The following is a 57,671-nucleotide window of genomic DNA, read 5'->3' as shown; positions in this document are numbered from 1 at the left end:
CGATCCCGATTCCTCGAACGATTCGGCCATCTTCTGCGCGGTGACGCTCGAGGGCGCATCGCTCGGCAGGATCGCGAGCGGATGCTTCTGGGCCATCTCGGTCAGGGAAGGAAAGGTCAGGGGCAGTGCGGCCGCGACGGCGATCCAGACCCCGATGACCACCAAGGGCCATCGCACCACCAGCTCTGCTAATCGCCGCATATTGCCCTGACCCCCTTTATGCGACGCGACCCCAGTGCCCGCTGCCTGCGACCCGTACGCACACGGACCTCATCGCCTCCATGTAGCGCGTAGCCGATTTCTGGGCGATCGGGTTGTCGGGATGCATGATCGCCATGACCGTGCCCTCGCCGTACCGGAAGATATAGATGGTCAGTTGGTAGGAATATCGGCCATCGGGGTAGATGCCGATGTTGTTCGCAAGCCCCATATCGCCCGCGGCGAGAATGGCATTGAGCGGAGCAGCTCCGCCGTGCAGAAAGTTCGACACCGGAAAGTTCGGCCGCGGCCAGTTCAGCCACGGTGCCAATTCCAGCACCCGGTAATACGGCACCTTCGCCATATCCAGCCCGGAATCGAAGCACGTCTGTGCCGCCCAGGACGCGTCCGAGAACGAGGCTGCCGCGATGGGCACGGTGATCGGGATCAACCCGGTGAACCAGCCTTGCGTCATGAAATTGTCGGCCGCCGTTCGGGAATCCCGGGGAGTCAGTCCGTAATAGGTGAGCGCGCCGGTGAACTCATGCTCCACCAGGGCCAGGCAGGCGAACAATCCACCGACGAACCGCGCGCCGGCCGCAGCGCAGGCCGTCTCGAACCGATCGGTCTGCCCGGCATCCATCAACAGCTCAGAAGACATGTCACTGCGGGTCGAATCCGCCGGGTCGCCCAACGGGAGCGGAAATTCGGGGAAGCCATCGCCATTGTTCTCGGCGAAGTCCAGCCAGGCACGCACTCCGGGTGAATCCACGGTCAACGCCGCGGTGTTTTCCCGCTCCCGGATGCAGAAATCGCCGTAGCTGCCGGCATCGGGAAGCGTCAGTGCGCTGCCGCCGCCACTGAGTGCGGAGTACATGCCATTGGCCTCCAGCATCGTCGTGCCGATCAGCGTGGCGTCGCCATGGACATGGTCCATGGCAGCAAAGAACGTGAAGTGGCCCTCGGACTGAATGATCCCGAAGGTGAAACAACCCCATTCCAGCGGCGAGGGGATCGCGACGACGTGCGCGCGTACCTCGTCCGCAGTCATCCTTCCGTGGTCGACGGGCGCAAACTCGATGTCGGCCGGATCGGTGATCTCATGCCTGATGAACTCACCGTCACCGGCCTCTTCGAACCAGCTGCGGAAGGTGTCATGCCTGCGCAGGTAGGCGTTGAGCGCGTGGTCCATCGCGGAAACGTCGCACTGACCTGGCACTTCACAGCTCGCGATGATCTGACGCGAAAAATTCAGACCGGCTGCCGTCCGCTCACAGTAATTTCGCAGATGCTGAGCCTGCATGTAGCTGACCGGAACCGAGCTGACCGCAGCCTGCCGGGCCTTTTCGCTGGCCGCTGCCGTGGGATGCCAAGAGATGACCGTGCCGGGGCTGAGGGTCCATTCATCGAGCGAGCCAACCGTGATCTTGCCGATGCGCAAACTGCCCCTCCTCGCTTGGTCCCCCGGCCATGCTGCGGCGAGGCCAGGATAACGCGCCGGGCTGATCTCCGATACGTCTCGGGTGAACGGCTCCGCCGCGGATCGTGGGCAGCGGTCACTCCCACCTGGGGGAAGTCCGCCGAGTTTGCCAGGGATCCGCTCACAGCTCTTGCACTACCGGTCGATGGCGGGGGAGTCTGGGTGGGCAATTCGGACCGGCCGCGGGGGGAACGAATCGTGGCCGACGAGGCAGGGGAAGGCGGCGTATGGCATCGGTCGGGGATTGGAAGGGGTCACCACCAGGGTTCGCGATAGTCGGCTACGCGGCCCGTTTTCCGGGTGCGGCGGGCGCAGACGAGTTCTGGCAGGTGTTGCGCCAGGGGCGTGACGCGGTGTCGGAGGTGCCCGCCGACCGTTGGGACGCGGACGAATTCTTCGACGCGGAGCCCGGCGCACCGGGCAAGGTGGTGACTCGGCGGGCGGGTTTCGTCGATGACGTGACGGGATTCGACGCCCCGTTCTTCGGCATCTCGACACGTGAGGCCAGGTTGCTCGACCCGCAGCATCGGCTGCTACTGGAGACGGCATGGCGGGCGGTGGAGCATTCGGGCACTGCGCCAACGGCTTTGGCGAACAGCAACACCGGCGTGTTCGTCGGTCTGGCGACCCATGATTACCTCGGTATGGCATCCGCGGAGCTCGCCTACCCGGAGATCGAGGCGTACATGGCGATCGGGACGTCCAACGCCGCCGCGGCTGGACGGATCAGCTACCGGCTGGGATTACAGGGCCCGTCGGTCGCCGTCGACACAGCGTGCAGCTCGTCACTGGTGGCGATCCACCAGGCGTGCCAGGCACTGCGCCTGGGGGAATGCGACCTGGCGCTGGCCGGCGGCGCGAATGTTCTGCTGACCCCGGCGACCATGGTCACGTTCTCGCATGCGCACATGCTTGCGCCCGACGGCCGGTGCAAGACATTCGACGCGGCTGCGGACGGCTACGTGCGCGGTGAGGGCTGCGGTGTCATCGTCATCAAGCGGCTGGAGGACGCCCTCGCCGACGGAGACCGGATTCGGGCGGTGATCCGGGGCAGCGCGATCAACCAGGATGGCGCGTCGGGCGGCCTGACGGTGCCGAATGGCGTTGCTCAGCAACGGGTTATCGCCGATGCATTGCAGCGCGCCGGTATCGCGCCCGCCGATGTCGGCTACCTGGAGGCGCACGGGACCGGCACATCGCTGGGTGACCCGATCGAGGCGCAGGCCGCCGGCGCAGTGCTCGGTGAAGGTCGCGATCCGAACCGGCCGCTGTTGATGGGATCGGCGAAGACCAACATCGGACACCTCGAGGCGGCCGCGGGAATCGCGGGTGTCATCAAGGTCATCCTGTCTCTTGAGAACGAATTGCTGCCCCAGCACCTGCATTTCCACAATCCGTCGCCGCACATCCCCTGGGAGCGGCTCGCCGTGCAGGTCGTTGGACAGGCCACCGCCTGGGAACGCAACGGGCAACCGCGCATCGCGGGAGTCAGCTCGTTCGGGTTCGCCGGGACCAACGCCCACGTCATCATCGAAGAGGCTCCAGCGCCACCCGAGGAACCGGCGGCGACACCGAGCCCGCGCGACACCAAGCGCACGTTGCGCATTCTTCCGTTGTCCGCCCGCACGCCCACCGCACTGGTCAAGCTCGCGCAGGACTACCGCAACTGGCTCAGCGCGCACCCGCAGGCCGCTCTGGCGGACGTGTGCTTCACCGCCGGGGTGGGGCGCGCACACTTCGAGCACCGGGCCGCGCTGGTCGTCGACTCGACGGAGTCTGCCACCGAGCTGCTCGGTGCGCTCGCAGACGACCGCCCGGCCCCCGGCCTGGTGCGCGGAATCGCCGGCGACACCCCGAAAACGGCCTGGCTGTTCACCGGTCAGGGCAGCCAGTACCCGGGCATGGCGCGCGAGTTGTTCGACACCGAGCCGGTGTTCGCCGAGACACTGAACCGCTGTGCGGATGTGTTGTCTGGCATTCTCGAAAAGCCGTTACTGGACGTTATTTTCGACGTGGACGGTCTGTATGGCGAAGAAGCCCTGCGGCAGACCAGCTACGCTCAGCCGGCCCTGTTCGCGGTCGAGATGGGCTTGGCGCGGCTCTGGCAGTCGTGGGGTTTCGAGCCTGATGTGGTTGCAGGCCACAGTGTCGGCCAGTACTCGGCGGCCTGCGTCGCAGGTGTCCTGAGCCTCGAGGACGGGGCGCGGCTGATGGCCGAGCGCGGCCGGCTGTTCGGGAGTCTGCCGGCGGGCGGCCGGATGGTGGCGGTGTTCACCGCGGCCGAGCGCGTCGAGCGCCTGACCGACGAGTTCCCGACTCTGTCGATCGCCGCCTACAACGGTGCCAACACCGTGTTGTCCGGGCCTGCTGGGGATCTGGAACAGGCGGTGGCCCAGCTGATCGCCGACGGCGTCCGGTGCGACTGGCTGGAGACCAGTCACGCGTTCCACTCGGCATTGCTGGATCCGATCCTCGACGAGTTCGAGGCCTACGCCGATCGGTGCGACTACCGCCCTCCCCAACGGATTCTGATCTGCAACCGCACCGGCTCGGCGGTCGGGCGCAGCGTGCGGCTCGACGGCAACTACTGGCGACGCCACGCGCGGCAGCCGGTGGAATTCGCCAAGACCGTACGAACCCTTGCCGATCTCGGCTGCAAAGTGCTGCTGGAGATCGGCCCGCAGCCGGTCCTCACCGCCGCGGCGCTGCGAGCATGGCCCGACCCGGCCACGGTGCCGCGGGCGATCGCATCATTGCGCCGCAACGCCGCCGACCAGCGACAGATCACCGAAGCCCTTGCCGAGGCCTACGCGGTTGGCCACGTGCCCGACTTCGGCGCTGTTCGAGCGTCGCACGCGCGCAAGGTCGACCTACCGACCTATCCGTTCGAACACCGCGAGTACTGGTTCCGAGACCAGCGGGAGCGGCCCAGCCAGCAACAGCATCTCGCCGCCAGCACCGAAGCCGTCCGCCTCCTCGAGGACGGCCGGATTCACGAGCTCGCGGAATTACTCGGCGATTCGGGTGACGACCAACAGACGTACAAGGTACTGACAAAGCTTGCCGCGCAACATAACCAGCAGCGCAAGACCCGGTCGATCTCGGATGCGCGCTACGAGATCCAGTGGCAGGCATATCCGACGCCGGCGTCGGGAACCGACGAATCCGACGGATCCACCTGGTTTGTCATCGGCGATGACCCCGCTGCGCTGGAGCCCTTGGCCGCAGCGTTGACGTCGCGTGGGTATCGGTATCAGGTGGTCGGGTTGCCGGGATCTGACGGCGACCAGGAAGAACTCGCCGCGATGCTGCGCGCCGCGGCGGCTGACCAACCGGAACTGCGGATCTTGCATGTCGCTGCCCTGGACTCCGCTGCGTCGGGGCCGCGCTCGCTGGCGCGCATGCAGCACCGGGTGCTCGGGGGCACCCGGAGGCTTGTGGGTGCGGCGGTCTCAGCCGAACTGCGCTGCCCCATCTGGGTGGTCACCCGTGATGGCCAGCGAGTCACGGACGCCGACGCCGTGGCGCCGGAGCAGAGCTGCCTCTGGGGTTTCTGGCGGGCTGCCTCCCTGGAAACTCCGCAACTGTGGGGCGGGCTGGCGGACCTGAGTTCGACCGGCCCCGACCAGTGGTCGAGCTTGATCGACCAGATCCTGAGGCCGGCCGACTCCGGTCGCCGAGAAGACCAGATCGCGCTGCGTGACGACACCGCCTATGCGCCCCGGTTGATTCGGCGCGCAGTCGAGCCCAACCCGACACCGCTGGCATTGCGCGATGACGCGACGTATCTGGTGACCGGTGGGCTGGGGTCGATCGGGCTGGAGACCGCGGCATTCCTGGCGGCGCACGGTGCCCGGCAGCTGGTGCTGACCGGTCGACACGCGCCCAGCGACGCCGCCCAACAGCGCATCGATGCCGTACGCGAACAGTACGGCTGCGCAGTGCGGGCGATCACGGCCGACGTCGCCGACGCACACGACGTCGCGAGCCTGTTGGCAACCGTGCAGGACGAACTGCCCCCGTTGGCCGGCATCGTCCACGCCGCAGGAGAGATCGCCACCAGCCCCCTCAGCGCGCTGGACGCCGACTCCCATCAAGCCGAACTCGATCGTGTCTTCGCCGGAAAGGTTTGGGGGGCATGGCAGCTGAGTGAAGCAACAGCGGATCTTGCGCTGGACTTCTTCGTCTGCACCTCCTCGATCGCCTCGGTCTGGGGCGGATTCGGTCAGAGCGCCTACGGCGCGGCGAACGCCTTCTTGGACGGGCTGGCATGGCGGTTGCGTGAGCGGGGCATGCGGGGGATCAGTGTCAACTTCGGACCCTGGTCGGTGGGCATGGCCGACGAGGAGTCGCGCGCCCGGCTGAGCAAGCGTGGTATCGCAACACTGTCCCCGGCCGACGCGCTGGCCGGGATGGCCGATGTGATCGCGGCGTCGTTCGGGCGGGGGCCGGCGCCAGGTCCCGCACAGGGCGTCGTAGCGCGGGTCGACTGGGCGAAATTCCTGCCGCTGTATCAGCAGTCCGGCCGGCGCCCGTTCCTGGCGGAACTCGAACGTGAGGTCCCCAGCCACCTGACGGGGGCGGCGCCGTCGGCGGCTCGCTCCGGGAAGACCGAACTGGTCGAGCGGCTGACAACCGCCCCGGTGCAGCAGCGCAGAAAGCTTCTGTCGGACTACCTTCGCGGTGCGGTAGCCGAGGTGACGCGTGTCGACCCGGCCGAGATCCGTGAGGACGCAGGATTCTTTGACCTCGGCATGGACTCGCTGATGGCCGTCGAGTTGCGGCAGCGCATCGAACAGGGGGTCGGCAGCGAGATACCGGCCACCCTGGCTATGGACTACCCGCGGCTCTCCGATGTGGTGGACTACCTGCTCGGCGACGTCCTCGAGCTCAGCGAACAGTCCTCGGCCAACGCACGTACCCAGCCGGTCTCGGTGCAGTCGACGGCCACCGACGAGCCGATCGCGATCCTCGCGGTGTCGTGCCGGTTCCCCGGCGCACCCGATCCGGAAGCATTCTGGGAGTTGTTGTCCGAAGGCGTCGATGCGATCCGAGAGGTACCGGAAGACCGGTTTGACATCGACGAGTTCTACGACCCCGATCCCGAAGCCCCGGGCAAGATCTACAGTCGCTTCGGCGGATTCATCGACGGGATAGACGAGTTCGATCCGGAGTTCTTCGGCATCTCCCCACGCGAGGCGGTATGGATCGAGCCGCAACAACGGCTGATGCTCGAAACCGTTTGGGAGGGTTTCGAACGGGCAGGCTATGCACCGGCAACGTTGCGCGGCAGCCGAACCGGTGTCTTCACCGGCGTGGCCGCCAATGAGTATGCGCACCTGCTGTCCGCGGAGCCGGTCGACAAGATTGAGCCCTACTTCATCACCGGCAACGCCCTCAACGCCATCTCCGGCCGGGTGGCCTTCGCGCTTGGGCTGGAGGGCCCGGCCGTGGCGCTCGACACTGCCTGCAGTTCGTCGTTGGTGGCCGTTCACCAGGCTTGTCTGGCGTTGCGCGCCGGGGACTGCGATCTGGCGGTGGCCGGCGGCGTGAACGTATTGCTGAGCCCGGTCACCGTCATCGCCGCCTCGCGCGCCAGGATGCTTTCCCCGGTCGGGCGATGCAAGACCTTCGATGCCTCCGCCGACGGATATGTGCGGAGTGAGGGCTGCGGGGTTCTGGTGCTCAAGCGCCTCAGTGATGCGGTGCGCGACGGCGACCGGGTTGCCGCGGTCATCCCGAGTAGCGCGACCAATCAGGACGGCGCCTCCAGTGGCCTGACGGTTCCCAACGGGGGTGCGCAGCAGCGACTGATCGGCACGGCATTGGCCCGAGCCGGGCTGATCGGTGCCGATGTCGACTACCTCGAGGCGCACGGAACGGGCACCCCGCTGGGTGATCCGATCGAGGTACAGGCAGCGGGAGCCGTTTACGGCGCCGGTCGGGATGCGGATCGGCCACTGTTGATGGGTTCGGTGAAGACCAACATCGGTCACCTCGAATCAGCTTCAGGGGCAGCCGGTCTGATCAAGGTCGTGCTGTCGTTGCAGCACGGCGTGCTGCCGGCCAGCCTGCACTTCGACAAGCCTTCGCCGCATATTCCGTGGGATTCGTTGCCGATTCGGGTCGTGGACAAGCCGGTGCCGTGGCAGACCAATGGCAGACCTCGACGCGCGGGCGTGAGCTCGTTCGGATTCACCGGTACCAACGCGCACGTGCTGATCGAGGAGGCGCCGTCCCCGCCGGAACACTCCGGCGACCAATCCGCGGTGGCGCCGGCACCGGAGGACTCCGGGGAGTCGGTCAACGTGCTGGCGCTGTCGGCGCGGTCACCCGAGGCCCTGGTGGCGCTGGTGCAACGGTATCGGACCTGGTTGGACACCCACCCAGATGTCGACATCGCCGATGTCTGCCGCACGGCCGGAATCGGGCGCTCGCATTTCGAGCAGCGAGCAGCACTGGTCGTGGATTCGGTTCGCAGTGCCGCTGACGGTCTGACCGACTTGGCCGAGAATCGCCTGCGTCCCGGCGTGCTGCGCGGGGAGTGCGGCGACCGGCCCACGACGGCGTGGCTGTTCACCGGCCAGGGCAGCCAGCATCCGGGAATGGCCCGCGAACTGTTCGATGCCGAGCCGGTTTTCGCAGACACCGTGACACAGTGTGCCGATGCGGTCGCAGGGATGCTGCCGCGTCCATTGCTCGACGTGCTGTTCGCGACCGACCGAGACACGGCGGAGTTGTTGCAGCACACGTCGTTTGCTCAACCGGCACTTTTCGCGGTCGAGATGGGACTGGCCCGGCTATGGACGTCGTGGGGCATCGAGCCCGATGTGGTGCTGGGGCACAGTGTGGGCCAGTACGCGGCGGCGTGTGTAGCCGGCGTCTTCCGTCTCGAGGACGGAGCACGGCTGATGGCCGAGCGGGGCAGGCTGTTCGGCAGCCTGCCGGAAGGCGGGCGGATGGTCGCGGTGTTCGCCGACGCCAACCCCATCGAAGTCGTTGTCAACGAGTTTCCGCGCGTGTCGATTGCGGCCTACAACGGGCCCAATACCGTGCTCTCGGGTCCGGGAGCCGACCTGGAGAAGATCGTCGCCGCGTTCGGGGAGGAAGGAATCCGCTGCAGCTGGCTGCATACCAGCCACGCCTTCCACTCCGAGCTGCTGGAGCCGGTGCTCGGAGAATTCGAATCGTATGCGCAGCAGTTGCAGTTCGCCGTGCCGACGTTGCCGTTGGTCTGCAACCGCACCGGGTCGGTGCTCATGGCCGAAACGCCGCTGGACGCCCAGTATTGGCGCCGGCATTCCCGCCAGCCGGTCCAGTTCGCCGAAAGCGTGCGGACCGTGGCGGCACTGGGATGTTCGGTGCTGATGGAGATCGGGCCGCAACCGGTGCTGACCGGCAACGCGGTGCAGGTCTGGCCGGACCACCTGGCTGCTCCCCGTGCGATCGTGTCGTTGCGCAAGGGCGTCGGCGACCGGCGTCAGATTGCCGAAGCGCTGGCCGCGGCCTATGTCAGTGGTCATCGGCCGAACTTCGACGCATTGGCGCACCGGCCCTCGCACCGGATGGAGCTGCCCACTTATCCGTTCCAGCGCCGGCGTTTTTGGCCCCGGTCGTCGGGCGTCACGGTCGACGGCCCCGTTGTTTCGGGAATTCTCGGCAGCACCAAAGACCTGGCGTCCGGCGACTCGGTGTACACCAGCCGGCTGTCGGTCAAGTCGCAGCCTTGGCTGGCCGACCACGTGATCTATGGCACCGTCGTCGTCCCGGGCGCGACGTATGCGGCGATGGCCCTGGCGGCGGTCGGCCCGCCGGCCCGGGTGCAAGAAGTGTTCTTCTACGAGCCGATCATTCTGGCGGAGAAGAGTTCTCGGGAAGTCCAACTGACCCTGCATCCGCGTGACGAGGGTTCGGAGAACGGGGAGTCCTGGAGCTTCCAGGTGCACAGCCGTCCTTACGGTGTCCGGGACGCCGAATGGGCATTGAACGCCGACGGTGTGGTGCTCTCCGGTATCGCCGGTATCGCCGGCAGCGAAGCCGAACCCGAATCCGATCCGGCGGATCCGGTCGATGTCGCCATCGAACGCCTCGAACGCATGCGGCCGCAGGAACTGTTCGAGACCTTCGCGGACATGGAGCTGGCATGGGGGCCCAGCTGGTCGGGTTGCCTGAAATCGCTGTGGCTCGGCGAGGGCGAGGCGATCGGCGATATCACCGTCGGCGCCGAACTCGCCGAACACCTGGGCGCAGAACCCATGCATCCGGTGTTGCTCGACCTGTGCACCGGGGTGGCGTTCCCGGCGTTCCCGGCCCTGCTGGCGGCCGAGCAGGGGGTGCACGACCTTTTCCTGCCGCTGCGATACGGCCAGGTGATGTTGGCCGAGAAGATGCCGCGGCGGTTCTATTGCCGCGCCCGATGGCACGCCAGCGCTCTCGACAGTGAAACCCAGGTCTTCGATCTGGACTTCGTGGACCGAGACAACCGCCACCTCGGCGGGATCCGGGAATTCACGGTCAAACGCGCGCCCCGTGAGGCGTTGTTGCGCGGGCTCGGCGGCGACAGCACACGGCTGCTGTACAGCCTCGGCTGGCACGAGGTGCCGGCGCCGCCACCGTCCGAGGAGACCGCGACGGCCGGCGGCACCTGGCTGATCGCCGGATTCGACGAGTTGGCGGCCCACCTTCCGGGCTGCATCTCCTGGGACCGCAACACCGACCCGGAGCCCATGGGGCAGTTCGTCATGCAGGCGCACCAGCGCGGGTTGTCGTTCGCCGGAATCGTCTGGCGTGCCGCCGGACCGACGGCCGATGAGTCCAGCGCCCAGGCCGCCGCGCGGCTACAGCGCGAGATCGACGACCTGCTCGGCGCCGTGCACGCGCTGCAGGGCGAGGGAGCGATCAAGCTGCCCGGCGGCCTGTGGCTCATCACCGAGCGAGCGGTGGCGACCGAGTCCGGCGAGCCGGTGGATCCGGTGCAGGCGGCGTTGTGGGGACTCGGGCGCACCATCGTCAACGAAGAGCCGGCCCTGCACTGCAGACTGCTCGATCACGACGGATCCGCGGAGGCCGTCGTTGCCTTGGCCGGCCTGCTGGCGACACCGATGGCCGAATCGGAAATTGCCCTGCGGCAAGGAAAGTACTTGGCGCCCAGGCTTCTGCAGTGGTCACGTAGCGGTCATCTCGCGGTGCCGCGCGGCACCGACTATGCCCTGGCTCCGACCGAGCGCGGCGCGATCGAGAACCTGCGGCTGAGCGAGGCCGAGGTGGCGCCGCCCGACGCCGGCTATGTGCAGGTCCGGGTCCAGGCCGCCGGCTTGAACTTCCGCGATGTGCTCAATGTGTTGGGCCTGTACCCGGGCGATCCGGGTCCGGTCGGTGGCGACTTCGCCGGCGTCATCACCGCACTTGGCGACGGGGTGAGCGGACTCGAGGTCGGCCAACGTGTCTACGGCTCCATGCAAGGCGCTTTCGCCAGCCGGTTCGCTGTACCGGCCCAGTTCGTGGCGCCGATCCCGGACGGGGTGAGCGCGGTGCAGGCCGCGACGATTCCGGCCGCGGCGCTCACGGTTCGGCTTTCGTTCGACTGGGCGAAGCTGAATCCCGGCGACAAGGTGCTCATCCACGCCGCCAGCGGTGGTGTCGGACTGGCCGCTATCCAAATGGCCCAGCAGCATGGTGCACAGGTGTACGCGACGGCGAGCACCTTCAAGCGGGAGACGCTGCGCAAGCTCGGCGTGAAGTATGTCTATGACTCGCGGACAACCGATTTCGCCGACCAGATCCTTGCCGATACCGACGGCGCCGGCGTGGATGTGGTGCTCAACAGCCTGACCAACGAAGGCTTCATCGAGGCGACCCTGCGGGCGACTGCACAGGGCGGACGTTTCGCGGAGATCGCCAAGCGAGACATCTGGACTCCGGAACAGATGGCCGAGGCCCGCCCCGACATCGCCTACGAGATCGTTGCGTTGGACACCGTGATGTTCACCGAACCCGACCGCATCCGCACCCTGCTCGGTGAGGTGTCCGACGGCTTGGGCAAGGGTGAATGGATGCCGTTGCCCGCCGAGATCTATCCGCTGACTGAAGCCAGGACGGCGTTCCGTCGCATGCAGCAGGCGCGGCACATCGGCAAGATCGTGGTGCAGATGCCCGAGCCGCTACAGCCGCGCGGTGACCGGACCTATCTGATCACCGGTGGCCTCGGCGCGATCGGCCTGCACTTGGCGGCGTATCTGGCTCAACTCGGCGCCGGGGACATCGTGCTGACTAGTCGGCGTACGCCCGATGCCGACGCGCTGCGGGCGATCGAGGAGATCACCGACCGCTACAAGTGCCGTGTCCACACCGTCGCCGCCGACGTCGGCGACCAAACCGAGGTGGCAGGGCTGCTGGAGCGCATCCGCACCGAGTTGCCTCCGCTGGCCGGCGTCGCGCACCTGGCGGGTGTGCTCGACGACGCGCTGCTGTCCCAGCAGAGTCGGGAAAGCTTCCAGACGGTATTGGCGCCCAAGGCTTTCGGTGCCTGGCACTTGGACCGCCTGACTCGAGACGATGCCCTGGACTTCTTCATCGTGTCCTCGTCGGTGTCCAGCCTGCTCGGATCGCCGGGCCAGGCCAACTATTCGACCGCCAATGCGTTCCTCGACGGGCTGGTCGCGCAGCGCCAGGCGCGGGGCCTGCCGGCGACCGGGGTCAACTTCGGGCCCTGGGGGCAGGGCGGGATGGCCTCGTCAGAGGCGGCTCGTACCAATATCGGTGCGCAAGGGCTGGTTCCGCTGGAGCCCTCGGCCGCCCTTGGTGCCCTCGCCGCCGTCGTCGCCAGCGGATGCGCACAGGCGACCGTGCTCAAGGCGAACTGGCAGCGTGCGGCGAAGGTGTTGGGCAGTTCCCGTCCACCGATTCTGGACCTGGTGCTGCCCAGCGCTGCGGGGGACACCGCCGGCGACGCCGAATTGCTGCGGCAACTGCAGGAGATACCCGTGGCGCAGCGGGCCGATTTCATCACCGAGTTCCTGCAGCGCGAAGTTCAGGGGTTCCTGCGCCTGGCGCAGCCGCCGGCTGCAACCAGTCGGTTCCTGGACCTGGGCACGGACTCCCTGATGGCAGTCGAACTGCGCAACCGATTGCACAGCCAGTTCGGTGGCGCGTTCACCATCAACGCGACGGCGGTCTTCGACTATCCGACGATCGGGGGCCTCGGTGAGTACCTGGCCGCCCAGCTGCCGGACGCCGAAGCGCCGGCAGGCCAACCGCCGGCTCCGTCAGCGGCTGAGGATGCCGGCGGCCAGCAGCAGGCTGCCGACGACGGCGAGCAGGGTGGCGACCTCGACGCGGCGACGTGACCGAATCCAGTCGTTGATCCTGGTAATCGCCGTCTGCGTCTGCTGGGGCGCGAATACATATGCCAGCAGAGGGATCTCGATCAGCGCGAACGCCACGACGTGGAACATCAGCAACGCCCCGACCTGCGCGGTGACCGCGGCGCCGGAGGCCAGGATGACGGCGAGTGCGGCGAGGTAGTCCACCGAGGGCAACGCGATCCCCAATCCGGCCGCCGCCGCAATCCACGGCGAGCTGCTGCGCAACAGGCGCTGGGTCGGCATCGTCGGCGTGGCGCGGCGCGACCACCTGTCCTTGGTGGCCACCGCGGCGGCGGCCACCAGCGCCAGCGCCCCGATCAGGATCTGAACGTGGGGCAAGGTGACATAGGTCGAACCGAGCAGCCGGCGTCGTAGGACGAACAAGACGACCAGCCCCACGAGCATCCCCATCGCGAAGCCGCCGATCAGGAACGCGGTCAGTTGCAGCACCGGTCGCGGCCGGTTCAGCATCAACACCGTCATACCGATCCGGAACGGCTCGAGGCTCACGGCAAACGCCATCACCAGCACCGTGAGCCACATGGACTAGGACGCCTCGCGTGGTGTCCGAACGGCGACCATGGCGATCAGGCCTGCCACCAGGACCACGCACAGCCCACCCATGCCGGCCCGGTCGGTGCCGAACAGATCGACAAAGGTGAAGAACATCCACGGCGCCAGGAATGACGCGGCGCGTCCGGCGGTGGTGTAGAGGCCGAAGGCCACCCCCTCCTTGCCCGGTGCGGACATGCGCAGCATCAGCGCCCTGGCGGACGCCAGAATCGGACCGACGAAGAGGCAGAGCAACAGCCCGCAGATCCAGAACGCCACCGGCCCGGAGGCGGTCAGCAGGGTCAGCCCGACCGCGACCATGGCGGCCAGCGAGCCGATGATGACGGGCTTGGGACCGGCGCGGTCGGCGAGCCGGCCGCCCACCACCGCGCCCACCGCGGCGACGATGCTGACGCAGACGCCGAAGATAAGCACGTCGGCCTGCGATACGCCGTACACGCTGACGCCGAGCACCGCGCCGAACGCGAAGATCCCGGTGAGCCCATCGCGGAACACCGCGCTGGCCAGCAGGTAGTAGACGACGTTGTGGTCGCGACGCCACTCGGCCTTGATCTCCTGCCACAGCGTGCGGTAGGCGCCCAGGAGCCCGGCCACCGGTGCCGGCTCGGTGGCCGGCGGGGTGCGCACCAGAAAGAGCAGGGGGCAGGCGAACACGACCAGCCAACCGGCCGCTACCAGCATCGCCACCCGGATGTACTGGCCGTGGTCGACGGCGAGACCGAACAGGCCCCGGGTCTCACCATCGCCGGCGATGAAACCGACATAGAGGACCAGCAGCAACAGCACGCTGCCGAAAAAGCCTGAGGCCGAGCCGATTCCGGAGATCCTGCCGGAATTCTGCGGTGTCGACAGTTGGCCCAGCACCGCGTTGTAGGGCACCGTTGCCAGGTCGCTGCAGACCGCGGCGCACGCCAGCAGGGCCAGCCCCGGACCCAGGTACCGATAGTCGTCATCGATGAGGCTCATCAACGCGGTCAGCACCACCACCAGGCCGGTGAACAGCGCGAGTGCGGCGCGGCGACGTTGCGGGGCGTTGACCCAGACCCCGATCGCGGGAGCCAACAGCGCGACGAACAGCCCCGCGAACGTCAGCGCCTTGCCCAGCCAGCTTGCCGGTGTGGTGGCGCCGGGCAGCCCCGCGCCGACCTGTCCGGTCAGGTACACGGAGAACACGAAGGTTCCTACGACCGCATTGACGCCTGTCGCGCCGCAGTCCCACAGCGCCCAGGCCGCCACCTGCGATCGCGGGGTGGTTCGCGCATCGGCCACGCGGCTGGTCACGGCCGTCCTCCCTCTGTCACCGGCGCAGAATTCGGAGCCCGTCGCCGCCGGCCGTTAGCCTAGATGGCGCGATTCCACATCGGGTCACGGGCGCATCGTCACCGCGCCGTGCCTGATGGCGCGATTTCTCTTCGGGCCGCGGGCGGCCCGCATCGTCACCGCGCTAGCATCCCACGGGTGAGCCGGGTCCTGCTGGTAACCAATGATTTTCCGCCGCGTCCCGGCGGCATCCAGTGCTACCTGGAAGAGCTGGTGCGCCGCATCGCCGGTAGCGGGCGCCACGACGTCACGGTGTACGCGCCCCAGTGGAAGGGGGCGGACGCCTTCGACGACGCTGCGAAATCGGCCGGCTACCAGGTGGTGCGCCATCCCGGCACGCTGATGGTGCCGGGGCCGGGTGTCGACTCCCGGATGCGCCGGCTCATCGCCGATCACGGGGCCCAGACCGTCTGGTTCGGTGCGGCCGCCCCACTGGCGCTCGAGGCGCCGCGGGCGCGCTCTGCCGGTGCCACCCGGGTGGTGGCCAGCACGCATGGCCACGAGGTGGGCTGGTCGATGCTGCCGGGGGCCCGCTCGGTGCTGCGCCGGATCGGCGACTCCTGCGACACCGTCACGTTCGTCAGCCACTACACCCGTGGCCGGTTCGCCTCGGCGTTCGGCCCCAACGCGGCGCTGGAGCACCTGCCGCCCGGAGTGGACACCGACCGGTTCCGTCCCGACCCGGGTGCCCGCGCCGAACTACGGGCCCGGCATGGGCTGGGGGAGCGTCCCACCGTGGTGTGCGTATCGCGGCTGGTGCCCCGCAAGGGTCAGGACATGCTGATCCGGGCGTTGCCGGCGATTCGGCAACGCGTGGATGGGGCCGCACTGGTGATCGTCGGCGGCGGACCGTACGCCGAGAAGCTGCACAAGCTGGCCGGCGAGTGCGGGGTTGCCGATGCGGTGACCTTCACCGGCGGTGTACCAGCCGCCGAACTGCCGGCCTACTACCTGCTCGGCGATGTGTTCGCGATGCCGTGCCGCACCCGCGGTGCCGGGCTTGACGTGGAGGGCTTGGGCATCGTGTTCCTGGAAGCGTCGGCGGCCGGGGTCCCGGTTGTGGCCGGCGACTCGGGCGGCGCACCCGAAACCGTCCTGCACAACCGGACCGGGCTGGTGGTCGACGGCCGGGCCGTGGAGCAGATCGGTGACGCCGTCGCCGGATTGCTCGCCGACCCCGACCGGGCCGCCGCGATGGGTGCCGCCGGGCGCGAATGGGCGACCGGGCACTGGCGCTGGGACACCCTGGCCGGACGCATGGCCGACCTGCTGCAAGCCTGAACCGCGGGGTTGCGGCGGTCCCAGCGTCGGTCAGCCCTTGGCGTAGATCGCCTCGATCGCGTCGGCGAACTTCTCCGCGACCACGTTGCGCTTGACCTTCATGGTGGGGGTCAGCTCGCCGGTGGCCTCGGTGAAGTCGACCGGCAGGATCTGGAATTTGCGGATCGACTCGGCGTGCGAGACCGACAGATTGGCCTGCTTGACCGCCGCATCCACCTCGGCGTTCAGATCCGGGTCGGTCGCCAGGTCCGCCGGCGTCGCGGTGCTGGACTTGCCGTTGCGCTGCTTCCAGCCCTCGATGGCCTCGGGGTCGATGGTGATCAGTGCGCCGATGAACGGCTTGGCGTCGCCGACGACCATCGCCTGGCTGATCAGCGGGTGCGATCGCAGCTGGTCCTCGAGCACCGCGGGGGCGACGTTCTTGCCGCCGGCGGTGACGATGATCTCCTTCTTGCGGCCGGTGATCTTCAGGTAGCCATCGGCGTCGATGGCGGCCAGGTCACCGGTCCGGAACCAACCGTCGGTGAACGCGTCGGCGGTGGCCTGCTCGTTGCGCCAGTAGCCGTTGAACACCACGCCGCCGCGGACCAGCAACTCACCGTCCTCGGCGATGCGCATGCTGTTGCCGGGCACCAGCTTTCCGACGGTTCCGACCTTCATGCCGCCGACCGGGTTGACGGTGATGGCGGCGGTGGTCTCGGTCAGCCCGTAGCCCTCGTAGATGGACAGGCCGACGCCGCGGTAGAAGTGGCCCAGCCGTTCGCCCAGCGGCGCCCCGCCGGAGACCGAGGCGCGGCAGTTGCCGCCCAGCGCGGTGCGCAGCTTGTGGTAGACGAGCTTGTCGAACAGGGCGTGCTTGGCGCGCAGCAGCAGGCCTGGTCCACCGTGATCGGCGGCCTCACTCCAGTCCACCGCGGTCTGGGCAGCCATCTCGAAGATGCGGCCCTTGCCGTCGTTGGCGGCGTTCTGGGCAGCGGTGTTGTACACCTTCTCGAACACCCGCGGCACCGACACCACCACGGTCGGCTTGAAGACCGAGAACATCGGCACCAGGTTCTTGATGTCGCTGGTGAATCCGACGGTGACCTTGTTGGCGAAGCCGGCGATGCTCAGGGCGCGAGCCAGGACATGGGCCAGCGGCAGGAAGACCAGCAGGCGCTGGCCGGACACCATCAGGGTCGGCAGCGCGGCCTGGGTGCCACGTACCTCGTGGATGAGGTTGGAGTGGGTGAGCTCGCAACCCTTGGGGCGCCCGGTGGTTCCCGAGGTGTAGATCAGCGTCGCCGGGTCGGTGGCCCGCAGCGAGTCGAGGCGCGCGGTGAGTTGGGCCGGGTCCTGACCGGCGCCGGCCTCGGCAAGTTCGTCGAGGGCCGGGGTGTCCGAGCCGTCGATGGTCAGCACCCGCCGCAGCGCGGGCAGGTCGCTGGCGAGCTCGTTGACGATCTGGGCGTGGGCGTCGGTTTCGGCGACCGCCACCACCGCGCTGGAGTCCTGCATCACCCAGCGGACCTGCTCGGCCGAGGACGTTTCGTAGATCGGGACGGTGACCGCGCCGATGGACAGGATCGCGTAGTCCAGGATGGCCCACTCGTAGCGCGTCGCCGAGAAGATGACCACCCGGTCGCCGGCGGCCACGCCCTGGCTGATCAGACCCAGCGCGGCCGAACGGATCTGCGCGGCGGCCTCGGCGCAGGTGACATCCGTCCAGGCCCCGTCGACCAGTCGTTGGTAGATGACGAAGTCGGGGTTGTTGCGCTCGTGCTCGAAGACGACCGCAGCGACGTTGTCGTGCTCCTCGACGGTGAACGACGCGGGAACACTGAACTCACGCATTGCCATGACCTCTCTTGCCAGCCTGCAGTAATTTCGCCCAGCCTAGTCGGCGCCCTGTCGCGGGTGTGACGGTGTTCACTGCCCGGGCCGCCGGCGGGCCCCTGCGCACCCCGGGGCGTTCCATCCGCGAAATGGGGCATATGTGAAGCTGGGGCCATGAACAGTATCCAGGTTGCCGACGAGACGTTCGTCGCCGCATCCGGTGAGCAGGTGGGCGCGGCTGTCGCCGATCGCTCGAGTTGGCAGCGGTGGTGGCCCGACCTGCAGCTCCAGGTGGTCGAGGATCGTGCCGACAAGGGCATCCGGTGGACCGTGAGCGGGCCGCTGACCGGCACCATGGAGATCTGGTTGGAGCCGATGCTCGATGGTGTGCTGCTGCACTACTTTCTGCACGCCGAACCTGCCGGTGTGACCGGCCGGCAGCTGGCCCGGCTGAACTTGGCGAAGCTGAACCACCGCCGCCGGGTGGCCGGCAAGCGGATGGCCTTTGAGATCAAGGACCGCCTGGAGCGTTCGCGACCGGTGGGGGTCTCGCCCGTCGCTGTCAGTTGACCCCGCCAGGGCGCGGACGGCGAGGTACCGTCTCTGCCGAGGGCCGGTGCCAGGCGCGAGCGAGTTAGGGAAGTAAGTACGTGGCGGATAAGACAGCTCAGACGATCTACATCGCGGCGGATCCGGACACGGTGATGAAGGTGATCGCCGACATCGGCGCTTACCCCGACTGGGTCTCGGAGTACACCGAGGCCGAGGTGCTCGAAACCGACTCCGACGGCTATCCGAAGGTAGCCCGCATAGTGCTGGATGCCGCGGTGCTCAAGGACACCATGGTGTTGGACTATGACTGGTCGGCGGACCGTCGCTCGGTGCGTTGGTCGCTGGCCTCGAGTTCCCTGCTGAAAGCCCTCGACGGCGAATATCGTTTGACGGCCAAGGGATCCGGGACCGAGGTCCTTTACGAACTGTCGGTGGATCTGATGATTCCGATGATCGGCCTGCTCAAGCGCAAGGCGGAGCGGCGGCTGACCGACACCGCGCTGAAGGACCTGAAGAAGCGAGCAGAGGCTGAGTGAGGCCGCCTGAGCCAGCGACGCCGGCCGTGGCTGCGATCAGTCTGTTCCTCGGCAAGGGCGGCGTAGGCAAGTCCACGTGTGCGGCGGCGACCGCTGTCTCGCTGGCATGCGCTGGAGACCGGGTGCTGCTGATCTCCACCGACCAGGCCCATTCGGTCGGGGACGTGCTCGGAATGCCGGTGCCGCCCAGTGGCGGCCGGGACCCCATCCCGGTGGCAGTCGATGACGCCGGTGCGGGGGGCGGCCGTCTGGACGTGCTGGCGCTGGACACGCTGGCCTTGCTTGAGCGGCATTGGGCCGGCGTGGTCGACGTGCTGGCCTTGCGGTTCCCGGAGTCGGATCTGAGCAGCGTTGCCCCCGAAGAGCTTTCGGCGCTTCCCGGTGTCCAGGAGGTACTGGGCCTGCACGAAGTCGGCGAACTCGCAGACAGTGGGCAATGGGACCGGGTCGTCGTCGACTGTGCGTCCACCGCCGATGCGATGCGGATGCTCACGCTGCCCGCCACCGTGGCGCTCTACGCCGAGCGGTCCTGGCCGCGGCATCGCCGGCTCAGCGGAACCGAGGATCCCCGGTCGACCGCGCTGGTCGAGTTGATCGAGCGGATCAGCGGCGCCGCCGAGCGGCTTGCCGAGCGACTGACCGATGAGACGACCGTCGCCGCGCACCTGGTGCTGACCGCCGAGCGCGTGGTGGCCGCCGAAGCCGTCCGGACCCTGGGGGCGTTGTCGCTGACGGGTGTTCGGGTGGCAGAGCTGATCGTCAATCAGATTTTGTTGCAGGACGATTCATACGTCTACACCAACTTGCCGGCCCACCCGGCGTTCGACTGGTACGCCGAGCGGATCGGTGAGCAGAGCACCGTCCTCGAAGAGGTGGACCGCGCCATCGGCGATGTGGCGATGGTGCTGGTCCCGCACCTGGCGGGCGAGCCGATCGGCCCCAAAGCCCTCGGCGACCTGCTCGCGAACAGCCGCCGCCGCGGCGGGTCGGCGCCACCGGGTCCGGTGCGGCCGGTGGTCGACCGCGAGTCAGGTTCCGGGCTGGGGGCGGTGTATCGACTGCGGCTAGAGTTACCCCAGGTCGATTCCGGTGCGCTGAGCCTGGGGCGATCCGGAGATGATCTGATCATCGGTGCAGGTGGCACCAGACGCCGGGTTCGGTTGGCGTCGGTCCTGCGGCGGTGCACGGTCGTGGACGCAACGCTGCGTGGCAGCGTACTGACGGTCCGCTTCCGGCCGAATCCGGATGTGTGGCCGGTGACTGGCGATGAGGAGGTGCGACGTTGAACGCTGGCGCGCACCCCGATCTGGGTGAACTGGGGCCCGAGCTGCGCAAGCTCGCCCAGGCGATTCTGGATCGGCTCGACCCGGCGGTGCGCGCAGCGGCGCTGCTGGCGGCTGCCGGCGATGGCCCGGGCAAATGCCAACAGGTGTGGTGCCCAGTGTGCGCGCTGGCGGCGCTGGTGACCGGGGAAGAACATCCCCTGCTCACCCTCGTCGCCGAGCACAGCGTCGCGCTGTATGAGGTGATCCGTGCCGTGGTCGGGGAGACCGATGCGGGCGGCGGGGGGCCACGCCCACCCGACCCGGGCACGCCCGGGGGCGACGGTGGCGGCGGCCAACCACCGGCCAGGCCCAGCTACGAGCACATTCCGGTGACCGTCGAAACCGAAAGCTGAGGAATTCCACGGAATTCGCGATGTGACGAATCACCGTGTGGCCCTAGCCACGCCCGGTCGGTAAAGTTGGCGCGAACACGGCCGCCGAGCGGGGGCAGGAGGGAGGGGCCATGTGGTACTGGCTGGTCAAGTACGTATTCTTCGGGCCTCTGCTGGCCCTGATCGGGCGGCCGAAGGTCGAGGGTCTGGAGAACATCCCTGACGACGGTGCGGCCATCCTGGCCAGCAATCACCTGGCCGTCATGGACAGCTTCTACCTGCCGCTGGTGGTGCGCCGGCGGATCACCTTCCTGGCCAAGTCGGAGTACTTCACCGGCACCGGGATCAAGGGCTGGCTCACTCGCTCGTTCTACACCGCCGTGGGGCAGGTTCCCATTGACCGCAACGATTCTGACGCCGCGCAGGCCGCGCTGACCACCGCTCAGCGGATCCTGTCGCAGGGCAAGCTGCTCGGTATCTACCCCGAGGGCACTCGCTCGCCCGACGGCCGGCTGTACAAGGGCAAGACCGGGCTGGCTCGGCTCGCGCTGCACACCGGCGTCCCGGTGATCCCGGTCGTCATGGTCGGTACCAACGTGGTCAACCCGCCGGGCACCAAGATGCTGCGGTTCGGCCGGGTCACGGTCCGTTTCGGCGAGCCGATGGACTTCTCCCGCTTCGACGGGATGGCCGACAACCGCTTCATCGAGCGTGCCGTCACCGACGAGGTGATCTACGAATTGATGCGACTGTCCGGTCAGGAATATGTCGACATCTACGCGGCCAGTGTCAAAAACGGTGTCCCGCAACAGGACGGGGCCACGGGTCAGCCGGTCGCCCGGTTTCCGGAGACCGCGGCGGGCTGATCCGGATTCGTCCGGGGGCCGGGCCGCAGCGTGGCGCCGGCCGAGATGATCACCGCCAGCGCCCACCACACGTAGGACGTCCCGGCCAATTGGCGCCACCACGCCGCGCCGGACTCGTGATGTTCGGGCAGCAACTCGATCGGGCTGCGCATCATCAGCGCCACCCCGGCCACACTGAGCACGCCCAGCACGACCGCGCGATGCCGGTAGGCCACCACCACCGTCACCACCACGGCGGGCAGCATCCACACCCAGTGGTGCGACCAGGACACCGGCGACACCACCAACCCGAACAGTGCCACGCAGACCAGCGCCAGGACGGGCTCACCGGCGGCGAGCACACGGCGTGCGGCCCACCACATCGCCGCGAGCACCAACACGCAACCCGCCAGCCACAACACCGAGCGCAGGTGGTCGTTCAGCGGCAGCCGGGCCAGCGCGCCGGCCAGGTTCTGGTTGGTGTTCAGGCTCGCCCCGCCGATGCGGTCGGTATCGCTGACGGTGTGCGTCCAGTACTGCCAGGAGTCGCTCCAGGCCATTGCGAACCCCACCAGGGTCGCCGCCAGGAACGATGCCGCGGTGGTGATCGCGGCGCGCCGGTCGCGGCGCAAGAGGAAGTAGAGCAGGAACACCGCCGGGGTCAGCTTCAGTGCCACCGCGACACCCAGCAGTGCGCCGCGCGGCCAATAGGTTCGGCGCGGTACGCAGTCGGCGATCACCAGCGTCATCAGCACCGCGTTGACCTGGCCGAAGTCGAAGTTGGCCCAGATCGGTTCGGCATCCAGCCAGATCGACGCCGCCACGATCGCCACGGCCACCACCGCGCGGTGCCACCAGGCCGGCCCGCAGTCGGGGCGCGCGTCGAAGCGGACCCTCAGGCCGGTGAGCACGATGGTGATCGACACCACCAGCAGCAGCGTCGAAAGGACGGTCAGCGCGGCGGTGGCGGTACCCAGCGACACCCAGGTGAGGGGGGCGAACATCACCGCGGCGATCGGGGGATAGGTGAACGGCAGCACCGTCCCGTCGATCTGGGTTTGGAACCAGTCCTCGCCGTAGAGCGGCCGGCCTTCACGCCAGGCCTGGGCCGCCATCCGGTAGACGTCGACGTCGATGTGGTACGGCGTGCTGCCCAGCGCCCGCCACGTCGTGTAGCCCAGGGCTGCAATCGCCAGCAGCGTGAAGATCCACCAAACGGCCCTACCGCTGATGCCCCCGTGCCGACGGCCCGGGTCGGGCGGCCGCGATGTAGTCATGTCGCAGCACAGCCTATCGGGTAGCGACGCTGAACCGAGCGATAGCTGTGGCGATCACCGCGTGGTGTGCCGTGAGGGCGTACGTTGCATTAGGTGCTGGAATGGTTCCGCGACGACATCGTCGGCCGGGGCAGACTGCCGTTGCTGAGCTGCCTGCTGGCCTTCCTGGTGACGTTTCTGGTGACCCGCTCCGTGGTGCGCTACATCCGCAGCCAGGCCGGAAACCCCGGTCCGCCACGGTGGTGGCAGCCCCGCAATCTGCACTTCGGCACCAAGCACATTCACCACGTGGTCTTCGGGGTGGTGTTGGTGATGGTCGCCGGGGTGACCCTGGTGGCCGCCGGGCCGAACGCGCACGAGCCGGCATTCAGCTTGGCTGCGATAGCGTTCGGGATCGGAGCGGCGCTGGTGCTCGACGAGTACGCGCTGATCCTGCACTTGTCCGACGTGTACTGGGAGGAGGACGGCCGTGCCTCGGTGGACGCCGTGTTCGCCGCCACCGCGGTCACCGGACTCCTGGTGCTGGGCTTTCATCCTCTGACGTTTGTGCTGTCGACGTGGCACGACACCTCCTCGCCGTTGATCCACGCGGGTGTGATCGCCAGCCTGGTGATGGCGTTGCCGTTGGGCGTGATGGTGTTGTTGAAAGGCAAGGTGTGGACCGGGTTGATCGGGATGTTCTTCTTTCCACTGCTGGTGGTGGGCGCGGTGCGGCTGTCCCGCCCGCACGCCCCGTGGGCGCGCTGGCGCTACCTGCCTGATCGTGCGCGCATGCGCCGCGCGCTGGAGCGGGAGCGCCGGCTGCGCCGGCCGGTGATTGCGGCCAAGCTCTGGTTGCAGGACGCGGTCGCGGGCCGGCCCCAGGTGCCCGATGAGCGGGCCGTCGACGCCGAGCTCGACCGTGAGGTGCGGGCCGCGTCGGCGCCGACGGTGCAGTTCATGGTTCCCCGGCAACAGGTCCCCATCGGCAGGCCCCCGGCCAGGCCTCCGGTCAGGCCGGCGCCCGCCGCGGGTTCGCCTGGCCGCTCGGGCCCCAACCGGGTGGTTTCGGAGGCGTCGGCCCCGACCATGCCGGTCGTGACTCCGCGGATCCACCGGCCGGGCGGTTCGTGGCGGTGAGGTACTTCTACGACACCGAGTTCATCGAGGACGGCCGCACCATCGAGCTGATCTCGATCGGCGTGGTTGCCGAGGACGGGCGCGAATACTATGCGGTCTCCACCGAGTTCGACCCGGACCGGGCGGGGCCGTGGGTCCGCACCCACGTGCTGCCGAAGCTGCCGTCGCCGGCGTCGCAGACGTGGCGCTCGCGCCGCCGGATCCGCGCGGATCTGGAGGACTTCTTCGGAGTCGAGCGAGGCGAACCGATCGAGTTGTGGGCCTGGGTGGGGGCCTACGACCACGTGGTGCTCTGCCAGTTATGGGGCACCATGCCTGATCTGCCGGCGCCGATCCCGCGGTTCACTCACGAGCTTCGGCAATTGTGGGAAGACCGGGACCGGCCGCGGCTGCCACCGCGGTCGGCGGGCAGTCACGATGCGCTGGTGGACGCCCGTGACCAGCTACGCCGTTTCCAGGTGATCACGGCCGATGACGATGCGGGCCGCGGAGCGGACCGTTGAGGAGTGGGCCCATCAGCACCGCCAGCGAACTGGCCTGATCAGCCAGGGTCGGCGCCCGGCTACCATGGTCGGGTGAACTGGACCGTTGACGTACCCATCGACCAGCTGCCGGCGTTGCCGCCGCTGCCTGCGGAGCTGCGCGAGCGCCTCGACGCCGCGCTGGCCCGCCCGGCCGTCCAGCAACCGAGCTGGCCCGCTGACCAGGCCAAGGCGATGCGCACCGTGCTAGAGAGCGTCCCGCCGATCACGGTGGCGTCCGAGATCGAGCGTCTCAAGGCGCAGCTGGCCCAGGTTGCCCGCGGGGAGGCTTTCCTGCTGCAGGGCGGCGACTGCGCGGAGACCTTTACCGACAACACCGAGCCGCACATCAGGGGCAACATCCGCACCCTGCTGCAGATGGCCGTGGTGCTGACCTACGGCGCCAGCATGCCGGTGGTCAAGATGGCCCGTATCGCCGGTCAGTACGCCAAGCCGCGGTCGGCCGATATCGACTCGCTGGGGCTGAAGTCCTACCGCGGCGACATGGTCAACGGCCTGGCCCCGGATGCCGAGGCACGCGAGCACGACCCGTCTCGGCTGGTGCGGGCCTACGCCAACGCCAGCGCGGCGATGAACCTGGTGCGGGCGCTGACGTCGTCGGGCCTGGCATCGCTGGAGCTGGTGCACGACTGGAACCGGGAATTCGTCCGCACCTCGCCGGCGGGTGCCCGCTATGAGGCGCTGGCCGGTGAGATCGACCGCGGCCTGAAGTTCATGAGCGCGTGCGGGGTCGCCGACCGGGAGTTGCAGACCGCCGAGATCTACGCCAGCCACGAGGCACTGGTGCTCGACTACGAGCGCGCCATGCTGCGGATGTCCGACGTCGCAGGCACGCCGCAGCTCTACGACCTGTCGGCGCACTACGTGTGGATCGGGGAGCGGACCCGCCAGCTCGATCACGCGCACATCGCGCTCGCCGAGGTGATCGCCAACCCGATCGGGGTCAAGCTCGGTCCGACCACCACGCCGGACCAGGCCGTCGAATACGTGGAACGCCTTGACCCGCACAATGTTCCGGGGCGCCTGACGCTGATCAGCCGGATGGGCAACAGTAAGGTGCGCGACCTGCTGCCGGGAATCATCGAGAAGGTGCAGGCCACCGGCCACCAGGTGATCTGGCAGTGCGACCCGATGCACGGCAACACACACGAGGCCTCTACTGGTCACAAGACTCGGCACTTCGATCGGATCGTCGACGAGGTGCAGGGGTTCTTCGAGGTGCATCACGCGCTGGGCACCCACCCCGGCGGCATCCACCTGGAGTTCACCGGGGAGGACGTGACCGAGTGTCTCGGTGGCGCCCAGGACATTTCGGATGCGGACCTGGGTGGCCGCTACGAGACGGCGTGCGACCCGCGGCTCAACACCCAGCAGTCGCTGGAGTTGTCCTTCCTGGTCGCGGAGATGCTGCGCGGCTGAGTTCCCTCCCCGCGAGGCGGGGCTACCCCCGCGAGCGTGCGTGTCTGCACAGCGACACGCCGCCCAGCGCGTACAACTGTGCACGCTCGCGCCAAAGGATCACCTCGCTAAAGCAGCGCGCTGACGTTGTTGCCCAGCGTCCACGCCAGCGCGGCGACCAAAGTGGTGGCCGCGAACACCACCGCCAGCCAGATGACCACCATCCGGCGTGCGTGTTGGCGCTCCAACACGAACCGGCTCAGTTCGACGCCGCCGAATTGCCCTGTCACCAGCTGATACTGGGTATCGGTGTCGTCCACCCAATCCGCCGGCCCGCGGGTCATGTGCAGCGTCTGGTGTTGCGGTGGCTGGTGTTGTGGCGGCGCCGGACGTTCCGGGGCGCGAGGGGGCGGGGCGGCGTTGTGCTGGGCGGAGTTGCGGGGGGCCGGCACCCGGAACGGCGGCAGCGCCAGCCGCTCGCTGATCAGGTCAACCGCGTGCGCCATCTCCAGCCCGTCGGCATAGCGTTCCGCGGGGTCGCGGGAGGTCGCCCGGGAAACCAGGTCATCGAATTCACCCGGGACGCCGTCGATGGCGAAACTCGGCAGGGGGACATCGTGATCGAGCCGCTGGTAGGCCACCGTCAACGCCGAATCACCGGAGAACGGCGTGTGGCCCGTCAAGAGCTCATAGGTGAGCACGCCGACTCCGTACACATCGCTGGCCGGGCCGGCGTTTCCGTCGCGGACCTGCTCCGGGGACAGGTAGGCCGCGGTGCCCAAAATCACGTTGGTGGAGGTGATTCCGGCCGCCGCGATAGCGCGTACCAGCCCGAAGTCGACCACCTTCACGTCGCCGTCGTCGGAGATCAGGATGTTCTCCGGTTTGACGTCACGGTGCACCAACCCGGCCCGATGCGCGATCCCCAGGGCGCCCAGCACCGGCCGCAACACCGCGGCGACCGCATGCGGCGGCATCGGGCCACGTTCGTTGAGCAGTTCGCGCAGCGTCCCGCCCTCGACGAGTTCCATCACCAGAAACGGCTGCCCGGGGTCGTGCGGGGTACCGAAACCCTGGTCGTACACCGCCACCAGCCCCGGGTCCTTGAGCCGGGCGACCGCCCGAGCCTCGAGCTGGAATCGGGTCAGGAACTGCTGGTCACCGGCGTAGCGCAGATCCATCACCTTGACCGCGACCGGGCGGTCCAGGCGCTCGTCCAGGCCCCGGTACACCGTGGAGGTGCCCCCGGTGGCGATCCGGGTTCCCACCCGGTACCGGCCGTCGAGCAGCGCGCCCTCCAGTGCGTCGCCGCCCCACGCTCCAGTCACTTGGTCATGGTATGTGTGCAAACGGCCGGTCCGGCGGCTTTAAACTTGTGTCGTGAGCAGCATTCCGGCCTCCGAAGACGTGCTTGAACCCGACGAACCCACATTCGACCTGCCCCGGGTCGCCGAGATGCTGGCGGTGCCCGTCACCAAGGTGCATCAGTACCTGCGGGACAACCACCTGATCGCGGTGCGCCGCGCGGGGGCGTTGAGGGTGCCGCGGAACTTCTTCACCGAAGACGGGGACATCGTCAAGAGCCTGCCCGGGCTGCTGGCCGTGCTGCACGATGGTGGCTATCAACAGACCGACATCGTGCGGTGGCTGTTCACCCCGGATTCGTCGCTGTCGTTGACCCGCGACGGTGCGCGGGAGTCGATCGACAACGCCCGCCCGATCGATGCGCTGCACGCACACCAGGCCCGTGAGGTGATGCGCCGGGCGCAAGCCATGGCGTACTGAGTCTCAAGCGGCGTTGTTTAAGCGGCGTCGAGTGCCGGCGCCTGCTGCGCCCTCGACAACCGGTACCAGGCGTACACGGCGCATCCCGTCGCACCGATCACATGCAGCCAGGTGTACATGCCGTGCGAGCCGTCGGGTTTGAAGATCACCATGATCCAGGTCGACGCCGCCGCGATCGCGGCGATCGCCGCGGGTGAACGGACCACGGTGGCCGCCACCGCCAGTGGCCAGGTGTAGTACCAGGGCAACGCCGCCGGCACGAACAGCACCACCACCAGCATGGCCCAGGCGATGCCAGCGACCGCAGCGCGATCGTCACGCCGGGACCGCCACCACAGCACCGGCAGCAGCAGCCCGATCACCGCGACCCCGCTGATCCGGGTGACGTGCAGCACGGCATAGAAGTTGACCGGGGCGAACAGCCCGCCCACGGCGTGGATCAGGTTGGCGGCCGCGGTCGGGACCGTGAGCCAGTTGATGATCTTGACGTTGCCGGCCAGCAGTGCGGTCAACCAGCCCAGGCCCACTCCGGCCAGGGCCGACAGCACGGCGAACACCGCGACGACGATCGCCGCCGACACCGCCGTGGCGATGGCGAATGCGATCGGCGTCGGATAGCCGCGACTTGGACCCCGCGGTTCCAGCGTTGGCTCTCCTTCGTCGAGCCTCGCTGAACCGCGCTTCTCCCGCAGGCGGCGCATCCAGATCCACACCAGGAACGGCAATGCGATTGCGGCGGTGGCCTTTACCGCCGCCGCCAGCGCCACCAGGGTTATCCCGGCCAGGTGACGGCGTTCCAGGGTCAGCGCGATCCCGGCGATCAGCAGGCCGACCATCAACATCTCGTTGTGGACCCCGCCCATCAGGTGGATGATCACCAGCGGGTTGAGCACGGCCAGATACAGCGCTGCGGGGGCGCTGCCACCGACTCGGGCGGCCACCCGCGGCGCGGCCCAGATCAGCAGCGCCAGCCCGGGCAGCATGCACAGGCGCAGCACCATGGTGCCGGCCACCACGTTGTTGCCCACCAACATCGTGACGAGCTTGGCGACCAGGATGAACGCCGGGCCATACGGTGCCGTCGTCGCTGCCCAGATCGGGCTGACATCCTCGAGCAGGGGGTTGGGGTTGTCGACTGGACCGACCACGTACGGGTCGAATCCATCCCGCAGCAGGGCCCCCTGGGCCAGGTAGGAGTAGGTGTCGCGGCTGAACACCGGGACCGACAGCAGCAGCGGTGCCAGCCAGAAGCCGGTGGTGGCGATCAACGTGTAGGTGCTCACGGTGCCCTCGATCACCCGCCGGCCCAAGCCGAGCCAGGCCACCAGCATCACCGCGACCCCGGCCCACAGCAGCACCGACGACAGCACCAGGCCGTGGCCGAAGCGCAGCCACGACAGGTGCAGGGAATCCAGCACCGGGTCCTGGATGCGAGTGCTGCCGGCGCCCAAGCCGCCCAGGGTGATCAGCAGCGCGCCCAGGCAGCCGAGCCATGCGGCTCCGGCCTGCTCGCCGGCGGCGAACTGCCGCAGTCGGGAAAGGCCGCTGGTGGCGTCGCTGGACGCGCGGGCGACCGGTGGGGTGGTGGGGTTCGACATCGACGCTCCGGGATTTTCAGGCGGACCGGTCGGCGACCCGGCGGGCCAGGTCGGTCAGTCCGGCTTTTCCAACCTCGTCAATGGGTGCGGCTTCCAGCGCGGCCATGGCGCGGCGGGTCAGCAGATCGATACGGTCCTCGACGGCTGCCAGTGCGCCTACCGCCTCGATCAGCTCGCACAGTTCGCGGACCTGCGCATCGGTCAGCGCGGTCCCGATCGCGCTGCGTAACCGATTGGCCGCCACCGGATCCGATTTGTCGGCCAGCTCGACGGCCTCGGCCAGCAGCACGGTGCGCTTGCCCGAACGCAGGTCGTCGCCCGACGGCTTGCCGGTCACCGTCGGATCGCCGAACACCCCCAGCACGTCGTCGCGCAGCTGGAACGCCACGCCCAGGTCCGTGCCGAGATCGTGGAACAGCGCCTGAATGTCGGGCCGGTCGGCCGCGGCGGCGACGCCCAGCTGCAGCGGGCGCACCACCGTGTAGGAGGCGGTCTTGTAGGTGTTGACCCGCATCGCCGAGGCGATCGAGTCCACCCCGCTGGATTCGGCGACGATGTCGAGGTACTGGCCGCCCAGCACCTCGGTGCGGATGTCCGACCAGACGCCGCGCACGCGACGCCGGGCATCGGCCGGCAGGTCGGCACCGGCGACGATGTCGTCGGCCCACACCAGCGCCAGGTCGCCGAGCAGGATGGCGGCCGACAAACCGAACTGGTCGGCCGAGCCTCGCCAGCCACGGGCACGGTGCAGCTCGGCGAACTTACGGTGGGTGGTGGGATTGCCGCGGCGGGTGGCCGAAGCATCGATCACGTCGTCGTGCACCAGGGCGCAGGCGTGCAGCAGTTCCAGCGCGGAGAACAGCAGCAATTCGCCGTCGTCGGCATCTCGTCCGGTGATGGCGCGCCAGCCCCAGTAGGCGAACGCCGGACGCAACCGTTTCCCGCCGACGAGAACGAACTCTTCGAGGCCGGTGATCAAAGCCTCGTAGTCGTCGCCGATATAGGCGGTCTCGGTACGGCGGTTGCGCAGGTGGGAGCGCAGCCGTTCGGTCACCGCCGCGGCCAGCTCGGCGGCCGACGGTGTGGTCGCTGCGGTTGCCTTGGAACTCAGCTCGGCGCCCCTTTCTGTGCTGCCCGGCCGGGGACCCCCAGCGTGGGTCCAGCGTAGAGTGTGCCACCACACCCGGGGGGACTGCGGCCGGTAGCGGCCGGCGGCGGGCCATGCTGCCCGTTCCTTACCCTGTGGCACCGTTGACGTCTGCTGACCGTCCGTCATGAGGAGCTAGTACGTGACTTTGAACACCGTCGCACTCGAGCTTGTCCCGCCGAACGTGGAGAAAGGCCCCGAGCAGACGATCGAGGAGGCGCACAAGGTTGTGCGGTTCGCCGCCGAGGCGGGCATCGAAGGGCGGATCCGCCACATCCTGATGCCGAGCATGATTACCGAGGACGATGACCGCCCGATCGAGATGAAGCCCAAGCTCGACGTGCTGGACTTCTGGAACGCGATTCGGCCCGAGCTGCCGGGCGTGGCCGGGTTGTGCACCCAGGTCACCTCGTTCTCCGACGAGGCGGCCCTGCGGAGCCGGCTGGCCGATCTGACCGGAGCGGGGATCGAGGGCGTGGTCTTCGTCGGCGTGCCCCGCACCATGGCCGACGGCGAGGGCTCGGGCATCCCGCCGACCGACGCGCTGGCGACGTTCCGCGCCGACGTGGCCAACCGCGGCGTCATCCTGATTCCCACCCGGGCCGACGAGATCGGCCGGTTCAACTTCAAATGCGACAGCGGCGCGACGTTTGCGCTGACCCAGCTGCTGTACTCCGATGCGATCGTGCCGTTTTTGACCGAGTTCGCCAAGCACAGCGATGCGCGCCCGGAGATCTTGCTGTCGTTCGGCTTCGTGCCGTCATTCGAGAACCGGACCGGCCTGATCAACTGGCTGATCCAGGATCCGGGCAACGCGGCGGTGGCCGCCGAACAGGACTTCGTCAAGACGCTCGCCGACAGCGAACCCGACCAGCGGCGCAAGCTGATGCTCGATCTCTACAAGCGGGTGATCGACGGTGTCGCAGATCTGGGCTTCCCGCTGAGCATCCACTTCGAAGCCACCTATGGCGTGTCCGCGGCGGCATTTCGTACCTTTGCGCAGATGCTCGAGTACTGGTCGCCGCCGACCCGCTGACTTGCGCCGGTGCTCAGCCGGCGGTGTCGTCGGGGGAGCGCAAGCGCGGCGAGCGGTCCCGGCCGTACCAGGCGAGCGCCGCAACCGCGCCCGCCGCGGCGAACGTCGACACGATCAGCCACATGGCGGCGTGGGCGAAGGACCGGGTGCTGGGATCGGTGTAGCGGGCTTGGGCGCTCATGGTGCTCACCACGCCCGGCTTGAGCCGCCACTGCACCGTGTCGCCGCCGATGCGTTCACCGTTGGTGGAGGTCACCTCGCCGGGGAACGCGACGCTCAGCTCGACATCGGCCTCAGGGTCGCCCAGTGAGGTGAGATCCACCCGGCCTTCCAGGATCACCAGGTTTCCGGCCCGTCGCAGCGACAGGTCCACCCCGGCCGCGTCGCGGTGCATTTCGGCCAGCTGCGGCAGTTCGGCGAAGGTCAGGTCGGAGAACACCGCCTGGGAGCCCACGTAGCCGTCCCTGCTGTAGTTGGAGATCGCGATCTTCTGGGGGAACGGCAGATCCGCGCTGAGCTTGGGGCCGGTGTCGTTGTCGTTGCGCGGCTTGGCCGCCACGACGATCTGGCCGGAGACCTGATCGTTGGGGGAGACGGTGATGTTGGCCCGAATCCGCACGCACCCGGCCAACGGTGCCGCGATCAGCAGCAGCGCGACCATGGCCACCAGCCGGCGGTAGATGCTGCCCCGTCGAACCCTGGCCCGAGTGGGCGCTGGAACGGGGCCCCGAACGGTCATTAGCGAACGCCCAACATGCACGACGTCATCGTGCCAGACCGTTGGGTCGGTGCGGCGACGACGCGGCGCTTGACTACTACAACGGCAGGGGCCGGCCCAAGATGGCGAAGGGCCGGGGATCGCCGGCGAAGTGATGACCGCGGATGACGTCGGTGAAGCCCAGTCGTCGGTACAACCGCCAGGCGCGGTTGCCTTCACCACTGGTCTCTGGCGTGGACAGCAGCACGTTGGCTTCGGGCCGTCCGGCCAACAGGCGTCGCGCCAGCGCCTCACCCAGACCGCTGCCCTGGGCGCGTGGGGCGACGTGCAGCTCGGTCAGCTCGAAGTAACTGGCCATCAGGCGCGCGATGTCAGGGTGGGGCAGCCCGCGGCGCTGCAGCCCCAGCACGACCTGCTGCTGCCACCACTGGTCGGGGGCTCCGCAGTAGCCGTACGCCACTCCCAGCAGCTCGGCGCCGTCCAAACCCGCCGGCGCGCCGCCTGGCTCGCCAATCTCGCCGACGTCTCCGGCTGCGTTGTCTGCGAAGGCGGCTACCGCCCGCCAGCCGCTCCGGCGGGTGTGGTCGAGCCACATCGCGGCACGTTGGCTCTCGGTGCCCGGCGGGTAGCCCATCGCGGTGACGTAGACGCGCAGAGCCGCACCGAGATGATCCGCCATTTCGCGCGGCGACATGTCGATGAGGAAGGTCACCAACGTGCAGGTTCCTTTCCCGGAGAAGTGGGTGCGTGCCCGATGCCCGGAGTCCCATTATCGGCGATTGGGTCTGCGGCGTCGGCCGTTGTGGATCGACATCGCCGGGCCGCCGCTACAATCGGCTGGTGAAGCCTGTGGTACGGCGCAGGCTCACCTCGTATTATCAGTGTTAGTTGCCCGCACCAGTCCGTATTGCGCCGTGGGCAGTGAATTGAGCGGCCGTCGGCAAGGAGGGACGAATGCCACTCTCCGATCATGAACAGCGCATGCTCGACGAGATCGAGAGCGCGCTGTACGCCGAGGACCCCAAGTTCGCTTCCAGCGTTCGCGGCGGCGCCCTGCGTACCCCGACTACCCGTCGGCGGGTGCAGGGCATGACACTGCTCGTGGTCGGTCTGGTGATGCTGGTCTCCGGCATCCCCTTCTATGCGACCACCGGCAATTCGGCATTCCTGATTCTGAGCGTGCTGGGCTTCGTGGTCATGTTCGGTGGGGTGGTGTTCGCCATCACCGGCAACCACGCCGCAGCCGGCCGCGATGGTGCGGCCAAGCCGGGCGGCGGTTCGCAACGGCGCGTCAAGGGCGGCGGCGGCACGTTCTCCAGCCGCATGGAAGACCGATTCCGTCGCCGGTTCGAGCCGTAGTCCGATCCAGCGGCACGTATCACGTGAAAGGGCAGCCGATCGGCTGCCCTTTTTTGTGCGCGCGGCAAGCCCGGTGACACGACCCGGGTGCGCCGCTTAGGGGCGTTCGCCCCACCCCGCCCCACTTTGCCTCCACCGGCCATGACCTGGCCGTTTACCGCCCTTGTGGGTCCTTTTTCGTATGCCTGGGCGGCGCGATTGGCGCTCTGGTGGGGCATAGGGGTGGATTCGACCTAGGAAATGGTGCGTAGTGGGGGAATGTGGGGTATCGTGGGCTGACGAAGTCGACATGGCGGGAGGTGGCCGATGTTCCTCGGCACCTATACGCCCAAGCTCGACGACAAGGGGCGGCTCACACTGCCCGCGAAGTTTCGTGATGCGCTGGCAGGAGGGTTGATGGTCACCAAGAGTCAGGACCACAGCCTGGCCGTGTATCCCCGGGCGGAGTTCGAGCAGTTGGCCCGCCGGGCGGCCAAGGCTTCGCGTAGCAACCCGGACGCGCGAGCATTCCTGCGCAACCTGGCCGCGGCCACCGACGAACAGCACCCCGACGCCCAGGGCCGGATCACCTTGTCGCCCGACCACCGTCGCTACGCCAACCTGTCCAAGGAATGCGTGGTCATCGGGTCGGTCGACTACCTGGAGATCTGGGACGCGCAGGCCTGGAGCGACTACCAGCAGACACACGAAGAGAACTTCTCCGCGGCCAGCGATGAAGCACTCAGCGACATCATCTGAGGCGCACGCCCGTGCCTCGTGGCCTCTGTCCGAACCGACCCTGACGTACTTCCCCAACGTCAGGTTCGCGCCGTCGGGCAGGGACCTCGAGGCAAGGGCCTGCGGGCGATCGCAAGCGCGGCGGAGCCGGGCGCCGGGGGTCGCGCGCAGTGGCCCCAGGCTGGCAGCAACTCGTGCAATTCACTGGCCGCAACAGGGAGGTGTTGCTGTGGCCGAACAGGGCGAATTCGGACATGTACCGGTCTTGCTGGAGCGTTGCGTGGAGCTGCTGGCTCCGGCGCTGACCCGGCAGTCGCCCGACGGCCGGGGCGCGACCCTGGTCGACGCCACGCTGGGGGCCGGCGGGCACACGGAGCGGTTTCTGAGCGAGTTCCCCGGACTGCGGGTCATCGGACTGGACCGCGACATCACCGCCCTCGACATCGCCGGGACCCGGTTGGCCCGCTTCGCCGACCGCCTCCAGACGGTCCGCACCCGTTACGACGGGATCGCAGCGGCCCTGTCCAAATCAGGCTTGGCCGCAACCGGATCGGTTGACGCGGTGTTGTTCGACCTCGGGGTGTCCTCGATGCAGCTCGACCGGGCGGAGCGGGGATTCTCCTACGCGCAGGACGCGCCGCTGGACATGCGGATGGATCCGCAGGGTGAACTCACCGCCGCAGACATCATCAATACCTACGACGCGGCGGCGCTGACCGACATCCTGCGCCGCTTCGGTGAGGAGCGTTTCGCATCGCGGATCGCCTCCTACATCGTGCGCCGCCGGGCCCAGACTCCGTTCACCTCGACCGGGGAACTGACGGCGCTGCTCTACGAAGCGATTCCGGCGCCGGCGCGACGCACCGGGGGACACCCGGCCAAGCGCACCTTTCAGGCGCTGCGCATCGCGGTCAACGGCGAACTGGACTCGCTGCGGGGCGCGCTGCCGGCGGCGCTGGAGGCGCTGGCGGTAGGCGGCCGGGTGGCGGTGATGTCCTACCAGTCGTTGGAGGACCGCATCGTCAAGCAGCTGTTCGCCGCGGCGACCGCGTCGCGCACACCGGTCGATCTCCCGGTCGAATTGCCCGGTGACGAACCGAAGTTCACGACATTGACACGCGGCGCCGAACGGGCCGAGGCGGATGAGGTCGAGCGCAACCCACGGGCAGGCTCGGTCCGGTTGCGTGCTGTTGAGCGGGTCCTGGCCGGACCGATCGTCGCATCGAGGGGGAAGTGATGGCGACCAAGCGCAAGCCGCCTGCACGGCAGGGAGACCGTCGCCGTAGTAGCCAGGAGAGTGCAACCCGCACCGGCCCGCGGCGCGTCAACGAGCAGGCGCAGGCCCGGGGCCCGCGGCGGCAGCGCGGGGCGGCGCCCGCAGCAGGTCGTGAGTCCAGGCCGCGCACCGGCCCGCAGAAGGCGGCGTCGCTTCGTCCCGACCCTCGTCCGGTACCGCCGAAGAACACCAAGCAGGCCAAGGCGCGGGCCAAGGCCCGAAAGGCCAAGGCGCCCAAGGTTGTGCGCGTTCCGCTGCGCGAACGCCTGATCACCCGGCTGGCCTCGGTCGACCTCCGGCCGCGCACGCTGGCGGCCAAGGTTCCGTTCGTCGTGCTGATCATCGGCGCGCTCGGCATCGGGCTGGGAATCACGCTGTGGCTGTCGACGGATGCCGCCGAGCGGTCCTATCAGTTGGGCAACATCAAGGAGCGCAACCGCGTCCTGATGCAGCAGAAGGAAGCACTCGAGCGTGACGTGCTCACCGCTGAGTCCGCGCCGGCGCTTGCCGAGGCGGCCCGCGAACTGGGCATGATCCCGAGCCGGGACACCGCGCACCTGGTTCAGGACCCGATCGGCAACTGGGTGGTCGTCGGGGTCCCGAAGCCCGCCGAGGGAGTGCCGCCGCCGCCGCTGAACACCAAGTTGCCCGACGATGTGGCGCCACCGGTCGAGGTGCCGGTTCGGGTGCCGCCGGCCGGACCGAAGCTCGACAGCCGTCATCTGCCCGCCGCAGTCCCGCCCGCTCCGGCGGTGCCCGGCGCGCCGTTGACCATTCCCGGCCTGCCCGGAGTTCCCGGCGCGCCGCTGGCCGGGCCATTGCCCGGGCCCGGCGCGCAGGACATCCCGTCTCTGGCAACGCCGCCGGCCCTCCCGTCGGACGGCGTGGCGCCCGTCGCCTTGCCGCCAGGGTCGGTATTGCCGCCCGAGACGGTGATCCCGCTGGACGGCACGCTTCCGCCTTCGGCCGTCCTGCCGCCCGAGGCGCAGTTGCCGCCGCAACCCCCGCTGCCGCCGGATGTGCTGACCCCGCCGGTGGTGCCGGGAGCCGCGCGATGAGAAGGACCGCGCGGGGGACCGGCCCGGCACGTCGCGCCGACGGCTCGGCCACGGATGCCAAGCGAAAGACCCGCCGAACCGGTACCCCGCCGGCCAAACCGGCCAACTCCGCCAAGGCCGGTAAGACTCCGAAAGCGGCCTCGAAAGCGACTCAGCCAACCGGGCATTCGGCCCGTGAACGTCGAACCCGCCAGGCCACCGAGGTGGGCCTGCGCAGCGCTTCATTCGTCTTTCGTCATCGCACCGGAAACGCGGTCATCTTCCTGGTGCTGGCGTTGTCGGCGGCTCAACTGTTCTACCTGCAGGTCCCTCGGGCATCCGGGCTACGGGCCGAAGCCGCCGGCCAACTCAAGGTCACCGACGTCCAGCAGGCGATGCGCGGCGACATCATCGACCGCACCGGTGACAAGCTCGCGTTCACCATCGAGGCCCGGGCGTTGTCCTTCCAGCCGGTCAAGATCGCCAAGCAACTCGCCGACGCCAAGAAGAAGGACCCGTCGGCCCCCGATCCGCAGCTGCGGCTGCAGCAGATCGCCAAGGAGATCTCCACGCGCCTCGGCAACAAGCCGGACTCCGCGGCCCTGCTGAAGAAGTTGCGCAGCAACGAGACCTTCGTCTATCTCGCCCGCGCCGTCGACCCTGCGGTGGCCGAGGTGATCACCGAGAAATGTCCGGAGGTCGGTAGCGAGCGCCAGGACCTGCGGCAGTATCCGGGCGGATCGCTGGCAGCCAACATCATCGGCGGCATCGACTGGGACGGTCACGGCCTGTTGGGCCTGGAGGACTCGATGGATGCCGTGCTGGCCGGAACGGACGGGTCGGTCACCTACGACCGCGGTTCCGACGGCGTGGTGATCCCGGGCAGCTACCGCAACCGGCACAAGGCCGTCAACGGGTCGACGATCCAGCTCACCCTCGACGACGACATTCAGTTCTATGTCCAGCAGCAGGTGCAGCAGGCCAAGAACGTCACCGGGGCACACGACGTGACGGCCGTGGTGCTGGACGCCAAGAGCGGTGAGGTGCTGGCGATGGCCGGCGACAACACCTTCGACCCTTCCCAGGACATCGGGCGCCAGGAGGCCCGCGAGCTCGGCAACCTGGCGGTATCGTCGCCGTTCGAGCCGGGCTCGGTGAACAAGATCATCACCGCGGCCTCGGTCATCGAATACGGCCTCGGCCACCCCGACGACGTGCTGCAGGTGCCGGGATCGATCAACGTCGCCGATGTCACCGTCAGCGACGCCTGGGAGCACGGCGTCGCGCCGTACACCGTGACGGGAATCTTCGGAAAGTCCTCCAATGTCGGCACCCTAATGCTGGCGCAACGAGTGGGCCCCGAGCGCTGGTTCGACATGTTGGAGAAGTTCGGACTGGGACAGCGCACCGGCGTAGCCCTGCCCGGTGAGAGCGCCGGGCTGGTCCCGCCGGTGGACCAATGGTCCGGAAGCTCCTTCGCCAACCTGCCGATCGGCCAGGGACTCTCGATGACGCTGCTGCAGATGGCCGGGATGTATCAGGCCATCGCCAACGACGGCCTGCGGATTCCGCCGCGGATCATCAAGGCGACCATTTCCGCCGACGGCAGTCGTGCCGAAGAGCCCCGGCCCGAAGGCGTCCGGGTGGTCTCGGAGCAGACCGCGGCGACCGTGCGCAACATGCTGCGCTCGGTGGTGCAACGTGATCCGACCGGCGTTCAGCAGGGCACCGGATGGCAGGCCGCGGTCGACGGCTACCAGATCGCCGGGAAGACCGGTACCGCACAGCAGATCAACCCGGCCTGCGGTTGCTACTACGACGACGTCTACTGGATCACCTTCGCCGGGATAGCGCCGGCGGACAATCCGCGCTACGTCATCGGCCTGATGATGAACAACCCCCACCGCGCGGCGGACGGGTCGCCCGGCACCTCGGCGGCACCGTTGTTCCACAACATCGCCGGGTGGTTGTTGCAGCGCCACAACGTGCCGTTGTCGCCGGACCCGGGCCCGCCGCTGGTCCTGCAGGCGATGTAGCCGACAGCCGATCCGTCGACTCGCGTCCGTAAAAAAAGACGTGATTCCGTCGTTTTGCCGGTCGTTCTGTGGTTATCGTTCGGACAACGCGGGGGCAAAGGGGGTCCCGGCGCCGAAGAGAAAGGGTCGATCATGGCCCGAAAAACCATTGCGATCGGTTACGCAATTCCGGGGGTTCTCGCCGCGGCGGCAGGAATGGTCGCTGGGGGGCTGCTCGGCACACCCATCGCGAGTAACCATCACGTCAGCGGCTGTTTCATGACCAAAGAGGGAACCTGCGAGGACGTGCCGGACCCGACCCAGTACGGATGTGCGCCCGGTGACTTCCAATGCATGTTCGACAAGAAGCTCAAGCAGCCGCCGCCACCCTCTGACGGCTGAACCGGGCCTATGCGGCGGTCCCAGCTTCGGCTCTCCTTCGTCGAGCCTCGCTGAACCGCCGGTGGCTTGATGCGGCGGTCCACGCGTCGCCGGGCAATCGCCGCCATCGTGACTCGCCGTCGGCCCAAGCCGTATCGCCTGCGCTGTGGACAGGGTCCGCCTAGGTAGTCTCAGGGCCGATCCGGACGACCCGGACGCAGCGGATGGAGGTGATGGCGGTGCCTGCTGCTCTGCGCCCCGATGTCGGTGCAGGCACGTCGCTGCGGGTGCTCGCGGCCCAGATCGGGGCGGTCGCGGTAACCGGTGATGTGGTGCCGGACCTGCCGATCACCGGGTTGACCCTGCGCGGCCAGGACGTCCGACCCGGTGACCTGTTCGCGGCGCTGCCCGGGGCGACCACGCACGGCGCACGATTCGCCGCCGACGCGGTCGCCCGGGGCGCTGCCGCAGTGCTTTCCGACGGAGCCGGGGTCGCCGAGATCGCCGACGGCGCAGCACTTCCCGGTATCCCGGTGCTGGTTCATCCGGCGCCCCGCGCCGCGCTCGGCGAACTCGCCGCGCAGGTCTACGGACATCCCTGCGATCGGCTCCCCGTCATCGGCATCACCGGGACCTCGGGCAAGACCACCACCACCTATCTGGTCGAAGCCGGCCTGCGGGCCGCGGGCCGCACCGCCGGCCTGATCGGCACGGTCGGCGTCCGCATCGACGGCGTCGACCTGCCCAGCGCCCTGACCACCCCCGAGGCGCCCGCGCTGCAGGCGCTGCTGGCCGCGATGGCGCAGCGCGGAGTGGACACCGCGGTGATGGAGGTGTCCAGTCACGCCCTGACATTGGGCCGGGTCGACGGCACCCGATTCTCGGTGGGCGCCTTCACCAACCTGTCCCGCGATCATCTCGACTTCCACCCGACCATGGCGGACTACTTCGAGGCCAAGGCCCGGCTGTTCGATCCGGCGTCGCCGCTGCACGCCGCCCGCTCGGTGGTCTGTATCGACGACGACGCCGGCGCGGCGATGGCCGCGCGTGCCACCGCCCCGGTCACCGTCAGCGCGACGGGCCGCCCCGCGGACTGGGGCCTACAGCGGGTGACGACGCGCGGATCTCGGGGCCGGGAGTTCATCGCCGTCGACCCCGCCGGTGTGCACCACCCGATCGGCATCGGACTGCCCGGCGACTACAACGTGGCCAACTGCCTTGTGGCGCTGGCCATTCTCGATGCCGTCGGAGTATCGCCGGAGCAGGCGGCGCCGGGCCTGCGAGCGGCGCGGGTGCCGGGACGGATGGAGCCGATCGACCGTGGTCAGGGCTTCCTGGCGCTGGTCGACTACGCGCACAAGCCCGGGGCGCTGGCAGCGGTACTGGCGACCCTGCGCCAAGAGCTGCGTGAGGGCAGCGGGCGCCTGGCCGTGGTGTTCGGCGCCGGCGGCGACCGCGACCACGGCAAGCGCGAGCCGATGGGACGGATCGCCGCCGAGAACGCCGACCTGGTCGTGGTCACCGACGACAACCCGCGGGGGGAAGACCCCGCCGACATCCGGCGCGCCGTGCTGGCCGGTGCCGCCGCCGGTAGTGCCCAGGTGGTCGAGATCGGCGACCGGCGGGCCGCGATCGAGCACGCGGTGGCCTGGGCGCAGCCCGGCGATGTGGTGCTGATCGCGGGCAAGGGACACGAGACCGGGCAGACCGCCGCCGGGCACACCCAGCCGTTCGACGACCGGGTGGAGCTGGCAGCCGCCCTGGAGCGGCACCGATGATCGCGCTGACCGTCGCGCAGATCGCCGAGATCGTCGGCGGCCGGCTGGCCGACATCACCCCGCAGCAGGCCGAACGCACCGTCGTGTCCGGCACCGTGGAATTCGATTCGCGCCGGATCACCCCGGGAGCGCTGTTCCTGGCCCTGCCCGGCGCCCGGGCCGACGGCCATGATCACGCGGCCTCGGCGGTGAATGCCGGCGCGGTGGCAGTGCTGGCGGCCCGCCCGGTCGGGGTCCCGGCCGTTGTCGTGGAGCCGATCGCATCCGAGAGTCGATCCGGTGCGCTCGAGCATGACGACGAGGCCGGATCCGGCGCCGCGGTGCTGGCCGCACTGGCCAAACTGGCCGGTGCGGTGGCCGCCGCCCTGGTGGCCAAGGGGCTGACGATCGTCGGCGTGACCGGTTCGTCGGGCAAGACCTCCACCAAGGACCTGATCGCCGCGGTGCTGGCGCCGCTGGGCGAGGTGATCGCCCCGCCCGGGTCGTTCAACAACGAGCTGGGCCACCCGTGGACGGTGCTGCGGGCCGACGAGAACACCGACTACCTGGTCCTCGAGCTGTCTGCGCGGCATCGCGGCAACATCGCCGCGCTGGCGGCGATCGCCCCGCCGCAGATCGCGGTGGTACTCAACGTCGGGACCGCGCACCTGGGCGAGTTCGGTTCCCGGGAGGCCATCGCCGAGACCAAAGCCGAGCTGGCACAAGCTGTTCCGGAAACCGGTGTGGTGATCCTCAACGTCGATGACTCGGCGGTGGCCGCGATGGCCGACAAGACCGTCGCACGGGTGGTGCGGGTCAGCCGCACCGCTGGCGCCGACGTGTGGTCCGGGCCGGTGGTGCTCGACGAGCTGGCCCGCCCGCGGTTCGCCCTGCACGCCGGTGGCGACGCCGACGTCACGGTGTCGCTCGGGGTGTCCGGCGACCACCAGGTCGGCAACGCGCTGTGCGCCGCTGCCGTGGCCTTGGAATGCGGTGCCACGCCGCAGCAGGTGGCCGACGCCCTGGCCGGCGCCGGGCCGGCCTCGCAGCACCGGATGCAGGTCAGTACCCGCGCCGACGGCGTGACCGTGATCGACGACTCCTACAACGCCAACCCCGACTCCATGCGGGCAGCGCTGCAGGCGCTGGCCTGGATCGCGCGCGGTGAGAATCCGGGGGCGAAGCGCCGCAGCTGGGCCGTGCTGGGGGAGATGGCCGAGCTCGGTGAGGACGCGATATCTGAGCATGACCGCATCGGACGGCTCGCGGTGCGCTTAGATGTGTCTCGTCTCATTGTCGTCGGAGTAGGGAGATCGATGGGCGCGATGCTGCACGGCGCAGTGATGGAGGGATCCTGGGGCGCCGAAGCCACCGCGGTACCCGACGTCGATGCCGCCCTGGCCCTGTTGCGCGCCGAGCTGCAGGCGGGGGACGTGGTACTGGTCAAGGCGTCGAACTCCGCGGGCCTGACCGTGCTGGCTGAGGCGCTGACCAGCGAAAACCCAGGAGATCGCCGATGATAATGATCCTCATCGCGGCCGGAGTCGCGCTGCTGGTCGCGATCCTGCTGACCCCGGTGTTGATCCGGGTGTTCACCAAGCAGGGTTTCGGACAGGAGATCCGCGAGGACGGCCCGGCCAGCCACCAGAGCAAACGCGGCACTCCCTCGATGGGCGGCGTGGCCATCGTGGCCGGGATCTGGGCCGGGTACCTGGCCGCTGAACTGGCCGGCCTGGTGTTCTACGGCACCGGGCCGACGGCGTCGGGCCTGCTGGTCCTGGGGCTGGCCACCGCGCTGGGCGGCGTCGGCTTCCTCGATGACCTGATCAAGATCCGCCGCTCGCGCAACCTCGGTCTGAACAAGACCGCCAAGACCGTCGGGCAGGTCACCGCGGCGACCCTGTTCGGTCTGCTGGTGCTGTGCTTCCGCAACGGCTCCGGCCTGACCCCGGGCAGCCTGCAACTCTCCTACGTGCGCGACATCGCCACCGTCACGCTGCCCGCGGCGGTGTTCGTGCTCTTCGTGATCCTGATCGTCAGCGCCTGGTCGAACGCGGTCAACTTCACCGACGGCCTGGACGGCCTGGCCGCCGGATCCATGGCGATGGTCAGCGCTGCCTACGTGCTGATCACCGTGATGCAGCACCGCAACGCCTGCTCGATCGCACCCGGACTGGGCTGCTACAACGTGCGCGACCCGCTGGACCTGGCGCTGATCGCCGCCGCGACCGCGGGCGCCTGCGTCGGGTTCCTGTGGTGGAATGCCGCCCCGGCGAAGATCTTCATGGGCGACACCGGCTCGCTGGCACTGGGCGGCGTGATCGCCGGAATGTCGATCACCACCCGCACCGAGATCCTCGCGGTGGTGCTCGGCGGGCTCTTCGTCGCCGAGATCACCTCGGTGGTCGTGCAGATCCTGGCGTTCCGCAGCACCGGCCGCCGAGTGTTCCGGATGGCCCCGTTCCATCACCACTTCGAGCTGGCCGGCTGGGCCGAGACCACGGTGATCATCCGGTTCTGGCTGCTCACCGCCATCGCCTGCGGATTGGGCGTCTCCATGTTCTACGGCGAGTGGTTCACCGCCGTAGGTGGCTGACATGCCCGAGTTGGCCCCGCTGTCCGCCGGCGCGCGGGTGCTGGTCGCCGGGGCCGGCGTCACCGGCCGGGCCATCCTCAATGCGTTGGCGCCGTTCGGGCTGGACGTGACGCTGTGCGACGACAACGTGGCCGCGCTGCAAGCCCATCCCGAGGTCACCACCTGCACCCCGGTCGAGGCTGCCGCGCAGATCCACGGCTACACGCTGGTGGTCACCAGCCCCGGATTCGGCCCGGACACCCCGGTACTGGCCGCCGCCGCGGCGGCCGGGGTACCGATCTGGGGTGATGTGGAGCTGGCCTGGCGCCTCGACGTCGCGGGCCACTACGGGCCGCCGCGGCGCTGGCTGGTGGTGACCGGCACCAACGGCAAGACCACGACCACGTCCATGCTGCACGCCATGCTGTTGGCCGCGGGCCGCCGCGCCCAGTTGTGCGGCAACATCGGCAGTCCGGTGCTCGATGTGCTGGGACCGCCGCATGAATCCGAACTGCTGGCCGTCGAGCTGTCCAGTTTCCAGCTGCACTGGGCCCCGTCGCTGCGCCCCGAGGCCGGCGCGGTGCTCAACATCGCCGAGGACCACCTGGACTGGCACGGCAGCATGGCGGCCTACACCGCCGACAAGGCCCGCGCGCTGGCCGGCCGGGTGGCGGTGGTCGGGATGGACGACGCGCCTGCCGCGGCGCTGCGCGACACCGCCCCCGCCGCGGTGAAGGTGGGTTTCCGGCTCGGCGAACCGGCTCCCGGTGAGCTGGGCGTAATCGACGGCATGCTGGTGGACCGGGCCTTTGTGGCAGCGGGGGGCGACGAGGTGGCGCTGGCCGCGGCGGCGTCGATACCGGTGCCCGGCCCGGTCGGGATCCTGGACGCGCTGGCTGCCGCCGCACTGGCCCGCAGCGTCGACGTGCCCCCGGAGGCGATCGCCGCCGCACTGGCGGCGTTCCAGGTCGGGCGGCATCGCGCCGAACTGGTCGTCGTCGACGGTGGGATCAGCTACGTCGACGACTCCAAGGCCACCAACCCGCACGCGGCCGAGGCATCGGTGCTGGCCCACCCGCGGGTGATCTGGGTGGCCGGCGGACTGCTCAAGGGCGCCACGATCGCCCCGACCGTCGCCAGAATCGCTCCTCACCTGGCCGGGGCCGTACTGATCGGCCGAGATCGCGGCGAGGTTGCCAAGGCGTTATCACGACACGCACCGGATGTCCCCGTCGTCCACGTTGTGACGGGCGAGGATAGTGATATGGGTGATACTGCTGTGTCTCCAGTTACTCATGTGAAGCGAGTAGCTGATGGGGCCGATGAGACGCTGGGCTCGCGGGTGATGACGGCGGTGGTGGCCGCCGCGCGCGACCTGGCCCGGCCCGGAGACACGGTGCTGTTGGCTCCGGCGGGGGCATCCTTCGACCAGTTCTCCGGCTACGGCGCCCGGGGCGACGCGTTCGCCGCCGCTGCGCGTTCCGCGGCGGGATCGGTGTGATCGGCATCCTGGCCCGGCTGCGGCGGGATGCCGGGGCCGAGAACACCACCGCCTCCTCCGACCAAACTGCGGGCAAGCCCGCTAAGGCCGAGCCGCGCACCCGGTTCGGTGCCTGGCTGGGCCGGCCGATGACGTCATTTCATCTGATCGTGGCCGTGGCCGCACTGCTGACCACACTCGGCCTGATCATGGTGCTGTCGGCCTCCGGGGTGGAGTCCTACGGCACCGACGGGTCCGCGTGGCGGATCTTCGGCAAGCAGGTGCTGTGGACCGTGATCGGGCTGGTCGGCTGCTACGTGGCGTTGCGGATGCCGGTCCGGTTCATGCGCCGGATGGCATTTGCCGGTTTCGCCTTCACCATCGTGCTGCTGGTGCTGGTGCTGATCCCGGGCATCGGCACGTTGTCCAACGGCTCCCGCGGCTGGTTCGTCGTCGCCGGTTTCTCCATGCAGCCCTCCGAGCTGGCCAAGATCGCCTTCGTGATCTGGGGCGCACACCTGTTGGCGAGCCGGCGCATGGAGCGGGCGACGTTGAGCGAGATGCTGGTCCCGTTGGTGCCGGCCGCCGTGGTCGCGCTGGTGCTGATCGTCGCCCAGCCCGACCTGGGGCAGACGGTCTCGCTGGGCATCATCCTGCTGTCGCTGTTGTGGTACGCCGGTCTGCCGCTGCGGGTGTTCCTCACGTCGCTGACGGCCATCGTCGCCGCCGCCGCGATCATGGCGGTGACCGAGGGCTACCGCTCCGACCGGGTGCGGTCCTGGCTGGACCCCGACGCCGACCTGCAGGGCGCCGGTTACCAGGCGCGACAGGCGAAGTTCGCGCTGGCCAACGGCGGCATCTTCGGCGACGGACTGGGGCAGGGCACCGCGAAATGGAACTACCTGCCCAACGCGCACAACGACTTCATCTTCGCCATCATTGGCGAGGAGCTCGGCTTCATCGGCGGCTTCGGGCTGCTGGCGCTGTTCGGGCTGTTCGCCTACACCGGCATGCGGATCGCGAAGCGCTCCGCGGACCCGTTCCTGCGGCTGTTGACGGCGGCCACCACGATGTGGGTGATCGGTCAGTCGTTCATCAACGTCGGCTACGTGATCGGGCTGTTGCCCGTCACCGGAATCCAGCTGCCCCTCATTTCTGCGGGCGGAACATCCACGGCGACAACGCTGTTCATGGTCGGAATCATGGCCAACGCGGCCCGGCACGAACCGGAGGCCGTGGCGGCGCTGCGGGCCGGCCAGGATGACCGGATGAACCGGATCCTGCGGCTGCCGCTGCCCGAGCCGTACTCGCCGACTCGTCTGGAGGCCCTGCGTGACCGGCTGCGCTCGCGTCCGCAGTCGGCCACCCGGCCAAGAACAGCCCAGTCGACCGGGCAGACTCCGGCTCGGTCGGGCCGGCAGCGCACCGCCGCGCAGGCGCCGGCCCGGGCAGCCAGTCGAGGCGCCGGGCGCGCAGGGCAAAATGGAGGCGGCCGGCGTCACGCCGGGGCGCGTCCGACCGGCGGACGCGTACGCGCATTGGAAGGTCAGCGATAAGGGAGTGAACGACTCGGTCATCTCATCGGACCGCGGTGCGTCGTTATCGGTAGTCCTTGCCGGCGGAGGCACTGCCGGCCATGTCGAGCCTGCGATGGCGGTTGCCGACGCGCTTCGCGCCCTGGACGCCGACGTCCGGATCACCGCGCTGGGCACCGCCCGCGGTCTGGAGACCCGGCTGGTGCCGGCCCGCGGCTACGACCTGGAGTTGATCACCCCGGTGCCGTTGCCCCGCAAGATCAACGCCGACCTCGCCCGGCTGCCACTGCGGGTGCTGCGGGCGGTCCGGGAGACCCGGGCGGTGCTGCGCGACGTGCAGGCCGACGTGGTGATCGGCTTCGGCGGCTACGTGGCGCTACCGGCGTATCTGGCCGCGCGCGGTCTGGTCGGAAAGCGCGTGCCGGTGGTGATCCACGAGGCCAACGCCCGCGCCGGCCTGGCCAACCGCGTCGGCGCTCGGGGCGCGCAGCGGGTGCTGTCGGCCGTTCCCGATTGCGGTCTGGCCAACCCGGAGGTGGTCGGGGTGCCGGTCCGCGCGGCGATCACCACATTGGACCGGGCGGCGCTGCGTGCGGCGGCCCGCGCCGAATTCGGCTATTCCGACGATGCCCGGGTACTGCTGGTGTTCGGCGGATCGCAGGGGGCCCGGTCGATCAACCAGGCGGTGGCCGGGGCGGCCAAACAACTTGCTGCCGCTGGCGTTTCGGTGCTGCACGCGCACGGACCGAAGAACACCCTGGACCTGCCGGAGCCAGGCGCGGGTGATCCGCCGTACGTCGCGGTTCCCTACCTGGACCGGATGGACCTGGCGTATGCGGCCGCGGACTTGGCGATCTGCCGCTCCGGGGCGATGACGGTTGCCGAAGTGTCGGCGGTCGGGCTGCCCGCGGTCTACGTGCCGCTGCCGATCGGCAACGGTGAACAGCGCCTCAACGCACTTCCGGTGGTCAACGCCGGGGGCGGAATCTTGGTCGACGACGCGTCGCTGACCCCGGATTTCGTGGCCGACACCGTCGCCGGGCTGCTCACCGATGAGGCGCGGCTGGCCGCGATGACCAGTGCCGCGGTCCTGGCCGGGCATCCGGAGGCGGCGCGACGGGTGGCTTCCGTCGCACTGGAAGTCGCGAGCGCAGCGAGGGGCGGCCAGTGAGCGGCATGAGCAGGGTCGCACTGGATGTCGCCGCTGCTCGGCGATCGAGGAGTGGCACATGAGCTCCGACCAACTGCCGCCGGAGCTGAGCCGGGTGCACATGGTCGGCATCGGGGGAGCGGGCATGTCCGGCATCGCCCGCATCCTGCTGGACCGCGGGGGCCTTGTCTCGGGCTCGGATGCCAAGGAGTCCCGCGGAATTCACGCGCTGCGGGCCCGGGGCGCGCAGGTGCGCATCGGCCACGACGCGTCGGCCCTGGACCTGCTGCCCGGTGGGGTCACCACGGTGGTCACCACCCACGCGGCGATCCCCAAGACCAACCCCGAACTCGTCGAGGCCCGTCGCCGCGGCATCCCGGTGGTGTTGCGCCCGGCGGTGCTGGCGAAGCTGATGGCCGGGCGTACCACGCTGATGGTCACCGGCACCCACGGCAAGACGACCACGACGTCGATGCTGGTGGTCGCGTTGCAGCACTGTGGGCTGGATCCGTCGTTCGCGGTCGGCGGCGAATTGGGTTCTGCCGGTGCAGAAGCCGGCACCAACGCCCATCACGGCAGCGGGCCGCTGTTCGTCGCCGAGGCCGACGAGAGCGACGGCTCGCTGTTGGAGTACACCCCCAACGTCGCGGTGGTGACCAACATCGAGGCCGATCACCTCGACTTCTTCGGCAGTGCCGAGGCCTACACGCAGGTGTTCGACGCGTTCGTCGAGCGCATCGCGCCGGGTGGGGCGGCGGTGGTATGCGTCGATGACCCCGGCGGCGCCGAGCTGGCCGACCGCACTGCGGCACAGGGCATCCGGGTACTGCGCTACGGCAGCGAAGGCACCGGGACGGCGGCGCTCGACGGCGAGCTGGTCAGTTGGGAGCAGCAGGGAACCGGAGCGGTCGCCGAGATCACGCTGGCCGGGACGGTCGAGCGCAGGGCGATGCGACTCTCGGTCCCCGGACGCCACATGGCGCTCAACGCCCTCGGTGCGCTGCTGGCGGCGGTCGAGGTCGGCGCGCCGCTGGACGCGGTGCTCGACGGCCTGGCCGGGTTCGACGGGGTGCGTCGCCGATTCGAGCTGGTCGGGTCGGCGGGCGCCACGGGGTCGGTGCGGGTCTTCGACGACTACGCGCACCATCCCACCGAGATCGCCGCGACGCTGACCGCGGTCCGCGCCCTGCTGGACGAGCAGGGGACGGGGCGCAGCCTGGTGGTGTTCCAGCCGCATCTGTATTCGCGGACAAAGGAGTTCGCCGCCGAGTTCGGCCGCTCACTGGACGGTGCCGACGAAGTTTTCGTTCTGGACGTCTACGGCGCGCGCGAGCAGCCGTTGCCCGGGGTGAGCGGCGCCAGTGTGGCCGAACACGTCAGCGTGCCGGTGCATTACCTGCCGGATTTTTCCGCGGTGCCCGAGGCGGTGGCCGCGGCGGCCGGTGCGGGTGACGTGATCATCACCATGGGTGCCGGCGACGTCACCGTGCTGGGACCGGAGATCGTCACCGCGCTGCGGGCGCGCAGCGATCGGACCCCTCCCGGCCGCCCGGGCGCGTTGTGACCATGCCGCCCGACACCCCGGCCGTGCCACCGGATGAGCCGGAGCACGCCGCAGACGCCCCGGAAACCGAAGTAACGCAGGCACCCGAAGCCGACGAAGCCGGCGAACCGGACTCGGATGTTGTCCCGCAGAGGGAGGTCGGCGCAGCCGCCGCGGATGACGGGGAGGCGGAGGCCGCCGACGAGCCCGCCGAGGTGGAGGGACCGCGGCGCCGGGCCCGCCGAGAGCGCGCGGAGCGGCGCGCCGCGCAGGCGCGCGCCGAGGCGATCGAACAGGCTCGCCGCGAGGCCAAGCGGCGACTGCGCACCGGTTCTGCCGAACCGGCCAAGGGCGTTTCCCGCGGCACCATTCGGGGCCTGAAGCTGGTGCTGGCCGTGTTTCTGGCAGCGGTGCTCGTCGTCGGGCTCGGGCTCATCTTGTACTTCACACCGCTCATGTCGGCGCGCGAGATCGAGGTCACCGGGATCGCTGCGGTGACCCGTGAGGAAGTGCTGGACGTCGCGCGGGTGCAGCTGGGCACGCCGCTGTTGCAGATCGACACCGGCAGTGTGGCCGACCGGGTCGCGACGATCCGACGGGTGGCCAGCACTCGGGTACAGCGCCAGTACCCCTCGGTGCTGGGGATCGCGATCGTCGAGCGGGTCCCGGTGGTCTACAAGGACTTTCCGGACGGCCCGCACCTGTTCGACCGGGACGGCGTCGACTTCGCGACCGGAGCGCCGCCGAGGATGCTGCCGTTCTTCGACGTGGAGAATCCCGGCCCGGCGGACCCGTCCACCCTGGCCGCCCTGCAGGTGATGACCTCGCTGGCGCCCGAGGTTGCCGGGCAGATCAGCCGGGTGGCCGCCCCGTCGGTGGCGTCGATCACCCTGACGCTGGCCGACGGCCGGGTGGTGGTGTGGGGCAACACCGACCGCACCGCGGAGAAGGCACAGAAGCTGGCGGCGTTGTTGACCCAGCCCGGCCACACCTATGACGTGTCGAGCCCGGACCTGCCCACCGTCCGATAGCGCCGCCGAACGACCCGTCGTTGGCCGGCGAGTGTGAACCCGGCTGCACGACACGCGGAAATCCCGTCGCCAGGTTCACACTCGGCGAGAGGGGCAGCGGGAAGACCTGGCCCTACAGGAAAATTCGCCGGGCGTGTCTCGGCGCGTCGGCGCCGATGACGGCCGCGGCGGCCCTACTGTGGCGGTTGCGCGGAACAACTTGACATAACTCTAAGCCTTTGGTTGAGGTTGAGGGTTTGGCAGGGTTTGTTGAAGACAGAATCGGGAAGTTCCGCGCCAAGCCCGGCCCCAGAGAGGACTCCAATCCCACCAGGGAGGAAGACGAACGATGACCCCACCGCACAACTATCTGGCCGTCATCAAAGTCGTGGGTATCGGTGGTGGCGGCGTCAATGCCGTCAACCGGATGATCGAGCAGGGGCTCAAGGGCGTCGAGTTCATCGCGATCAACACCGACGCACAGGCATTGTTGATGAGCGACGCCGACGTCAAACTCGACGTCGGCCGTGACTCCACCCGCGGCCTCGGTGCCGGCGCCGACCCCGAAGTGGGTCGTCGGGCCGCCGAAGACGCCAAGGACGAGATCGAGGAGCTGCTGCGCGGCGCCGACATGGTGTTCGTCACCGCCGGCGAGGGCGGCGGCACCGGCACCGGCGGTGCACCGGTGGTCGCGACCATCGCCCGCAAGCTGGGCGCGCTGACCGTCGGCGTGGTCACCCGGCCGTTCTCCTTCGAGGGCAAGCGGCGCAGCAACCAGGCCGAGAACGGCATCGGCGCGCTGCGGGAGAGCTGCGACACCCTGATCGTGATCCCCAACGACCGACTGCTGCAGATGGGCGACGCCCAGGTCTCGCTGATGGACGCGTTCCGCAGCGCCGACGAGGTGCTGCTCAACGGTGTCCAGGGCATCACCGACCTGATCACCACCCCCGGCCTGATCAACGTCGACTTCGCCGACGTCAAGGGCATCATGAGCGGCGCCGGCACCGCGCTGATGGGCATCGGCTCGGCCCGCGGCGACGGGCGGGCGCTCAAGGCCGCCGAGATCGCGATCAACTCGCCGCTGCTGGAAGCCTCGATGGAAGGCGCCCAGGGCGTGCTGATGTCGGTCGCCGGCGGCAGTGACCTGGGGTTGTTCGAGATCAACGAGGCGGCATCGCTGGTTCAGGACGCCGCGCACCCCGAGGCCAACATCATCTTCGGCACCGTGATCGACGACTCCCTCGGTGACGAGGTGCGGGTGACGGTGATCGCGGCCGGCTTCGACTCGGCGGGCTCCGGCCGCAAGCCGGTGACCGGTACGTCCGGTGCGGCCCGGCACGCGATGGCGCCCGGACAGGCCGGCAAGGTCACCACATCGCTGTTCGACCCGGTGGATGCGGTCAGTGTGCCGGCTCCCACCAACGGTGCCACGGTCAGCGTCGGCGGACGCAATGGCGATGACGGCTGCGACGACGACGACGTCGACGTGCCACCCTTCATGCGGCACTAGATTTACCGCATGACTTTTCGCATCCGGCGGGTGACGACCACCCGGTCCGGCGGTATCTCGGCGGCCCCGTTCGACAGCTTCAACCTCGGCGACCACGTCGGTGACGACCCGGCGGCGGTGGCGGCCAACCGTGCGCGGCTGGCCAAGGCCACCGGCCTCGGCGCCGACCGGCTGGTGTGGATGAATCAGGTCCACGGTGACCACGTGGTGGTCGTCGACGGCCCACGTGACACCCCGATCGACGCCACCGATGCTCTGGTCACCACCGTGCCCCGGTTGGCGATGGTGGTGGTGACCGCCGACTGCGTCCCGGTGCTCATGGCCGACGCCCGTGCGGGGGTGGTCGCCGCCGTCCACGCCGGCCGGGTCGGCGCGCAGCACGGTGTGGTCGCTCGCGCACTGGAGGCGATGCTGGCGGCGGGGGCACGGGCGGGTGACGTTTCGGTTTTGCTGGGCCCGGCGGTCAGCGGGCTGAATTACGAGGTGCCCGCCGCGATGGCCGACGAGGTCGAGGCGGCGTTGCCGGGCAGTCGCACCGTCACGTCGGCGGGCACGCCCGGGCTGGACCTGCGGGCTGGAATCGCCCGTCAACTAAGGGGATTGGGCGTGGAGTCCATTGACGCCGACCCGCGTTGCACCGCGGCGGACCCGAAGCTGTTCAGTCACCGTCGCGACGGACTCACCGGCCGGCTGGCGTCCCTGATCTGGCTGGAATGAGTCCGCGGTAGAGGTCGCTGGAGGGGGTGGATGAAACCGGTGGGAGCTGTCCGCGTGTCGGTGCCGCGCCAACGCGCTCGCTGCCGTTACCGTCACCGTTATTAGTCACTTCAGTCACACCTTCATCACAGTCATCAGCCTAGAAGGGTCCAAGGATGAGCACACTCCACAAGGTCAAGGCCTACTTCGGGATGGCTCCTATGGAGGACTACGACGACGACTACTACGACGACGGCGATGACCGCGCCGGGTCGCGTGACTACGCGCCTCGGGCGGAGCGATTCGGCGAGGATGTTTTCGACCGTGTCGGCGGCCGCTCGGAGAGCCGCTACGACGACCGTTTCGAGGACCGCGACTACGACGACGCGCCGGCGGGCTACCGGGGCGGCGGCTACGAGGACGACCCCCGCTACCGGGCGCGTGAGTTCGACCGTCCCCGGGACTTCGAGCGTCGGTTCTCCTCGTTGCGTGGCTCGACCCGCGGCGCCCTGGCGATGGAGCCGCGCCGGATGGCGCAGATGTTCGACGAGAGCAGCCCGCTGTCCAAGATCACCACGCTGCGCCCCAAGGACTACAGCGAAGCGCGCACCATCGGCGAGCGGTTCCGCGACGGCACCCCGGTGATCATGGACCTGGTGTCGATGGACAACGCCGACGCCAAGCGGCTGGTCGACTTCGCGGCTGGTCTTGCCTTCGCCCTGCGTGGCTCCTTCGACAAGGTCGCGACCAAGGTGTTTCTGCTGTCGCCGGCCGACGTCGACGTGTCTCCGGAGGAGCGTCGCCGCATCGCCGAGACCGGCTTCTACGCGTATCGGTAGGCTGGAACGGCAGTCGAGCCGGTCAGCACTGCTGATGCGGGCACACCCTCGTCAGTAAGGTCGCATTCCGTTGGCGCTGTTCTTCACGATTCTCGGTATCGCGCTATTTGTCTTCTGGCTGTTGCTGATCGCCCGAATCGTCATCGAGTTCATCCGCTCGTTCAGCCGTGACTGGCACCCAACGGGTGCCACCGTGGTGATCTTGGAGCTGATCATGAGCATCACCGATCCACCGGTGAAGCTGCTGCGACGCCTCATCCCGCAGTTGACCATCGGCGCGGTGCGCATCGATCTCTCGATCATGGTGCTGCTGTTGATCGCGTTCGTCGGCATGGAACTGGCCCTGCAGCACGCCGCGTGACGGCCGCGGCCCGGAGAACTCAGACCCGGGTCAGTCGCAACCGCCACGCCTCGGGGCCACGCTCCTCGTAGCCGACCGCCAGCCGGCCACCGCTGCGCTCGGCGAGCTGGCGCAGCAGCGGCAGCGGGTCGTGCGGGGCCACCAGCAGCATCGAACCGCCCACCGGGACCGCGTCGAAGGCGCCGAACACCGTCGCGTGCCGGATGGCGTGCGGAATCTCCCGCACATCGAGCTCGGGCATCTCGTCGTCTTCCTCGCCGCAGCCGCACCCGGTGTGGCCCTCGTGTCCGTGGGCCGCAGGGCCGGGATTGGCGGGTTGGGCGGGCCCGGACGCGACGTCGTCCAGGCCGGGAAGTTCGGCGGCCAGTGCGGCCAGCGAGACACCGCTGGCCTGCGCCAGCGCGGGCAGCAACAGGTCGGCGACCTTACCCAGCAGCGCCTCCAGCAGGACCCGCAGCGCCTCCGCGTGCGCGACCAACTGCACCCGGTCGGTGCCGTGGGCGATTCGAACCGCCACCTGCTCGATCAGTTGGATGTCACCGAGCAGGCCTTCCACCAGTAGCCGCGAACGCTCGACGCCGGCGAGGGCGGGGAAGATCAGCCCCACCGCGGCCTGCAACTGCGGCCGCACCACCTGGTCGATGGATGCCTGCACCGCGCGGTGCGCCTCGCCGAAAGCCGGGTCTGTCGAGCCGACCGCTGCGAAGAGCGCTGCGCCCAGGGCGGCCTGGCGGCCGAGGAGTTCGGCGTAGCGAGATCGGATCTCGTCGACGGCTGCCGAGTCCGCCGCACTGGTCGCCATGACCACGTCATTGCTTGTCATTCCCGAGTGTCCCTCCGGTCGGTCCCGCGCGGAGCGACCTCGCCATGAATAATTACGGGTCGCGATTGTGAATAATACGGCGCGGGTGGCCGGACCGGTACCCCCCGGGGGCCGGGCGGGGCCGCCGGACCGGCTGGCGACACGTTTGGACACCCAGCGAAATAGATCACATTTCGCTGGCTGGACGCCTAAGCGCTTTGCTGCCCGCAACCGGAAGGGCGGCACCGCCGACGACTGCCGGTGGTAGCCCGAACCCCAGTTCCCGGGGGTTTTGGTCTAGCCGCGGCGGGCTGCTGCGCCGCTCACCGGCGCGGATCGCCGATCGCCGTCAGGGCTTGCGTTTGCCAAAGCGTGACTTTTGTGGCAGCAATTTGAAATTCGCTCTTAATATCATTCACATTGCCGAGCACAGCGGCGGATGTGACAGGATGGACGGCAGTTACACACGGCGAGCGTTTTCCCGGTCGACTACCGTGCCCGATCGGCGCTACTACTACCTGACTCAAGGGGGCAGACGATGCCACTAACACCTGCCGACGTACATAACGTCGCGTTCAGCAAACCGCCTATTGGGAAGCGCGGCTACAACGAGGACGAGGTCGACGCCTTCCTGGACTTGGTGGAGACCGAGCTGACTCGCCTCATCGAGGAGAACGCCGACCTGCGTCAGCGGGTCAGCGAGCTCGACCAGGACTTGGCCGCGGCTCGTGCCGGTGGCGGCGCCCAGTCGATCCCCTCGATCCCGGTCTATGAGCCCGCCCCCGAGCCGGTGGCACCGCCGCAGCCGGTGGTCGCCGCACCGGCGGTCCAGGAAGCACCTTCCGAGGAGCAGCACCTCAAGGCGGCCCGCGTGCTGAGCCTGGCCCAGGACACCGCCGACCGGTTGACCGGCACCGCCCGGGCCGAGTCGGAGAAGCTGATGGCCGACGCCCGCGCCAACGCCGACCAGATCCTCACCGAGGCACGGCAGACCGCGGAGACGACGGTCGCCGAAGCCCGTCAGCGCGCCGACGCGATGCTGACAGACGCCCAGACTCGCTCGGAGACCCAGCTGCGCCAGGCTCAGGAGAAGGCCGACGCCCTGCAGGCCGACGCCGAACGCAAGCACTCCGAGATCATGGGCACCATCAACCAGCAGCGCACCGTGCTGGAAGGCCGTCTCGAACAACTGCGCACCTTCGAGCGTGAGTACCGCACCCGGCTCAAGACCTACCTGGAATCGCAGCTCGAGGAGCTGGGCCAGCGCGGCTCGGCGGCGCCGGTCGACAGCAGCGCCACCGGCGACGGCGGCGGGTTCAACCATTTCAACCGCGGCACCAACTGACCGTCGGAGTCGAATAGTTCGTCCGTCGGACTGGAGGTGATTCGATGCTGGTGATCGCATTGGTATTGGCGGTAATCGGCCTTGCCGCATTGGTATTCGCCGTCGTCACCAGCAATGCGCTGGTGGCTTGGGTCTGTATCGGTGCGAGCGTGCTGGGCGTGCTGCTGCTGATCGTGGACGCGTTGCGGGAGCGGCGCGCGAACGCCCCTGCGGTCGAAGCCCCAGTGGTTGCCGGGGACGCTGTCGATGAGGACGAGTTTCCCGCCGACGATGACGACAGTGTCGACATCGAGAGTTCCGACGCCGCTGCGGTGGCGGACTTCGACGCTGAGGCCGCCGAGGCGGCCGCTGAGACCGCCGACGATATCGCCGCGCACCCGGCCGATTAGCCCGCTGCTCGCCTGGTAGTCGGTGCGGCCAGCAGGTCTCGCACTTCGTCGTCGTCGGTCTGGTCGAAGTCGCGATAGGCCTGCCCTACTGCATCGAAGGCGTCGGGGGTCGTGACGCAGACGACGTCGTCGGCCTCTTGGGCGATCTTTCGGCACGCCGAGCGTGGCGCCACCGGCACCGCGACGATGATCGAGGCCGGTTCGGCCGCCTGGACCGCCCGCACCGCCGCCAGCACACTGGCTCCGGTCGCGATTCCGTCGTCGACCAAGATCACCACCCGGCCGCGCAGATCGGCCGCCGGCCGGTCGCCGCGGTAGACACGTTCGCGGCGGCGCAATTCGGCGGTCTCGCGCTCGATCACCGACGCCACCACGTCGGTGCTGATACCCAGGCTGCGGACCACCTCGTCATTCATCACCACCTGGCCGCCGGCCAACGCACCCATCGCCAACTCCGGCTGCTGCGGCACACCGAGCTTGCGGACCAGGAACACGTCCAGCGGCGCCCGCAGCGCCGCGGCGACCTCCCAGGCGACCGGCACTCCGCCGCGGGCCAATCCCAGCACCACCAGGCCCTGGGTGCTCGATACGCCGGGCAGGTAGGCCGTTACGAGACCGGCCAGGGCCCGGCCGGCGTCACGGCGGTTGTCAAAGGTGCGTGGCGCCGACTGGCGAAGGTACGCGCCTGGACGAGTCATCTCCCCATCGAGCGTACGACTGTTGGGGCTTTGGTGATTCAGCTCGGCCATGCCGCAGCCGGCCAAAGCGGAGCCTGACCATGCTGACCGGCGTGCCTTGCCGTCGGCCGGCAGGAGCGTTGCCCGCCTTTGAGCGACTCTTTCGGTCAATCCCGGCTCACTGCAGTAGCTATCGCTCAAAGCCGGGCGAAACCCCACATGGTCGGAGCGGGCCATAACCGATGACCCGACTTCATCACAAGAAAAAGTGTCCGAGGGGGTGTGTGAGTTCACGACATAGGTGACAGGTGAGTCGGGACATGGGTGACACCTGCGGTGATGGTCGATGAGTCGGGTCATAGGTGACAGTCATGGGTCATGTCCAAAGCGCGTGTGGCCGTCCTGGAAGTCCTCAGCGGAAATCTGTCGGTGACTGCTGCAGCCCGCACCTACGGGCTATCCCGCCAACACCTCTACCGCTTATTAGCCCGCTACCGTGCCGGCGGCCTCGATGCGCTTGCACCCCGCTCCCGACGCCCCGCCAGCAACCCCCGCAGGATCTCCGATGACGTCATCGCCGCCATCGTTTTACTTCGCGAAAAACTCACCGCCGAAGGCCTGGACGCCGGACCCATCACCCTGCAAAACCACCTGGCCCGCCAAGGCCTGCCAGTGCCATCGACCTCCACCATCCGGCGCATCCTGCACCACCACGGCCTGATCACCCCCCAACCACGCAAACGCCCCCGCAGCTCCTACCACCGCTTCGCCGCCGAACAACCGAACGAATGCTGGCAATCGGACTTCACCCACTGGCCCCTGGCTGATGGCACCGACACCGAGATCCTCAACTGGCTCGACGACCACTCCCGCTACCTACTGGCGTGCACCGCCCACCGCCGCGTCAGCGGCCCCGACGTCGTCGCCAGCTTCACCGCCACCAGCCTCGAATTCGGGTTGCCCGCAGCCACACT

At 68.9% G+C, this 57,671-nt stretch carries 45 protein-coding genes and 1 pseudogene (1 of these 46 running past the window's edge); 33 read left to right on the top strand and 13 right to left on the bottom strand.

Translation table 11 applies throughout. The features are described 5' to 3' along the window. Window positions 1–201, bottom strand: the 5' portion of a protein-coding gene (locus ACJH5R_RS10410; protein ID WP_406781888.1) for an RND family transporter. Its footprint begins 2,802 nt before the window's first position; the window shows 201 of its 3,003 coding nt (coding positions 1–201); it begins with the start codon at window positions 199–201; the stop codon falls past the left edge of the window. Window positions 202–217: 16 nt separating this feature from the next. Continuing rightward, window positions 218–1,639, bottom strand: a complete 1,422-nt coding sequence (locus ACJH5R_RS10405) for a condensation domain-containing protein (protein ID WP_406781887.1) — start codon at window positions 1,637–1,639, stop codon at window positions 218–220. A gap of 266 nt (window positions 1,640–1,905) precedes the next feature. Between ACJH5R_RS10405 and ACJH5R_RS10400 the strand changes: the two genes are divergently transcribed. Continuing rightward, window positions 1,906–13,023, top strand: coding sequence for an SDR family NAD(P)-dependent oxidoreductase (locus ACJH5R_RS10400; RefSeq protein WP_406781886.1), 11,118 nt, complete (start codon window positions 1,906–1,908; stop codon window positions 13,021–13,023). On the opposite strand, the gene ACJH5R_RS10395 is transcribed toward ACJH5R_RS10400, so the two are convergent. Both ACJH5R_RS10395 and ACJH5R_RS10390 read right to left on the bottom strand, forming a co-directional pair. Further along, window positions 12,943–13,584 (bottom strand): GAP family protein, encoded by a 642-nt coding sequence (locus ACJH5R_RS10395; protein WP_406781885.1) that lies wholly within the window; start codon window positions 13,582–13,584, stop codon window positions 12,943–12,945. The genes ACJH5R_RS10400 and ACJH5R_RS10395 overlap by 81 nt on opposite strands. A gap of 3 nt (window positions 13,585–13,587) precedes the next feature. Further along, window positions 13,588–14,895 (bottom strand): MFS transporter, encoded by a 1,308-nt coding sequence (locus ACJH5R_RS10390; protein WP_406781884.1) that lies wholly within the window; start codon window positions 14,893–14,895, stop codon window positions 13,588–13,590. Window positions 14,896–15,072: 177 nt separating this feature from the next. Between ACJH5R_RS10390 and ACJH5R_RS10385 the strand changes: the two genes are divergently transcribed. Further along, the gene (locus tag ACJH5R_RS10385; RefSeq protein ID WP_406781883.1) at window positions 15,073–16,215 is read left to right on the top strand and encodes a glycosyltransferase family 4 protein; all 1,143 of its coding nucleotides are present in this window, start codon (window positions 15,073–15,075) and stop codon (window positions 16,213–16,215) included. Window positions 16,216–16,245: 30 nt separating this feature from the next. Here the strand turns inward: ACJH5R_RS10385 and ACJH5R_RS10380 are convergent, their stop codons facing one another. Beyond that, a complete protein-coding gene (locus tag ACJH5R_RS10380; protein ID WP_406781882.1) occupies window positions 16,246–18,048 on the bottom strand; it encodes an AMP-dependent synthetase/ligase in 1,803 nt (600 codons plus the stop codon). 156 nt (window positions 18,049–18,204) lie between these two features. Here ACJH5R_RS10380 and ACJH5R_RS10375 point away from each other — a divergent pair, with 156 nt between their 5' ends. From ACJH5R_RS10375 to ACJH5R_RS10355, 5 genes are all read left to right on the top strand, one after another. Then, a complete protein-coding gene (locus ACJH5R_RS10375) occupies window positions 18,205–18,600 on the top strand; it encodes a polyketide cyclase / dehydrase and lipid transport (RefSeq protein ID WP_406758361.1) in 396 nt (131 codons plus the stop codon). Between the two features lie 80 nt (window positions 18,601–18,680). After that, window positions 18,681–19,118, top strand: a complete 438-nt coding sequence (locus tag ACJH5R_RS10370) for an SRPBCC family protein (protein ID WP_406781881.1) — start codon at window positions 18,681–18,683, stop codon at window positions 19,116–19,118. Window positions 19,119–19,144: 26 nt separating this feature from the next. After that, the gene (locus ACJH5R_RS10365) at window positions 19,145–20,404 is read left to right on the top strand and encodes an ArsA family ATPase (RefSeq protein WP_406781880.1); all 1,260 of its coding nucleotides are present in this window, start codon (window positions 19,145–19,147) and stop codon (window positions 20,402–20,404) included. Continuing rightward, window positions 20,401–20,796 carry a hypothetical protein gene (locus ACJH5R_RS10360; protein ID WP_406781879.1) on the top strand — a complete coding sequence of 132 codons (396 nt, stop codon included), beginning with the start codon at window positions 20,401–20,403 and terminating at the stop codon, window positions 20,794–20,796. The genes ACJH5R_RS10365 and ACJH5R_RS10360 overlap by 4 nt, the downstream gene beginning before the upstream one ends. Before the next feature lie 110 nt (window positions 20,797–20,906). Continuing rightward, entirely contained in the window at window positions 20,907–21,641 is a 735-nt protein-coding gene (locus tag ACJH5R_RS10355) for a lysophospholipid acyltransferase family protein (RefSeq protein WP_406758365.1), read from the top strand. Here ACJH5R_RS10355 and ACJH5R_RS10350 read toward each other — a convergent pair. After that, the gene (locus ACJH5R_RS10350) at window positions 21,602–22,897 is read right to left on the bottom strand and encodes a glycosyltransferase 87 family protein (RefSeq protein WP_406781878.1); all 1,296 of its coding nucleotides are present in this window, start codon (window positions 22,895–22,897) and stop codon (window positions 21,602–21,604) included. The two genes, ACJH5R_RS10355 and ACJH5R_RS10350, sit on opposite strands and share 40 nt — an antisense overlap. A gap of 93 nt (window positions 22,898–22,990) precedes the next feature. Between ACJH5R_RS10350 and ACJH5R_RS10345 the strand changes: the two are divergent. The 3 genes and pseudogenes from ACJH5R_RS10345 to ACJH5R_RS10335 all read left to right on the top strand — a co-directional run. Then, window positions 22,991–23,824 (top strand): annotated as a pseudogene (locus tag ACJH5R_RS10345) (hypothetical protein); the annotation flags it as partial. Between the two features lie 188 nt (window positions 23,825–24,012). Further along, a complete protein-coding gene (locus tag ACJH5R_RS10340; RefSeq protein ID WP_406781877.1) occupies window positions 24,013–24,519 on the top strand; it encodes a polyadenylate-specific 3'-exoribonuclease AS in 507 nt (168 codons plus the stop codon). A gap of 72 nt (window positions 24,520–24,591) precedes the next feature. Further along, the gene (locus ACJH5R_RS10335; protein WP_406781876.1) at window positions 24,592–25,977 is read left to right on the top strand and encodes a class II 3-deoxy-7-phosphoheptulonate synthase; all 1,386 of its coding nucleotides are present in this window, start codon (window positions 24,592–24,594) and stop codon (window positions 25,975–25,977) included. 107 nt (window positions 25,978–26,084) lie between these two features. Here ACJH5R_RS10335 and ACJH5R_RS10330 read toward each other — a convergent pair whose 3' ends face one another. Beyond that, on the bottom strand, window positions 26,085–27,284 hold the full coding sequence (locus ACJH5R_RS10330; RefSeq protein WP_406781875.1) for a protein kinase domain-containing protein: 1,200 nt from the start codon (window positions 27,282–27,284) through the stop codon (window positions 26,085–26,087). Window positions 27,285–27,336: 52 nt separating this feature from the next. Between ACJH5R_RS10330 and ACJH5R_RS10325 the strand changes: the two genes are divergently transcribed. Next, window positions 27,337–27,741 carry an Rv2175c family DNA-binding protein gene (locus tag ACJH5R_RS10325; RefSeq protein ID WP_406758369.1) on the top strand — a complete coding sequence of 135 codons (405 nt, stop codon included), beginning with the start codon at window positions 27,337–27,339 and terminating at the stop codon, window positions 27,739–27,741. 17 nt (window positions 27,742–27,758) lie between these two features. Here the strand turns inward: ACJH5R_RS10325 and ACJH5R_RS10320 are convergent, their stop codons facing one another. Together ACJH5R_RS10320 and idsA2 are read right to left on the bottom strand one after the other, a co-directional pair. Beyond that, entirely contained in the window at window positions 27,759–29,339 is a 1,581-nt protein-coding gene (locus tag ACJH5R_RS10320; RefSeq protein ID WP_406781874.1) for an alpha-(1->6)-mannopyranosyltransferase A, read from the bottom strand. A gap of 16 nt (window positions 29,340–29,355) precedes the next feature. Continuing rightward, window positions 29,356–30,405, bottom strand: coding sequence for a bifunctional (2E,6E)-farnesyl/geranyl diphosphate synthase (idsA2, locus tag ACJH5R_RS10315; protein WP_406782020.1), 1,050 nt, complete (start codon window positions 30,403–30,405; stop codon window positions 29,356–29,358). 223 nt (window positions 30,406–30,628) lie between these two features. On the opposite strand from idsA2, the gene ACJH5R_RS10310 reads away from it, so the two are divergent. Beyond that, the gene (locus tag ACJH5R_RS10310) at window positions 30,629–31,522 is read left to right on the top strand and encodes a mycobacterial-type methylenetetrahydrofolate reductase (protein WP_406781873.1); all 894 of its coding nucleotides are present in this window, start codon (window positions 30,629–30,631) and stop codon (window positions 31,520–31,522) included. 13 nt (window positions 31,523–31,535) lie between these two features. Here ACJH5R_RS10310 and ACJH5R_RS10305 read toward each other — a convergent pair whose 3' ends face one another. Continuing rightward, the gene (locus tag ACJH5R_RS10305) at window positions 31,536–32,183 is read right to left on the bottom strand and encodes an LppM family (lipo)protein (protein ID WP_406758427.1); all 648 of its coding nucleotides are present in this window, start codon (window positions 32,181–32,183) and stop codon (window positions 31,536–31,538) included. Between the two features lie 154 nt (window positions 32,184–32,337). After that, entirely contained in the window at window positions 32,338–32,955 is a 618-nt protein-coding gene (locus ACJH5R_RS10300; protein ID WP_406781872.1) for a GNAT family N-acetyltransferase, read from the bottom strand. Between the two features lie 239 nt (window positions 32,956–33,194). Between ACJH5R_RS10300 and ACJH5R_RS10295 the strand changes: the two genes are divergently transcribed. From ACJH5R_RS10295 to ACJH5R_RS10210, 18 genes are all read left to right on the top strand, one after another. Further along, on the top strand, window positions 33,195–33,599 hold the full coding sequence (locus ACJH5R_RS10295) for a DUF3040 domain-containing protein (protein ID WP_406758373.1): 405 nt from the start codon (window positions 33,195–33,197) through the stop codon (window positions 33,597–33,599). A 306-nt stretch (window positions 33,600–33,905) separates the two neighbouring features. Beyond that, window positions 33,906–34,337 (top strand): division/cell wall cluster transcriptional repressor MraZ, encoded by a 432-nt coding sequence (mraZ, locus tag ACJH5R_RS10290; RefSeq protein ID WP_024440488.1) that lies wholly within the window; start codon window positions 33,906–33,908, stop codon window positions 34,335–34,337. Beyond that, a complete protein-coding gene (gene rsmH / locus ACJH5R_RS10285; RefSeq protein WP_406781871.1) occupies window positions 34,312–35,553 on the top strand; it encodes a 16S rRNA (cytosine(1402)-N(4))-methyltransferase RsmH in 1,242 nt (413 codons plus the stop codon). Before mraZ ends, rsmH begins: the two co-directional genes overlap by 26 nt. Next, window positions 35,550–36,650 carry a hypothetical protein gene (locus ACJH5R_RS10280; protein WP_406781870.1) on the top strand — a complete coding sequence of 367 codons (1,101 nt, stop codon included), beginning with the start codon at window positions 35,550–35,552 and terminating at the stop codon, window positions 36,648–36,650. Before rsmH ends, ACJH5R_RS10280 begins: the two co-directional genes overlap by 4 nt. Then, window positions 36,647–38,665, top strand: a complete 2,019-nt coding sequence (locus tag ACJH5R_RS10275; protein ID WP_406781869.1) for a peptidoglycan D,D-transpeptidase FtsI family protein — start codon at window positions 36,647–36,649, stop codon at window positions 38,663–38,665. The genes ACJH5R_RS10280 and ACJH5R_RS10275 overlap by 4 nt, the downstream gene beginning before the upstream one ends. 132 nt (window positions 38,666–38,797) lie before the next feature. Further along, window positions 38,798–39,046 (top strand): hypothetical protein, encoded by a 249-nt coding sequence (locus ACJH5R_RS10270; RefSeq protein WP_406781868.1) that lies wholly within the window; start codon window positions 38,798–38,800, stop codon window positions 39,044–39,046. 212 nt (window positions 39,047–39,258) lie between these two features. Further along, a complete protein-coding gene (locus ACJH5R_RS10265) occupies window positions 39,259–40,803 on the top strand; it encodes a UDP-N-acetylmuramoyl-L-alanyl-D-glutamate--2,6-diaminopimelate ligase (RefSeq protein ID WP_406781867.1) in 1,545 nt (514 codons plus the stop codon). Then, a complete protein-coding gene (gene murF, locus ACJH5R_RS10260) occupies window positions 40,800–42,302 on the top strand; it encodes a UDP-N-acetylmuramoyl-tripeptide--D-alanyl-D-alanine ligase (RefSeq protein ID WP_406781866.1) in 1,503 nt (500 codons plus the stop codon). The genes ACJH5R_RS10265 and murF overlap by 4 nt, the downstream gene beginning before the upstream one ends. Beyond that, window positions 42,299–43,378, top strand: coding sequence for a phospho-N-acetylmuramoyl-pentapeptide-transferase (gene mraY, locus ACJH5R_RS10255; RefSeq protein WP_406781865.1), 1,080 nt, complete (start codon window positions 42,299–42,301; stop codon window positions 43,376–43,378). The genes murF and mraY overlap by 4 nt, the downstream gene beginning before the upstream one ends. A 1-nt stretch (window position 43,379) precedes the next feature. Next, entirely contained in the window at window positions 43,380–44,858 is a 1,479-nt protein-coding gene (gene murD / locus ACJH5R_RS10250) for a UDP-N-acetylmuramoyl-L-alanine--D-glutamate ligase (protein ID WP_406781864.1), read from the top strand. Continuing rightward, complete coding sequence (ftsW, locus tag ACJH5R_RS10245) at window positions 44,855–46,393, top strand: putative lipid II flippase FtsW (RefSeq protein ID WP_406781863.1); 1,539 nt, start codon at window positions 44,855–44,857, stop codon at window positions 46,391–46,393. The genes murD and ftsW overlap by 4 nt, the downstream gene beginning before the upstream one ends. Beyond that, window positions 46,320–47,543, top strand: a complete 1,224-nt coding sequence (gene murG / locus ACJH5R_RS10240) for an undecaprenyldiphospho-muramoylpentapeptide beta-N-acetylglucosaminyltransferase (RefSeq protein WP_406781862.1) — start codon at window positions 46,320–46,322, stop codon at window positions 47,541–47,543. The genes ftsW and murG overlap by 74 nt, the downstream gene beginning before the upstream one ends. A 58-nt stretch (window positions 47,544–47,601) precedes the next feature. Continuing rightward, complete coding sequence (gene murC, locus ACJH5R_RS10235; RefSeq protein WP_406758383.1) at window positions 47,602–49,086, top strand: UDP-N-acetylmuramate--L-alanine ligase; 1,485 nt, start codon at window positions 47,602–47,604, stop codon at window positions 49,084–49,086. Between the two features lie 2 nt (window positions 49,087–49,088). Further along, the gene (locus ACJH5R_RS10230) at window positions 49,089–50,096 is read left to right on the top strand and encodes a cell division protein FtsQ/DivIB (protein ID WP_406782019.1); all 1,008 of its coding nucleotides are present in this window, start codon (window positions 49,089–49,091) and stop codon (window positions 50,094–50,096) included. Between the two features lie 328 nt (window positions 50,097–50,424). Then, entirely contained in the window at window positions 50,425–51,588 is a 1,164-nt protein-coding gene (gene ftsZ, locus ACJH5R_RS10225; RefSeq protein ID WP_406758384.1) for a cell division protein FtsZ, read from the top strand. A 9-nt stretch (window positions 51,589–51,597) separates the two neighbouring features. Then, entirely contained in the window at window positions 51,598–52,305 is a 708-nt protein-coding gene (gene pgeF / locus ACJH5R_RS10220; protein WP_406781861.1) for a peptidoglycan editing factor PgeF, read from the top strand. 155 nt (window positions 52,306–52,460) lie between these two features. Continuing rightward, on the top strand, window positions 52,461–53,123 hold the full coding sequence (locus ACJH5R_RS10215) for a cell division protein SepF (protein WP_406758386.1): 663 nt from the start codon (window positions 52,461–52,463) through the stop codon (window positions 53,121–53,123). A gap of 70 nt (window positions 53,124–53,193) precedes the next feature. Next, window positions 53,194–53,484, top strand: a complete 291-nt coding sequence (locus ACJH5R_RS10210) for a YggT family protein (protein ID WP_024440472.1) — start codon at window positions 53,194–53,196, stop codon at window positions 53,482–53,484. A gap of 19 nt (window positions 53,485–53,503) precedes the next feature. Here the strand turns inward: ACJH5R_RS10210 and ACJH5R_RS10205 are convergent, their stop codons facing one another. Further along, the gene (locus tag ACJH5R_RS10205; protein WP_406758387.1) at window positions 53,504–54,307 is read right to left on the bottom strand and encodes a DUF2249 domain-containing protein; all 804 of its coding nucleotides are present in this window, start codon (window positions 54,305–54,307) and stop codon (window positions 53,504–53,506) included. 517 nt (window positions 54,308–54,824) lie between these two features. Between ACJH5R_RS10205 and ACJH5R_RS10200 the strand changes: the two genes are divergently transcribed. Both ACJH5R_RS10200 and ACJH5R_RS10195 read left to right on the top strand, forming a co-directional pair. Continuing rightward, window positions 54,825–55,631, top strand: coding sequence for a DivIVA domain-containing protein (locus ACJH5R_RS10200; RefSeq protein ID WP_406758388.1), 807 nt, complete (start codon window positions 54,825–54,827; stop codon window positions 55,629–55,631). A 44-nt stretch (window positions 55,632–55,675) separates the two neighbouring features. Continuing rightward, window positions 55,676–56,020 carry a hypothetical protein gene (locus ACJH5R_RS10195; RefSeq protein WP_406781860.1) on the top strand — a complete coding sequence of 115 codons (345 nt, stop codon included), beginning with the start codon at window positions 55,676–55,678 and terminating at the stop codon, window positions 56,018–56,020. Here the strand turns inward: ACJH5R_RS10195 and ACJH5R_RS10190 are convergent. Then, window positions 56,017–56,718, bottom strand: coding sequence for a phosphoribosyltransferase (locus ACJH5R_RS10190; protein WP_406781859.1), 702 nt, complete (start codon window positions 56,716–56,718; stop codon window positions 56,017–56,019). The two genes, ACJH5R_RS10195 and ACJH5R_RS10190, sit on opposite strands and share 4 nt — an antisense overlap. A gap of 357 nt (window positions 56,719–57,075) precedes the next feature. Here ACJH5R_RS10190 and ACJH5R_RS10185 point away from each other — a divergent pair. Next, window positions 57,076–57,671: helix-turn-helix domain-containing protein (locus ACJH5R_RS10185; RefSeq protein WP_406781858.1), on the top strand; the 596-nt coding region annotated here is incomplete at its 3' end.

Origin of the sequence: Mycobacterium sp. SMC-19, assembly GCF_045310815.1 — a bacterium.
GTDB lineage: Bacteria > Actinomycetota > Actinomycetes > Mycobacteriales > Mycobacteriaceae > Mycobacterium.
The sequence above is the reverse complement of the archived record's forward strand: the minus strand, read 5'-3'. Positions and strand labels throughout refer to the sequence as shown.

What these genes read in the sequence shown, in the direction of transcription:
- ACJH5R_RS10400 (WP_406781886.1), top strand. Translation starts at nt 1,906, where the DNA reads ATGGCATCGGTCGGGGATTGGAAGGGGTCACCACCAGGGTTCGCGATA.
- ACJH5R_RS10395 (WP_406781885.1), bottom strand. Translation starts at nt 13,584, where the DNA reads ATGTGGCTCACGGTGCTGGTGATGGCGTTTGCCGTGAGCCTCGAGCCG.
- ACJH5R_RS10380 (WP_406781882.1), bottom strand. Translation starts at nt 18,048, where the DNA reads ATGCGTGAGTTCAGTGTTCCCGCGTCGTTCACCGTCGAGGAGCACGAC.
- ACJH5R_RS10375 (WP_406758361.1), top strand. Translation starts at nt 18,205, where the DNA reads ATGAACAGTATCCAGGTTGCCGACGAGACGTTCGTCGCCGCATCCGGT.
- ACJH5R_RS10355 (WP_406758365.1), top strand. Translation starts at nt 20,907, where the DNA reads ATGTGGTACTGGCTGGTCAAGTACGTATTCTTCGGGCCTCTGCTGGCC.
- ACJH5R_RS10350 (WP_406781878.1), bottom strand. Translation starts at nt 22,897, where the DNA reads ATGACTACATCGCGGCCGCCCGACCCGGGCCGTCGGCACGGGGGCATC.
- ACJH5R_RS10320 (WP_406781874.1), bottom strand. Translation starts at nt 29,339, where the DNA reads ATGTCGAACCCCACCACCCCACCGGTCGCCCGCGCGTCCAGCGACGCC.
- ACJH5R_RS10305 (WP_406758427.1), bottom strand. Translation starts at nt 32,183, where the DNA reads ATGGTCGCGCTGCTGCTGATCGCGGCACCGTTGGCCGGGTGCGTGCGG.
- ACJH5R_RS10295 (WP_406758373.1), top strand. Translation starts at nt 33,195, where the DNA reads ATGCCACTCTCCGATCATGAACAGCGCATGCTCGACGAGATCGAGAGC.
- mraZ (WP_024440488.1), top strand. Translation starts at nt 33,906, where the DNA reads ATGTTCCTCGGCACCTATACGCCCAAGCTCGACGACAAGGGGCGGCTC.
- rsmH (WP_406781871.1), top strand. Translation starts at nt 34,312, where the DNA reads ATGAAGCACTCAGCGACATCATCTGAGGCGCACGCCCGTGCCTCGTGG.
- ACJH5R_RS10275 (WP_406781869.1), top strand. Translation starts at nt 36,647, where the DNA reads ATGAGAAGGACCGCGCGGGGGACCGGCCCGGCACGTCGCGCCGACGGC.
- ACJH5R_RS10270 (WP_406781868.1), top strand. Translation starts at nt 38,798, where the DNA reads ATGGCCCGAAAAACCATTGCGATCGGTTACGCAATTCCGGGGGTTCTC.
- ACJH5R_RS10265 (WP_406781867.1), top strand. Translation starts at nt 39,259, where the DNA reads ATGGCGGTGCCTGCTGCTCTGCGCCCCGATGTCGGTGCAGGCACGTCG.
- murF (WP_406781866.1), top strand. Translation starts at nt 40,800, where the DNA reads ATGATCGCGCTGACCGTCGCGCAGATCGCCGAGATCGTCGGCGGCCGG.
- mraY (WP_406781865.1), top strand. Translation starts at nt 42,299, where the DNA reads ATGATAATGATCCTCATCGCGGCCGGAGTCGCGCTGCTGGTCGCGATC.
- murD (WP_406781864.1), top strand. Translation starts at nt 43,380, where the DNA reads ATGCCCGAGTTGGCCCCGCTGTCCGCCGGCGCGCGGGTGCTGGTCGCC.
- murG (WP_406781862.1), top strand. Translation starts at nt 46,320, where the DNA reads ATGGAGGCGGCCGGCGTCACGCCGGGGCGCGTCCGACCGGCGGACGCG.
- murC (WP_406758383.1), top strand. Translation starts at nt 47,602, where the DNA reads ATGAGCTCCGACCAACTGCCGCCGGAGCTGAGCCGGGTGCACATGGTC.
- ACJH5R_RS10230 (WP_406782019.1), top strand. Translation starts at nt 49,089, where the DNA reads ATGCCGCCCGACACCCCGGCCGTGCCACCGGATGAGCCGGAGCACGCC.
- ftsZ (WP_406758384.1), top strand. Translation starts at nt 50,425, where the DNA reads ATGACCCCACCGCACAACTATCTGGCCGTCATCAAAGTCGTGGGTATC.
- pgeF (WP_406781861.1), top strand. Translation starts at nt 51,598, where the DNA reads ATGACTTTTCGCATCCGGCGGGTGACGACCACCCGGTCCGGCGGTATC.
- ACJH5R_RS10215 (WP_406758386.1), top strand. Translation starts at nt 52,461, where the DNA reads ATGAGCACACTCCACAAGGTCAAGGCCTACTTCGGGATGGCTCCTATG.
- ACJH5R_RS10205 (WP_406758387.1), bottom strand. Translation starts at nt 54,307, where the DNA reads ATGACAAGCAATGACGTGGTCATGGCGACCAGTGCGGCGGACTCGGCA.
- ACJH5R_RS10200 (WP_406758388.1), top strand. Translation starts at nt 54,825, where the DNA reads ATGCCACTAACACCTGCCGACGTACATAACGTCGCGTTCAGCAAACCG.
- ACJH5R_RS10195 (WP_406781860.1), top strand. Translation starts at nt 55,676, where the DNA reads ATGCTGGTGATCGCATTGGTATTGGCGGTAATCGGCCTTGCCGCATTG.
- ACJH5R_RS10190 (WP_406781859.1), bottom strand. Translation starts at nt 56,718, where the DNA reads ATGACTCGTCCAGGCGCGTACCTTCGCCAGTCGGCGCCACGCACCTTT.